This is a genomic window from Bacillus sp. BC05(2025), from assembly GCF_056725905.1.
Map to the genome: position 1 here is coordinate 113,014 of NZ_JBWYRA010000010.1, position 57,671 is coordinate 170,684.

At 36.5% G+C, this 57,671-nt stretch carries 59 protein-coding genes (2 of these 59 only partly in view); 21 read left to right on the top strand and 38 right to left on the bottom strand.

The window, feature by feature from the left end; genetic code table 11:
- The 5 genes from ACZ76X_RS24000 to ACZ76X_RS24020 form a co-directional block, all read right to left on the bottom strand.
- On the bottom strand, window positions 1-332 hold the 5' portion of the coding sequence (locus tag ACZ76X_RS24000; RefSeq protein WP_000041855.1) for a response regulator transcription factor. The gene continues 358 nt to the left of window position 1, outside the view; 332 of the gene's 690 nt are visible here — the first part of the coding sequence; it begins with the start codon at window positions 330-332; its stop codon lies beyond the left edge, outside the window.
- A gap of 36 nt (window positions 333-368) precedes the next feature.
- Window positions 369-989: a class D sortase gene (locus tag ACZ76X_RS24005; RefSeq protein WP_479851897.1), complete on the bottom strand. Its 621-nt coding sequence runs from the start codon at window positions 987-989 to the stop codon at window positions 369-371.
- An 89-nt stretch (window positions 990-1,078) separates the two neighbouring features.
- On the bottom strand, window positions 1,079-1,483 hold the full coding sequence (locus ACZ76X_RS24010) for an LPXTG cell wall anchor domain-containing protein (RefSeq protein WP_479851898.1): 405 nt from the start codon (window positions 1,481-1,483) through the stop codon (window positions 1,079-1,081).
- Window positions 1,484-1,660: 177 nt separating this feature from the next.
- Complete coding sequence (locus ACZ76X_RS24015; RefSeq protein WP_098669341.1) at window positions 1,661-1,993, bottom strand: hypothetical protein; 333 nt, start codon at window positions 1,991-1,993, stop codon at window positions 1,661-1,663.
- Window positions 1,994-2,176: 183 nt separating this feature from the next.
- Window positions 2,177-2,392, bottom strand: a complete 216-nt coding sequence (locus ACZ76X_RS24020) for a hypothetical protein (protein WP_116892343.1) — start codon at window positions 2,390-2,392, stop codon at window positions 2,177-2,179.
- A 161-nt stretch (window positions 2,393-2,553) separates the two neighbouring features.
- Here ACZ76X_RS24020 and hpt point away from each other — a divergent pair, with 161 nt between their 5' ends.
- Window positions 2,554-3,081, top strand: coding sequence for a hypoxanthine phosphoribosyltransferase (gene hpt / locus ACZ76X_RS24025; protein WP_002123365.1), 528 nt, complete (start codon window positions 2,554-2,556; stop codon window positions 3,079-3,081).
- An 83-nt stretch (window positions 3,082-3,164) separates the two neighbouring features.
- Complete coding sequence (locus ACZ76X_RS24030; RefSeq protein WP_479851899.1) at window positions 3,165-4,067, top strand: diacylglycerol/lipid kinase family protein; 903 nt, start codon at window positions 3,165-3,167, stop codon at window positions 4,065-4,067.
- A gap of 76 nt (window positions 4,068-4,143) precedes the next feature.
- Here ACZ76X_RS24030 and ACZ76X_RS24035 read toward each other — a convergent pair whose 3' ends face one another.
- A complete protein-coding gene (locus ACZ76X_RS24035; protein ID WP_479851900.1) occupies window positions 4,144-4,821 on the bottom strand; it encodes a DUF7003 family protein in 678 nt (225 codons plus the stop codon).
- A gap of 183 nt (window positions 4,822-5,004) precedes the next feature.
- On the opposite strand from ACZ76X_RS24035, the gene ACZ76X_RS24040 reads away from it, so the two are divergent.
- Complete coding sequence (locus ACZ76X_RS24040) at window positions 5,005-6,000, top strand: Rpn family recombination-promoting nuclease/putative transposase (protein WP_479851901.1); 996 nt, start codon at window positions 5,005-5,007, stop codon at window positions 5,998-6,000.
- A gap of 39 nt (window positions 6,001-6,039) precedes the next feature.
- On the opposite strand, the gene ACZ76X_RS24045 is transcribed toward ACZ76X_RS24040, so the two are convergent.
- The 3 genes from ACZ76X_RS24045 to ACZ76X_RS24055 form a co-directional block, all read right to left on the bottom strand.
- Window positions 6,040-6,258 carry a hypothetical protein gene (locus ACZ76X_RS24045; protein ID WP_479851902.1) on the bottom strand — a complete coding sequence of 73 codons (219 nt, stop codon included), beginning with the start codon at window positions 6,256-6,258 and terminating at the stop codon, window positions 6,040-6,042.
- A 43-nt stretch (window positions 6,259-6,301) separates the two neighbouring features.
- Window positions 6,302-6,481 (bottom strand): hypothetical protein, encoded by a 180-nt coding sequence (locus tag ACZ76X_RS24050; RefSeq protein ID WP_479851903.1) that lies wholly within the window; start codon window positions 6,479-6,481, stop codon window positions 6,302-6,304.
- A 75-nt stretch (window positions 6,482-6,556) separates the two neighbouring features.
- The gene (locus ACZ76X_RS24055) at window positions 6,557-6,904 is read right to left on the bottom strand and encodes a YxeA family protein (RefSeq protein WP_479851904.1); all 348 of its coding nucleotides are present in this window, start codon (window positions 6,902-6,904) and stop codon (window positions 6,557-6,559) included.
- 217 nt (window positions 6,905-7,121) lie between these two features.
- Between ACZ76X_RS24055 and ACZ76X_RS24060 the strand changes: the two genes are divergently transcribed.
- On the top strand, window positions 7,122-7,580 hold the full coding sequence (locus tag ACZ76X_RS24060) for a helix-turn-helix transcriptional regulator (protein WP_479851905.1): 459 nt from the start codon (window positions 7,122-7,124) through the stop codon (window positions 7,578-7,580).
- A gap of 73 nt (window positions 7,581-7,653) precedes the next feature.
- The gene (locus tag ACZ76X_RS24065) at window positions 7,654-8,037 is read left to right on the top strand and encodes a hypothetical protein (protein ID WP_479851906.1); all 384 of its coding nucleotides are present in this window, start codon (window positions 7,654-7,656) and stop codon (window positions 8,035-8,037) included.
- Window positions 8,038-8,108: 71 nt separating this feature from the next.
- On the opposite strand, the gene ACZ76X_RS24070 is transcribed toward ACZ76X_RS24065, so the two are convergent.
- The 4 genes from ACZ76X_RS24070 to ACZ76X_RS24085 form a co-directional block, all read right to left on the bottom strand.
- Window positions 8,109-8,708, bottom strand: coding sequence for a DedA family protein (locus ACZ76X_RS24070; RefSeq protein ID WP_479851907.1), 600 nt, complete (start codon window positions 8,706-8,708; stop codon window positions 8,109-8,111).
- Window positions 8,708-9,286, bottom strand: a complete 579-nt coding sequence (locus ACZ76X_RS24075; protein ID WP_479851908.1) for a class I SAM-dependent methyltransferase — start codon at window positions 9,284-9,286, stop codon at window positions 8,708-8,710. Before ACZ76X_RS24075 ends, ACZ76X_RS24070 begins: the two co-directional genes overlap by 1 nt.
- Window positions 9,287-9,429: 143 nt before the next feature.
- Window positions 9,430-11,379 carry an ABC transporter permease gene (locus tag ACZ76X_RS24080; protein ID WP_479851909.1) on the bottom strand — a complete coding sequence of 650 codons (1,950 nt, stop codon included), beginning with the start codon at window positions 11,377-11,379 and terminating at the stop codon, window positions 9,430-9,432.
- Window positions 11,366-12,136: an ABC transporter ATP-binding protein gene (locus ACZ76X_RS24085; protein WP_000859654.1), complete on the bottom strand. Its 771-nt coding sequence runs from the start codon at window positions 12,134-12,136 to the stop codon at window positions 11,366-11,368. The genes ACZ76X_RS24080 and ACZ76X_RS24085 overlap by 14 nt, the downstream gene beginning before the upstream one ends.
- A gap of 306 nt (window positions 12,137-12,442) precedes the next feature.
- Here ACZ76X_RS24085 and ACZ76X_RS24090 point away from each other — a divergent pair, with 306 nt between their 5' ends.
- Window positions 12,443-13,315, top strand: coding sequence for an AraC family transcriptional regulator (locus ACZ76X_RS24090; protein ID WP_479851910.1), 873 nt, complete (start codon window positions 12,443-12,445; stop codon window positions 13,313-13,315).
- Between the two features lie 40 nt (window positions 13,316-13,355).
- Here ACZ76X_RS24090 and ACZ76X_RS24095 read toward each other — a convergent pair whose 3' ends face one another.
- Together ACZ76X_RS24095 and ACZ76X_RS24100 are read right to left on the bottom strand one after the other, a co-directional pair.
- Window positions 13,356-13,994 (bottom strand): SdpI family protein, encoded by a 639-nt coding sequence (locus tag ACZ76X_RS24095; protein ID WP_479851911.1) that lies wholly within the window; start codon window positions 13,992-13,994, stop codon window positions 13,356-13,358.
- Entirely contained in the window at window positions 13,991-14,263 is a 273-nt protein-coding gene (locus tag ACZ76X_RS24100) for an autorepressor SdpR family transcription factor (RefSeq protein ID WP_202283453.1), read from the bottom strand. Before ACZ76X_RS24100 ends, ACZ76X_RS24095 begins: the two co-directional genes overlap by 4 nt.
- A gap of 207 nt (window positions 14,264-14,470) precedes the next feature.
- Here ACZ76X_RS24100 and ACZ76X_RS24105 point away from each other — a divergent pair, with 207 nt between their 5' ends.
- From ACZ76X_RS24105 to ACZ76X_RS24130, 6 genes are all read left to right on the top strand, one after another.
- On the top strand, window positions 14,471-15,166 hold the full coding sequence (locus ACZ76X_RS24105; RefSeq protein ID WP_479851912.1) for a response regulator: 696 nt from the start codon (window positions 14,471-14,473) through the stop codon (window positions 15,164-15,166).
- Between the two features lie 2 nt (window positions 15,167-15,168).
- Window positions 15,169-16,191: a sensor histidine kinase gene (locus ACZ76X_RS24110; protein ID WP_479851913.1), complete on the top strand. Its 1,023-nt coding sequence runs from the start codon at window positions 15,169-15,171 to the stop codon at window positions 16,189-16,191.
- Between the two features lie 94 nt (window positions 16,192-16,285).
- Window positions 16,286-18,256 (top strand): FtsX-like permease family protein, encoded by a 1,971-nt coding sequence (locus ACZ76X_RS24115; RefSeq protein ID WP_479851914.1) that lies wholly within the window; start codon window positions 16,286-16,288, stop codon window positions 18,254-18,256.
- Between the two features lie 77 nt (window positions 18,257-18,333).
- Complete coding sequence (locus ACZ76X_RS24120) at window positions 18,334-20,289, top strand: FtsX-like permease family protein (RefSeq protein WP_479851915.1); 1,956 nt, start codon at window positions 18,334-18,336, stop codon at window positions 20,287-20,289.
- A 20-nt stretch (window positions 20,290-20,309) separates the two neighbouring features.
- Window positions 20,310-21,062, top strand: coding sequence for an ABC transporter ATP-binding protein (locus tag ACZ76X_RS24125; protein WP_479851916.1), 753 nt, complete (start codon window positions 20,310-20,312; stop codon window positions 21,060-21,062).
- Window positions 21,059-23,032 (top strand): FtsX-like permease family protein, encoded by a 1,974-nt coding sequence (locus tag ACZ76X_RS24130; RefSeq protein WP_479851917.1) that lies wholly within the window; start codon window positions 21,059-21,061, stop codon window positions 23,030-23,032. Before ACZ76X_RS24125 ends, ACZ76X_RS24130 begins: the two co-directional genes overlap by 4 nt.
- Window positions 23,033-23,085: 53 nt before the next feature.
- Here ACZ76X_RS24130 and ACZ76X_RS24135 read toward each other — a convergent pair whose 3' ends face one another.
- A complete protein-coding gene (locus tag ACZ76X_RS24135) occupies window positions 23,086-23,280 on the bottom strand; it encodes a YjcZ family sporulation protein (protein ID WP_306188047.1) in 195 nt (64 codons plus the stop codon).
- A 277-nt stretch (window positions 23,281-23,557) separates the two neighbouring features.
- On the opposite strand from ACZ76X_RS24135, the gene ACZ76X_RS24140 reads away from it, so the two are divergent.
- Both ACZ76X_RS24140 and ACZ76X_RS24145 read left to right on the top strand, forming a co-directional pair.
- The gene (locus ACZ76X_RS24140) at window positions 23,558-24,148 is read left to right on the top strand and encodes a TetR/AcrR family transcriptional regulator (protein ID WP_479851918.1); all 591 of its coding nucleotides are present in this window, start codon (window positions 23,558-23,560) and stop codon (window positions 24,146-24,148) included.
- Window positions 24,149-24,195: 47 nt separating this feature from the next.
- Window positions 24,196-24,870: a YqeB family protein gene (locus ACZ76X_RS24145; protein WP_479851919.1), complete on the top strand. Its 675-nt coding sequence runs from the start codon at window positions 24,196-24,198 to the stop codon at window positions 24,868-24,870.
- A gap of 131 nt (window positions 24,871-25,001) precedes the next feature.
- On the opposite strand, the gene gntP is transcribed toward ACZ76X_RS24145, so the two are convergent.
- From gntP to ACZ76X_RS24220, 15 genes are all read right to left on the bottom strand, one after another.
- Window positions 25,002-26,327 (bottom strand): gluconate permease GntP, encoded by a 1,326-nt coding sequence (gntP, locus tag ACZ76X_RS24150; protein WP_479851920.1) that lies wholly within the window; start codon window positions 26,325-26,327, stop codon window positions 25,002-25,004.
- Window positions 26,328-26,436: 109 nt separating this feature from the next.
- Window positions 26,437-27,162 (bottom strand): GntR family transcriptional regulator, encoded by a 726-nt coding sequence (locus ACZ76X_RS24155; protein ID WP_098313647.1) that lies wholly within the window; start codon window positions 27,160-27,162, stop codon window positions 26,437-26,439.
- The gene (locus ACZ76X_RS24160) at window positions 27,162-28,178 is read right to left on the bottom strand and encodes a sugar kinase (RefSeq protein WP_479851921.1); all 1,017 of its coding nucleotides are present in this window, start codon (window positions 28,176-28,178) and stop codon (window positions 27,162-27,164) included. Before ACZ76X_RS24160 ends, ACZ76X_RS24155 begins: the two co-directional genes overlap by 1 nt.
- Window positions 28,171-28,926, bottom strand: a complete 756-nt coding sequence (dagF, locus tag ACZ76X_RS24165; protein ID WP_000181914.1) for a 2-dehydro-3-deoxy-phosphogluconate aldolase — start codon at window positions 28,924-28,926, stop codon at window positions 28,171-28,173. The genes ACZ76X_RS24160 and dagF overlap by 8 nt, the downstream gene beginning before the upstream one ends.
- A gap of 1 nt (window position 28,927) precedes the next feature.
- The gene (locus tag ACZ76X_RS24170; protein WP_479851922.1) at window positions 28,928-30,031 is read right to left on the bottom strand and encodes a DgaE family pyridoxal phosphate-dependent ammonia lyase; all 1,104 of its coding nucleotides are present in this window, start codon (window positions 30,029-30,031) and stop codon (window positions 28,928-28,930) included.
- Window positions 30,009-31,109, bottom strand: coding sequence for an amidohydrolase/deacetylase family metallohydrolase (locus ACZ76X_RS24175; protein ID WP_479851923.1), 1,101 nt, complete (start codon window positions 31,107-31,109; stop codon window positions 30,009-30,011). Before ACZ76X_RS24175 ends, ACZ76X_RS24170 begins: the two co-directional genes overlap by 23 nt.
- A gap of 276 nt (window positions 31,110-31,385) precedes the next feature.
- Window positions 31,386-32,246 (bottom strand): M15 family metallopeptidase, encoded by an 861-nt coding sequence (locus ACZ76X_RS24180; protein ID WP_098225192.1) that lies wholly within the window; start codon window positions 32,244-32,246, stop codon window positions 31,386-31,388.
- An 82-nt stretch (window positions 32,247-32,328) separates the two neighbouring features.
- Window positions 32,329-33,435: a sensor histidine kinase gene (locus ACZ76X_RS24185; RefSeq protein WP_479851924.1), complete on the bottom strand. Its 1,107-nt coding sequence runs from the start codon at window positions 33,433-33,435 to the stop codon at window positions 32,329-32,331.
- On the bottom strand, window positions 33,428-34,126 hold the full coding sequence (locus tag ACZ76X_RS24190) for a response regulator transcription factor (protein WP_479851925.1): 699 nt from the start codon (window positions 34,124-34,126) through the stop codon (window positions 33,428-33,430). The genes ACZ76X_RS24185 and ACZ76X_RS24190 overlap by 8 nt, the downstream gene beginning before the upstream one ends.
- Before the next feature lie 234 nt (window positions 34,127-34,360).
- On the bottom strand, window positions 34,361-35,467 hold the full coding sequence (menC, locus tag ACZ76X_RS24195; RefSeq protein ID WP_479851926.1) for an o-succinylbenzoate synthase: 1,107 nt from the start codon (window positions 35,465-35,467) through the stop codon (window positions 34,361-34,363).
- Window positions 35,468-36,913 carry an o-succinylbenzoate--CoA ligase gene (locus tag ACZ76X_RS24200; RefSeq protein ID WP_479851927.1) on the bottom strand — a complete coding sequence of 482 codons (1,446 nt, stop codon included), beginning with the start codon at window positions 36,911-36,913 and terminating at the stop codon, window positions 35,468-35,470.
- A gap of 323 nt (window positions 36,914-37,236) precedes the next feature.
- Window positions 37,237-38,055, bottom strand: a complete 819-nt coding sequence (gene menB, locus ACZ76X_RS24205) for a 1,4-dihydroxy-2-naphthoyl-CoA synthase (protein ID WP_479851928.1) — start codon at window positions 38,053-38,055, stop codon at window positions 37,237-37,239.
- A gap of 69 nt (window positions 38,056-38,124) precedes the next feature.
- On the bottom strand, window positions 38,125-38,937 hold the full coding sequence (gene menH / locus ACZ76X_RS24210) for a 2-succinyl-6-hydroxy-2,4-cyclohexadiene-1-carboxylate synthase (RefSeq protein WP_479851929.1): 813 nt from the start codon (window positions 38,935-38,937) through the stop codon (window positions 38,125-38,127).
- Window positions 38,934-40,688, bottom strand: a complete 1,755-nt coding sequence (gene menD / locus ACZ76X_RS24215) for a 2-succinyl-5-enolpyruvyl-6-hydroxy-3-cyclohexene-1-carboxylic-acid synthase (protein WP_479851930.1) — start codon at window positions 40,686-40,688, stop codon at window positions 38,934-38,936. Before menD ends, menH begins: the two co-directional genes overlap by 4 nt.
- Window positions 40,685-42,079: an isochorismate synthase gene (locus ACZ76X_RS24220; protein ID WP_479851931.1), complete on the bottom strand. Its 1,395-nt coding sequence runs from the start codon at window positions 42,077-42,079 to the stop codon at window positions 40,685-40,687. The genes menD and ACZ76X_RS24220 overlap by 4 nt, the downstream gene beginning before the upstream one ends.
- Window positions 42,080-42,273: 194 nt before the next feature.
- Between ACZ76X_RS24220 and ACZ76X_RS24225 the strand changes: the two genes are divergently transcribed.
- On the top strand, window positions 42,274-43,227 hold the full coding sequence (locus ACZ76X_RS24225; RefSeq protein ID WP_098198927.1) for a 1,4-dihydroxy-2-naphthoate polyprenyltransferase: 954 nt from the start codon (window positions 42,274-42,276) through the stop codon (window positions 43,225-43,227).
- Window positions 43,228-43,336: 109 nt separating this feature from the next.
- Window positions 43,337-44,068 (top strand): yteA family sporulation protein, encoded by a 732-nt coding sequence (locus ACZ76X_RS24230; protein ID WP_000957377.1) that lies wholly within the window; start codon window positions 43,337-43,339, stop codon window positions 44,066-44,068.
- Window positions 44,069-44,230: 162 nt separating this feature from the next.
- Here the strand turns inward: ACZ76X_RS24230 and cspD are convergent, their stop codons facing one another.
- Window positions 44,231-44,431 (bottom strand): cold-shock protein CspD, encoded by a 201-nt coding sequence (gene cspD / locus ACZ76X_RS24235; protein WP_001193054.1) that lies wholly within the window; start codon window positions 44,429-44,431, stop codon window positions 44,231-44,233.
- Between the two features lie 391 nt (window positions 44,432-44,822).
- Here cspD and ACZ76X_RS24240 point away from each other — a divergent pair, with 391 nt between their 5' ends.
- The gene (locus ACZ76X_RS24240) at window positions 44,823-45,605 is read left to right on the top strand and encodes a TIGR00266 family protein (RefSeq protein ID WP_048529674.1); all 783 of its coding nucleotides are present in this window, start codon (window positions 44,823-44,825) and stop codon (window positions 45,603-45,605) included.
- Window positions 45,606-45,629: 24 nt separating this feature from the next.
- On the opposite strand, the gene ACZ76X_RS24245 is transcribed toward ACZ76X_RS24240, so the two are convergent.
- Window positions 45,630-46,397 (bottom strand): MerR family transcriptional regulator, encoded by a 768-nt coding sequence (locus ACZ76X_RS24245; protein WP_479851932.1) that lies wholly within the window; start codon window positions 46,395-46,397, stop codon window positions 45,630-45,632.
- A gap of 139 nt (window positions 46,398-46,536) precedes the next feature.
- Between ACZ76X_RS24245 and ACZ76X_RS24250 the strand changes: the two genes are divergently transcribed.
- Together ACZ76X_RS24250 and ACZ76X_RS24255 are read left to right on the top strand one after the other, a co-directional pair.
- Window positions 46,537-47,259 carry a lipase family protein gene (locus ACZ76X_RS24250; protein WP_479851933.1) on the top strand — a complete coding sequence of 241 codons (723 nt, stop codon included), beginning with the start codon at window positions 46,537-46,539 and terminating at the stop codon, window positions 47,257-47,259.
- Between the two features lie 76 nt (window positions 47,260-47,335).
- Window positions 47,336-47,470 carry a hypothetical protein gene (locus ACZ76X_RS24255; protein ID WP_479851934.1) on the top strand — a complete coding sequence of 45 codons (135 nt, stop codon included), beginning with the start codon at window positions 47,336-47,338 and terminating at the stop codon, window positions 47,468-47,470.
- 133 nt (window positions 47,471-47,603) lie between these two features.
- On the opposite strand, the gene glgP is transcribed toward ACZ76X_RS24255, so the two are convergent.
- The 5 genes from glgP to glgB all read right to left on the bottom strand — a co-directional run bounded on the left by glgP (window position 47,604) and on the right by glgB (window position 55,642).
- The gene (gene glgP / locus ACZ76X_RS24260; protein WP_479851935.1) at window positions 47,604-50,012 is read right to left on the bottom strand and encodes a glycogen phosphorylase; all 2,409 of its coding nucleotides are present in this window, start codon (window positions 50,010-50,012) and stop codon (window positions 47,604-47,606) included.
- An 18-nt stretch (window positions 50,013-50,030) separates the two neighbouring features.
- On the bottom strand, window positions 50,031-51,461 hold the full coding sequence (gene glgA, locus ACZ76X_RS24265; protein WP_479851936.1) for a glycogen synthase GlgA: 1,431 nt from the start codon (window positions 51,459-51,461) through the stop codon (window positions 50,031-50,033).
- A gap of 112 nt (window positions 51,462-51,573) precedes the next feature.
- Window positions 51,574-52,608: a glucose-1-phosphate adenylyltransferase subunit GlgD gene (gene glgD, locus ACZ76X_RS24270; RefSeq protein WP_479851937.1), complete on the bottom strand. Its 1,035-nt coding sequence runs from the start codon at window positions 52,606-52,608 to the stop codon at window positions 51,574-51,576.
- Between the two features lie 18 nt (window positions 52,609-52,626).
- Entirely contained in the window at window positions 52,627-53,757 is a 1,131-nt protein-coding gene (gene glgC / locus ACZ76X_RS24275) for a glucose-1-phosphate adenylyltransferase (protein WP_479851938.1), read from the bottom strand.
- On the bottom strand, window positions 53,705-55,642 hold the full coding sequence (gene glgB / locus ACZ76X_RS24280) for a 1,4-alpha-glucan branching protein GlgB (RefSeq protein WP_479851939.1): 1,938 nt from the start codon (window positions 55,640-55,642) through the stop codon (window positions 53,705-53,707). Before glgB ends, glgC begins: the two co-directional genes overlap by 53 nt.
- 468 nt (window positions 55,643-56,110) lie before the next feature.
- On the opposite strand from glgB, the gene ACZ76X_RS24285 reads away from it, so the two are divergent.
- Complete coding sequence (locus ACZ76X_RS24285; RefSeq protein WP_479851940.1) at window positions 56,111-56,716, top strand: TasA family protein; 606 nt, start codon at window positions 56,111-56,113, stop codon at window positions 56,714-56,716.
- 32 nt (window positions 56,717-56,748) lie between these two features.
- Window positions 56,749-57,671, top strand: partial view of a S8 family serine peptidase gene (locus ACZ76X_RS24290; protein ID WP_479851941.1) — the start only. The gene runs 3,301 nt beyond the window's last position; the window shows 923 of its 4,224 coding nt (coding positions 1-923); it begins with the start codon at window positions 56,749-56,751; its stop codon lies beyond the right edge, outside the window.

The following is a 57,671-nucleotide window of genomic DNA, read 5'->3' on the forward strand; positions in this document are numbered from 1 at the left end:
GCTAATAAAATGGGTGGGCTATACGGCTTGGTCACATAGTCATCCGCTCCAAGTTCAAATCCAAGTAACGTATCATCTTCATCTACACGTGCCGTTAGCATAATAATAGGAACCTCGGATGTTTTACGGATTCTTCGGCAAACGGACCACCCATCAAGTTCTGGCAACATAATATCTAAAATAACTAAATCAACCTCTTCTTCCTCAAATACAACTAAAGCTTCCTTCCCGTCTCTTGCTTCAAACACTACATATTGCTCACTTAAAAAATAATCTTTTAATATTTCACGTAATATATCTTCATCTTCTACAATTAAAATATTTTTTGACATAACTTATATCCCCTCCTGCTTTCAAAAACTATCACTTCATTTTGAATAACCACCAGTTAACTTCGCCTCGATAATATATCTATCTGGTGCATCTCCTATATAATCAAATGGATAGCAAGTCGTCAGTGTTAATATCGGTTCTTCTTTTTTTATAATAACAGTACGATCATCCGCATGGGTAATCCATATCTTTTGAATTTCGTATGTGTAAGTTTTATTATCATACTCTAAAACAAGAGTGTCTTTTTCTTTTAACTCTCCTAAATCTGTAAATACAGTATCCCGGTGCCCACTCAATACCGTATGTCCCCCTCCAGATGGTGTTGTCGTTACATCACTAACGAACATTCCCACTCCTTTTTTCAACGTTGCCTCATCCGCTCCCCAGTATATAGAAAACTTCTTCTTTATTTTCGGTATATTTAATAGGGCAACCTTTTCTCCTTCTTTATGTTCTGTTTGAGAAGAAGGTACTTGGGAGGTTACAGTTGTTTCGTTAGAAAGTTGATTATGCTGTATATTGTTAAGACTCTTTAATTCTTCTTTCGTTAATTGTTGAGCAGAGCTTTTTCCTTTATACCATTCCACTGCGTAATAGGATCCCATAAATAGCCCGATGGCCATCAATATCATTCCGATATAATTAAGTAATTTCACATTTCATCCCTCCATGCCAAAAATGGTAGGAATAACCTACCATTTTTAATATATGAAATTATCCCATTCTTTATAGGTCAATATTTTAATTACGCCTTCACTTTATTGCGACGTTTCAAACCAAATAATGTCCCCATCCCTACAAGACATGCACTTAGTGCCATCATTGCTACATTATTGGATGCTGTGTTTGGTAATTTCTCACCTTGTCCAGCTGGCTTTGTTACTTCTTTTTTAGCTACTTCATTTTTTTGCTCAGCTTTTATCGCTGCCTCTTTTTTTGCCATATCATTTTTCAACTGTTCTTGCGCTATTCTCTTTTTCTCTTCTTCACTCTTTTGCTGTATCTTAATTGCTTCTTCTTTTTTAGTCTTATCTTGTTGCACTTGCGCCTCTTCTTCCTTCGTTACTGTTCCAGTATCCGCACTTGCTACTGAAGAATATCCTACTGCTAAAAGTGCCATTGCACAGATTGGTAATAGTCTTTTTTTCATTTTAGTTCTCTCCTTTTATACGTTTTACATCACTTCGCATCGGATGTATCACTAGAATAAACAAGAGATATAAATATAAAATGCAGATGAAATATATTTCATTTAAAGATTTCATGGTAGACAAATAAAAAAACATCGCAATATATACGATGTTTTTTCGGGTGTGTGTCTCAATATTTACATGTTACTTTCGCGTGATGTAGAAGTAGAATGGGCCGGAGCGATAACTAATTGTCTCGGCTCAGTTTTCTTTAAGTGATTTTTGACGTTACACTTACGACGTTGAACAACCCAAGCTTTAATAGGGTTTGTCAAAATAATCTTTTGCTCTTCGTTAGGGGCCTCTTCTTCAAACTTACAACTCTCGCTCCATTTATTCCATTTCATTGTAAATTTAGAAGAAGAATGATCGTCTTCTCGATCAAACAAGTGCAAAAAATCCATCTCGCCAGCTAGCATTACGGTGTTGCTAGTTGCTAAAAAAGAAAAGGTCGTCCAACGTTTCTCCATACCCTCCTACTCCTTTTTCACATATAGAGTGCCTAAAACTTAATTTACCTAAAATATGCTTGCCTTTTACCTTACACCTATAGTTTATCCAAAGCACTACTATGCAACTATCGATTTCCCTTACAACTACCTTACATTTTTGTAAGAAACAAAAAACCTTCACTCTCTATATGTGAAGGTTTCTCATTTCTCATCTATATGATCTTTCATATGATCGACTCCAGCTTCTTTCAACTGTGACATCATACCATGGGAAATTGCGCCTAATACTAAAGTCATTCCAATTAGTGAAATCCGAATGGCTGGTACATCAATTATGTAAGCCAAACTACCAAGAACAATTGTTAAAAGTAATGCTTTTATAAATGTTGCACTTGTATACTCTTTCTTTTTCATCATAATCACCCTTCATGGAAGCGTTTTCTTAATACAATCAGTATATCATATCATCTGACTATTTTGTGGGTATTTTTGTAAAAAACTTATATCTCCTTTGACTTTTTGCTTTCTTTCCTATACAGTCGAAATGTTCGCAAGTTTTACACTGTAGGAGGACTCCAATGAATATTGAAATAAAAGACACTTTAATTTCTGAAGAACAATTACAAGAAAAAGTAAAAGAATTAGCACTTCAAATCGAACGTGATTTTGAAGGAGAAGAAATCGTAGTAATCGCTGTATTAAAAGGATCTTTCGTATTCGCTGCTGATTTAATTCGTCACATTAAAAACGAAGTAACAATCGACTTTATTTCTGCATCTAGCTACGGAAATCAAACAGAAACAACTGGCAAAGTAAAACTATTAAAAGATATCGATGTAAACATTACTGGAAAAAATGTAATTGTCGTAGAAGACATTATCGATTCTGGTTTAACACTTCACTTCCTAAAAGATCACTTCTTTATGCATAAACCGAAAGCATTGAAATTCTGTACATTACTTGATAAACCTGAGCGTCGTAAAGTGGATTTAAAAGCTGAATATGTTGGCTTCCAAATTCCAGACGAATTTATCGTTGGCTACGGTATCGACTGTGCAGAAAAATATCGTAACTTACCATTTATCGCTTCAGTTGTAACGGAGTAATATAAATAGAATAAACTTCTATCAATCATTGATGGAAGTTTATTTTCTATCACGATTCGTAAAAGACAAAGGGAGAGAATAAAATGACAAAAACAAAATTTGAAAAAGTACTCCTCATCGTAAATCCGAAAGCAGGACAAGGTGATTTACATACGAACTTAACGAAAATCGTACCACCTCTTGCGGCAGCTTTTCCTGACTTACATATCCTTCATACGAAAGAGCAAGGCGATGCAACAAAATATTGCCAAGAGTTTGCTAGTAAAGTAGATTTAATTATCGTCTTTGGTGGCGACGGTACTGTATTCGAATGCACAAATGGCTTAGCACCTCTTGAAACTAGACCTACACTTGCAATCATTCCAGGCGGCACTTGCAACGACTTCTCTCGCACACTCGGTGTTCCGCAAAACATCGCAGAAGCAGCAAAACTTATTACACAAGAACATGTAAAACCAGTTGACGTCGCAAAAGCAAACGAACAATACTTCTTAAACTTCTGGGGTATTGGACTTGTTTCTGAGGTATCAAACAATATTGATGCAGAAGAGAAAGCAAAACTTGGTAAAATCGGTTACTACTTAAGCACTATTCGAACTGTAAAAAATGCTGAAACATTCCCAGTAAAAATTACGTACGATGGACAAGTATATGAAGACGACGCTGTCCTTGTTATGGTTGGAAACGGTGAATACCTTGGCGGGATTCCGTCCTTTATCCCGAACGTAAAATGCGATGACGGAACACTTGATATTTTCGTCGTAAAATCGACAGGCATTCAAGCGTTTAAAGATTATATCGGAAAGAAACTATTTGAAGACTCAAATGAAAATGATATCTTCCACGTAAAAGCGAAATCCATTCATATTGAAACAGAAGAAGAAAAAGAAGTAGATACAGATGGAGAAAGCTCGCTTCATACACCTTGTCAAATTGAATTATTACAAGGACACTTTACGATGATTTATAATCCTGCGGTTGTGTAATGCAACAAGACGAGCTAAAGTTTCAACACTTTAGCTCGTCTTTTTTATTAAAAAAGCATTTTGATTTACTAGTTAATTATAAGTTTTCGTAATCAAACTCCACCCAATTTTTCCAGTGCGTATTAGAATTCTTATTTACAATAATAGTTGGATCTTTCTGTTCTATTGCAGCGGCTACTGATTGGAAGAATTCATTTTCACTTACTTTCTCGTCTTCAACATGTTGCCACTCTTCCGTTTCATATGCTACTTCCCAATCACCTTCTAAGCCGAACTCTTCTAAGATTTCTTCTTTTTCCCACCATACTAATTTTCTAGCTTCGTCATTAGTCGCAAGCATACGCATGAAATCTCTTGGATAAGACTCTGTCGTTTTTATTTCTATTCCATTATTCGCATAATCCTCTTCTGTAAATTTATATTCAAAATGCTGCCCGTGAATTTTCAAACTACCGCTATGAATATCAGGTATAAATCCCCCTTCATTATCAAATAATTCATAATCTCCATCATTTAATTGCAAAATATCATCATCACCAATTGAATGATTCACTCTATCACCATATACGTGAATATCATTACATACCCCTAATGAACCTACACCAACAATTTGAAACACCATTAACCAATCCTTATTATCTTTAAAGAAAAGAGAGAATTTCACTTGTGAAATATCAATATATTCATTATCAAAGTTAGGAAATTCATAGTTACTTTGCTTTTTATCTAATAGTTTTAAAATATCTTTTTGCATATGTATCATCTTCACCTCTATATAAGTTTTTTCAATTTCACTAGAGTATAACATAGACATAATTGCCTTTCACTTTCTAATAATACTCCTAATAAAATAGCAGCATGGTCTATTTGCATGCCCTATTTATTTTTAGGTACAATGAAGGAAAGAAGCACCTTAATATAAGGGAGAGGACAAACTTTGTTCAACCAACAGTTAGTTAATTTACGCATTGATTTTGCATTTAAACAATTGTTTGGTACGAATGGTAGTGAAGATATTCTAATTGCATTTTTAAACGCTACGTTACAAGAGTCTTTAGAATCACCCATCGCTTCTCTACAACTAGAAGATCCACATTTACATCGGGAATATGAAGAGGATAAGTTATCTATTTTAGACATTTCAGCGACATTAAACACAGGAACAAAAATAAATGTAGAAATACAGCTCAATAATAATCACGATATGATGAAACGTAGTTTATATTATTGGGGAAAATTATACACATCTCAATTACAAAAAGGTATGCCTTACAGTTCGCTTCATAAAACCATCACCATTAATTTATTGAACTTTATAATGTTCTCAGACCACAAAGAATTTCATACAACGGGCACATTATGGAATTCACAACAACAGAAACTCTTGAGTGATGACATAGAAATTCACATTGTAGAAATTCCAAAGTTAACAAAACAATGGCATGAAGAAAAAGTAAATCCGTGGAAAGATCCATTTGTTCGTTGGCTTTTATTGCTTTCAGCAAATGAGGATGAACACTTAACTAAAACATTGGAGGATATTGCTATGAACCGAGATCCTATTTTACAAAAAGCAATAAACAAGTGGGAACGTATGAGTCAAGATTCTTCTTTCCGACAAGCCTATGACGCGAGGGAGAAAGTTTTAATGGATGAAGCAGCAAAATTCGCCCATGCTGAGACAGAGGGTATGAAAAGAGGTATGGAAAAGGGCTTGGAAAAGGGCTTGGAAAAAGGTATGGAAAAAGGTATGGAAAAAGGCTTAGCAAAAGGCTTAGAACAAGGTATAGAAAAAGGGCGAAAAGAAGGAGTTCAACAAGGGAAAATTCAAATGATTAAAAATATGCATGATCTTGGTATACCACTTGAAACAATTGCTAAGGCAAGTAAATTGAGTGTACATGAGGTTGAGCATATTTTAGGACATAAATAATAATGAAAAAGAGCTTGAATTGTTTCAAGCTCTTTTTTATCAACTTCCCTCGATATCATCCAATTGGGTCTTATAACATTCATCACACTCTAGCATAGTAGGAAGAATCCTTCTTTCATCAGGTAATAACACCCTCAAAACTTCTCTATCAATTTCTACGACATACTTCATAATAATGAGATAGCCTTCACTAACATTCGTATACTCAATCCCTTGTTCAAACTTTTTTCCACTCTTTATTTCTTCTATTTTCAACATAAAAAATCCAAAACCATACAAAATGATTTCGGATTTCCTGTATTTAAAATGTTACATTACATTTCGAACAAAAAGGAGCAAAATTCCCTCTTCTAATTTTCGCATTACATTTTGGACAATATACATATCGCTCTTCTATTTTGTCTCGTTCTACCATATGTAAGGATACTATTCTCATACTACACATAATCCCGATTAATATAAGGCTAACGATGAGTAGCATAACTCTCACTCCTCCCTTTTACATTTTACCATAAAATAACAAAACCGATTCCCACATTGAGGATCGGTTTTATACTTACAATCCTAACTTCATCTTTGCTCCATCAGGAATTTTATCTATCGTTACTTTGACTTTATCATATAAGAACTTACCTCTCGTAAACACATGCCAATATGAACCTTTTGATAATTCATCTACTCCGTCAATTGTAACTTCTTTTTCCTTACCATTTTCATCATAGGCTTTCACTTTATATTCACGAGCTTTATTTCCACCTAACTCTTTACCATCGTTATCAATTATTGCATAATGGTGCTCTATATCAAGAAATGGATTCATTTGATCTACTAACTTACTCCCATTTAATAAATATGCCGCTCCTGCGACGATAACAAGTAATGATCCAAAAATAAATCTTTTCATCTATATGCCACCTTTCATTCTGTTTTCTTTAAGATGTTTCTAAGTATAGGGCCCATTTCTTAATAAAAACTCGTACTGTTTCTTAACATTTTCTTAAACTAAAAGTGAAATATTAATTAGAAAAATCCAAATAGTAAAAAGGAAATTTTCACACTAACGTTGACAAAATTACACTTATAGTGTAATTTTACACCATAAATAAAAAAGGAGCTGCATAATGGATAAACAATCATTTATTGAACTCGTTAATTCAAAATTAAAACTCATCCGTGTTGAAAATAATCTATCCCAAGATAAAATGTCAGAAATTATCGGTTTATCGAAGAAAACATTAGTAGAAATTGAAAAAGGAAGACGCACACTAACATGGTCAGGTGCAGTTTGTGTCGTAACACTCTTTGAACAGAGCGATACAGTTCAGATGACATTCGGGGATGATGTAAATGAAATTATAAAAACAATCGCTTTTACACATTACAATACGAACTTCCCGAAGACTTTAGGAGGAAAAGTGTGGTGGCGACAAATAAAAGAATTAAACGGTTATCAAATACAACAAAATATTTTATCGCAACATTATAGAATTTTAGATAAAGAAGACCGTAGAATATGCCACTCATTCGAACTAGATGAAATTGAACAGCGATTTATGGAAATGGCAAAAACATCTCAGTAAAATAAAATTTTAATCAGTGTTTTTTGCTGCCCACAAATAGCCAGGATAAAATAAATTACGGAGTATAATTCAAATGAAGAAACAGATACATATCACTATTTTGAATACACTAATCATTAGCACGTTAGTATTTAATTTATTTATTTTCACATCAAGAATGAGCTTTTTACCTTGGTATATTGAAGGTGGTTGGGGCTATTTGGGATTATTATTTACATCCTTTATTTTCTTACTGTGCTTCTTTCAATCTGCAAAGCTTCATAAAGACGGAAAGTTAACTACGCTGCAAAAGTTCATTCCACTTGCTTCTGCCATACTTTCAATCTTCGGTCTTATCATCCCATCAAGTGATTTTATAACTGTATTAGCTAATCTAATAAATACAACCATATTAACAATTTATATAACTGTATTTCAGACAACACCTAATGAAAGTAATAAGGAACTATTACATTAAAAGGGAGAGTTATTTTACAAAATAACTCTCCCTTTTATACTACTCTCAATAAACATAAACCTATCTTCTATTTACTTACTCATCACCGTACTTCTTCTTTGCTTGTACAAATATACACCGCTCGCAACAGCAAAAACAATCCCACCAAAATACACGCCATACTCTATCGCAATCGCTACAATTCTGTTAATGTGTTGTCCAAATAAAGAACCGAGCACAAAGTAAACGAGTGTCCAAACAAATCCTGTCGTATAGGAATAGAAAGCATACGTCTTAAATGACATGTTATTCATTCCAACTACATACGGTACAATATGTCTTACAACTGGTATGAAGTAACTTGTGACTAACGCATAATGACCGTACTTCTCTACCATTTGTTGAGATTTCAAAAGATACTTCGCCTTTTTCTTTTTCATTAGCTTATCAAGTACTTTCGTACCAAATATTTTTCCTACTATATAACCTAAAGATAGGCCAGATACAACGCCTAAATAGGTTAATAAAAATGCAGGAATGACACTTAATACCCCTAGTGAAGAGACAAAACCACCGCTCATTACGATCATTTCGTCTGGAATTGGCATACCGATAATACCTAACCATAAACAGAAAAATAATGCCCAATAACCGTATTGTTCAATATAAGATAATAATTCATGCAATTCCATTATGCATACGCTCTCCTTAGCTCTTTTTTACAACTAAAGACGTACGCTGGCGGAAAATTGAGCCACACTTTTTCGAACGTAATTTCAGGAAAGAAATGTTGTATAAATCCTTTTTTCACAAGTGAATATTGAAATGTAATAAATTCACCATTCTCATGTATCGCTTCCATTACATTGTTTAAAATTCGATTTGAAACCTCTTCTGGTAAAGATGTAAAAGGCAATCCTGATAAGACATAGTCAATGCATTCTATATTGAACTCTTCCATATACTTCTTTATATTTTCAGCTGAGCCGTGTACAACAATGACGTTCTGCTCATTTTTAAACTTTCTCTGCAACTCTTTACAAAACACTTCATTAATTTCAATAAGAAGGAATATTGTTTCCTTCCTCTTTCTCTTCATAATTTCTTTCGTGAAAACACCTGTACCAGGACCTAGCTCTACGATGCATTTCGCTCTATGAAAATCAATTACATCTACCATTTTTCTTGCTAATATTTTTGAACTTGGCGCAATCGCACCAGTATGTTTCGGATGTTTTATAAATTCATGTAGGAATGTTATGAGTTGCATGTAAACCTCTCCCCATTCGTTCAATAGTTTTTAACTTGTTTCTAAGTATAACTATCGTTTCTTAACAAAAATTGAGGAGATTTCTTAAGATTTTATGAAGAATGAAAAAACAGCTATCGCATATAGCGATAGCTGCTCATTTATTATTTCGCACTCACAATCTTATAATAAGAACGAACTGTTAAGAAGTAATATCCGATATAAATGATGCCATATACTCCAATACTAATTAGGAGCGGAATCATAATTTCGAATGGTAATATATTTGACAAACCTTTTAGTGCAAATAAACTGTGTAAAATACCAATAATTAACGGAATAGCAAAGATAAAGCTCACCTGTTTTGCGATAGCTCTCTTCATCTCTTGCTTCGTTACACCAATTTTATGAAGAACAACGTAACGATCACGGTCAGCACTTGCTTCTGTAAGCTGCTTAAAGTAAATGATTGAGCCTGTCGCTAATAGGAAAACTAATCCTAAGAATAGCCCAATGAACATCATTAAACCTGTCGTTTCAATTCCCATTTGGAATCCTGTATAGAAATCGTTAAATGGTTTTAAAACTTCCGATTCGCCTGCTGGCATAATGCTTGCTAATTTCGCTGTTAACTCTTTACTATTTCGCTCACCTTTTACATCAATATTTTTTACAGTACGTGTTTCATGTACTTGTTTCGCCTGCTCATATGTTTGATCCGGAACAATTACAAATAGTTCATTTAAGTTTGTAAGACTTCTACTATTTACACCTTTAATGTTTAGCTCTTTCGATTCATTCCCAACAGGAAATACAGCTTTATTTCCTGTATAAAGAGGACCAAAATCAAGTTTTTCAATATAGAGGCTATCGTATACAAAGGCTTCATTCGCACCTAAGTTTACAGGCTCTACATCTAATCGTTTCGCAATTGTATTAAAGCTTGATTGAGAAATAAGCTGGTACTGCTTCGTAACATTATAATGTGTGTTCAGCACTTGATCTGCTCTTTCACCTTTAAATGTTCCCTTCACAGGAATCATTTCAACTTCTGATTCATATGTCACTGGATGATTGCTCTTCTCTCCAGCAAGTATTTCTTTTACCTTTTTATCTATTGCTTCATCTTTTTTCTCGTAAGAATAACTATACGGCGCAGCAACTTTTGATTGCGTAAATGTGTTGTAATACATCGTAACTGACGTACCAACCGCTGTTAATGTCACTGCACTTAAAATAGCAATTGTCGCTAATGATTTCGCGTTTCCTTTAATACGATATAGTAGTTGCGATGTTGTTACCATATTCATACCGTTATAAAACGCTGACTTATTATTTCTTGCGCGCTTCAATACAAATACTGTGAAGAACATAAACAATAAATAAGTCCCTGCTACTGTCGCTAGTAAAATGTATAATGCAACGACCATAAAGTCTGCATACATAACTGCTTTCATGTACATTAACGCTAAGAAATAACCTGAACCGATTAAGAAAACGGAAATGAATGCCATAATAACCGATCCTTTTGGCATTGTCTCTCCTTCACGTTCTGCTCGGAAAAGTTCAATTAGCTTAAAGCGATAAATTAAACGATACCCTTGAAGTGATGTATACAAAATAATGACAAAGAAAATAATTGCTGTATCAATAACTGCGGCCATCGGTACTTCAAAATGAACGTTTAAGTTGATTCCCATCATACTTATTAGTAATTCAAGGAATAGTTTTGAAAGAACGCTACCGATCGCAATCCCGATAATTAAAGACATTAACCCCATTAACATATTTTCATAAAAGAGCATTTTACCAATCTGTCTTTTTCGAATACCTAATAAGGAATATAGCCCAACTTCTTTTTTACGCTTCCTTGTAAAGAAACCGTTCGAATATATAATGAATACCGCTACGAAAATAATTAACATAACACTTGAAACTTGGAACGCTCCGCTAATTTTTTTAGAAGCTTCCGCAGCTTTTTCCATTTGTGAATTATACTGCAACGCCTTAAATGTAAAATAAATGACGATGCTAAAGATCATAGATGCAAAATATACAAAGTAGTCTTTAAAATTCCGCTGTATGTTGCGGAGGGCAATGCTAGATAAGGTCATCAGCCATACCTCCGGAAATGGAAGACATTACGTCAACGACTTGTTGGAAGAACTGTTTACGCGTTAATTCACCGCGGTGCAATTCTTTATATAACTCACCATCTTTAATGAAAATAACTCGTTTACAGTAACTCGCCGCAAACGCATCATGTGTTACCATTAAAATTGTAGAGTTATCATATTCATTTAACGACTTCATACTTTCAAGTAAATCTGTCGCTGATTTAGAATCAAGCGCTCCTGTCGGCTCATCCCCGAAAATCATACTAGGATTCGTAACAATCGCACGCGATGCTGCGCAGCGCTGCTTCTGTCCGCCTGACACTTGATATGGGAACTGACTTAAAATATGATCAATACCGAATTTCTTTGATATTTCAAGAACGCGGCGATCAATCTCACTCGCTTTCACCTTTGATAACGCAAGAGGTAACGCAATGTTCTCTTTCACCGTTAACGTATCTAATAAATTATAATCTTGGAAAATGAACCCTAAATGATCGCGGCGGAATAACGCTAACTTATCATCGTTCATCTTCACGATATCTTTTCCATCAATTAAAATTTCACCGTTCGTCGCATTATCAATTGTAGAAAGAACGTTTAGTAAAGTCGTCTTACCCGAACCAGAAGGTCCCATAATTCCAACGAACTCACCTTCTTTTACTTGTAAGTTAATACCTTTTAAAGCTGCAAATTTATTACCACCCGTGTCATACACTTTTTCAATATTTTTTGCTTCTAACACTGTTTTCATCTCGACATCCCTCATTTCTTCTATTCTCTATTTTCAACTATATACACTCTCTACTTTTGCCACTATCGATGTTTCTTACACAAACATGACAGTTATGTAAGACGCATAAGTAAAGATATAAAAATTTAACCTACTGAACGAAAGTACTTTGTTACTATAGCATTGGGATATCATACCATCCATTCATTCTCCTTACAGGAACATTACAATTTTGTAAGGTTAAAAATGTACCCTACAAAGTTGTGCATGAAATGTCGGATGGACTTCGTTTGTTCCTGCTATTCTATTTAACAAGGAGGTCATCGTATGGATTCACTTAAAAACATGAATGCGGCCATGCAATATATTGAACACAACTTAACAGATGAAATTGATTTTAAAGAAGTCGCAAAAATAGCTTACTGCTCTGAATATCATTTCAAAAGAATGTTTTCTTTCCTAGCTGGCGTATCACTATCAGAATATATTCGCTGTAGACGTCTTACTCTTGCTGCCTTTGAACTAAAAGATAGCAATGCAAAAGTCATTGATGTCGCTATAAAATATGGATATAACTCACCGGATTCTTTTGCACGTGCCTTTCAAAACTTGCACGGCATAACACCTTCAGAAGCCCGAAATAGTAATCATTCTTTGAAAGCTTATTCACCAATGACCTTCCAGTTATCGATTCAAGGAGGAAATGAAATGAATTATCGAATTGAAGAAAAAGAACCATTTCGAATTATTGGTATTACAAAACGTGTACCGATTGTATTTAACGGTGTAAATAAAGAAATCGCCTCTATGTGGAAAAGTTTAAATCCAGAGTCCATTCAAACGTTAAAGTCCCTTTCAAACATGGAACCGAATGGAATCATTAGTGCTTCTACTAACTTTTCTGAAGGAAGAATGGAGGAAAAAGGAGAACTCGATCACTACATTGGGGTAGCAACAACGAAAGATTGTCCAGCCCAATTCGCGCAACTTGAAGTCGCCGCTTCAACATGGGCTATCTTTGAAGCTGTCGGTCCATTTCCTCAAACATTACAAAATGTATGGGGACGCATTTATTCCGAATGGTTTCCTTCCTCAAACTATGAACTAGCGGAAGGACCGGAAATATTGTGGAATGAACAGAAAGATATATCTTCTCCAAACTTTAAAAGTGAAATTTGGATACCAATTTTAAGGAAATAAAAATAAAGCTGCTTTTCCTTCTAAGGAAAAGCAGCTTTATTTACATTTTTAATTCTTTTTTATAAGCGACATATGAATATCCCATCGTTAATCCTACTGCACCAATAATAATGCCAATGATTAGGAAAGCTTTCCACGCTACCGGTGCAAAAATACTTAACATCATAATAATTCCTAATGCAACAAACACCTTCCCACTAAAACGGTGTGTCTTTCTCCACACTTCCTCGTTACTTAACGTCCACGGTGTTTTTATACCGACAAAATAGTTTGGTTTGCACTGCGGTAAATAGTTTCCGATAACTATAAATAAAAGGCCAACAAGAATATGCGGTGTACTATTCATTGGAATGTCATAACCCAATCCAGCCCCAATTCCAATGATACTTACTAAAAATAATAGGAATAATACGCTATAATTCATTACATTATATCCTTTAGAAAATTTCTCATAATTCCCATGCTTCGGATCTATCTTAGGCAATAAAGTCAATAAAGCATATATAAAAATCATAATTGCAACATCAAAAATCATCATTCCCATTTTTGACATATGTCCATCTACCTCACCAGCAAGATTCCAATGACTCGGAACCTCCTCCGGTAAATGCGTCCACGCGGCACACCATGCAATAATCGTTAAAGCAATTAATAATAACGGAAATATATGCTTCCTCATTTCCCCTCTTCCCCCTTATTCGTAAATGTAAACACCCAAGTCAACAAGTCTTGAAATACAGTTGTGTTTAAAGAATACATAACGAATTGCCCTTGCTTTTCGTCTTGAATAAGTTCAGCATTTTTAAGTGCGTTTAAGTGATGTGAAATACTTGGCTTTGTCATATTGAAATGTTCAGCAATCTCACCAGCAGTTAAATCACCTTCTTTTAATAAGTCTAAAATTTTTCGCCTTGTTGGGTCTGCTAATGCTTTGAATGCTTGATTCAATGTCTTTCTTCCTTTCATTAATTAGACATTTAGATATTTATCTAAATATTAAAATGATTCCTGTTAATTGTCAATTATCTATACGCCCTTTTTACTTTTCACACTTTTGACCTATACTGTTTACTAGCTTATCTTTCAACATAATGAAAAGACTTGAAACACATGATACACTATAGCTACAATTGTTTTTTTAGGAGGAATATACATATGTATAAAATTTTAATCGTTGAAGACGATCCAAATATTTCATCATTACTACAATCTCACATTCAAAAATACGGCTATGAAGCTGTTGTTGCAGAGAACTTCGATGATATTATGGAATCGTTTAACGTAGTGAAACCACACCTTGTTTTACTTGATGTAAACTTACCGAAATTCGATGGATTCTATTGGTGTCGCCAAATTCGTCATGAATCTACTTGTCCTATTATTTTCATTTCAGCTCGTGCTGGTGAAATGGAACAAATTATGGCGATTGAAAGCGGTGCGGATGATTATATTACAAAACCGTTCCATTACGACGTTGTAATGGCAAAAATTAAAGGTCAATTACGCCGTATTTACGGTGATTATGCGCCAAATATTTCTGAACGTATCGTTGAAGTAGAAGGACTAAAACTATTTCCAGAACGCCCAGAAATTCATTTCGGTGCTGAGCAAGTTCTTTTAACGAAGAAAGAGGCAATTTTAGCAGAAATGTTATTATCTAAATTCCCTCGCACAGCGAGCCGTGAAGATTTACTAGCTGCCCTATGGGATGACGAAAGCTTCGTTGAGGAAAATACATTAAACGTAAACATTACGCGTCTTCGTAAAAAGTTCAATGAGCTTGGTATTGAAAATGCTATTGAAACCGTACGTGGACTTGGGTATCGTTTTAACGCAACTTGGAGTGAATAAGCATGAAGCTATTTTTACGTGATCATTTTGCATTTTTTCTACTATACGTATTAAACTTCGGTATCATCTTTGTTCTGTATGATGCAGTAGATGGATTTCAAAATAATAAATTTTACTTCGTCGTTTTAAGTTTGTATTTATTCATTTGTTTCCTCGCTTATCGTTACGTCCGTAACCGTAGAATGTACCATAGATTAAGTGAGCAACCAGAGAAAATGGAAGATGCGTTTATTGAAAGAGCAACTGCTCCGATGCCTCACGGTGTAAATGAACTCGTGCGCACGCAATACCGTCTATTCCAAAAAGAACTACAATCGTATGAAGTAAAACAACAAGAACATCAATTATTCATTAACCACTGGGTGCATCAAATGAAGACACCTGTGTCCGTTATGCAGCTTATGGTGCTCGAAATGGAAGATGAGCATTTGATTCCGAAATTCAAAAAAGAATTAGAACGTTTAAATCAAGGACTCGATATGGCTTTATATATGGCAAGGCTAAATAACTTCCATGAAGATTTCCATGTTGAGACGATTTCATTAAAAGATACGGTAACAAAAAATATTAACAGCTTAAAAGAATTATTCATTCGAAACGGGGTCTTCCCTGTTTTAGAAGTTCATTCTGATTTAAAGGTTGCTTCTGATGCGAAATGGCTAAAATTTATCATCTATCAGTTAATGACAAATGCTGTTCGTTACTCTGGTGAGCGCGGAAAGAAAGTTTTCTTATCTGCTTACCGAAACGGAAAAGATATTATTTTAGAAGTTCGCGATGAAGGTGTTGGTATTCCACAAGAAGATATTCGAAGAGTATTCGAACCGTTTTACACTGGAAAAAACGGTCGCGCATTCGGAGAATCTACTGGTATGGGACTTTATATCGTGAGTAAAATTTGCGATTATTTAGGTCATTCTGTCAAACTAGATTCTGAAGTTGGTAAAGGAACAACGATTAAAATCATCTTCCACAACGCTGCAAATAATCAAGCAGAACATACAGAGAAGGTGACGGAAGCATGATCGTAACATATGCTAGCAAAATGTATGAGAACGCACTCTCATACATTTTTTGCAATAAAACTACATATTGGCCTTCTAGCGGGAGGTACATATTATGACATTTTGGCAGTTTGCCTTTAAAAATGTAACGCGCAATTCAAGAGCTTATTTTGCATACTTTGTAAGTAGTTCTTTTTCCATTGCTGTTTTCTTTTCGTTCGCAGTTTACTTATTTCATCCAAAACTACAAAATTTTGACATGATCTCTGAAATTTCAGGATTAATGATATTTTCAGAAGTAGTAATTGTATTTTTTTCTTTCTTCTTTTTACTATATTCCATTGGCACTTTTTTAAAAGTTAGAAAAAAACAATTCGGCGTTTTAACCGTTTTAGGAATATCGAGAAAACAATTACATCGTCTTGTTTTTATGGAGAATATGTTAATCGGTATTTTATCTATCTTTTTCGGTATGCAGTTTGGACTTGTCTTCTCGCAGTTTTTCTTATTAGTAACAGCGAAAATTACACATCTACCAGGGATATATTTATATATTCCTACGAACGCTTTCATTTTAACAATGATTGTGTTTCTTGGTCTCTTTATCGCTGTATCTTCATTTACACCTATGCTAATTCGCACGAAAAAGACGGTAAACCTTTTAAAAACTAATGGTAGGAAACAAAAGGAAAGAAAACCATCCATATTTATCTCTCTATTTGGTGCTATCTGTTTATTAAGTGGTTATATTTTAGCTGGAAATCCTAAATATTTCTTCTCAATAAACTCGCAAGTAGGCGTTATATATATGGTTTCAAGTATTTTCGTAATTCCAACGCTCGTTACAATCGGAACATATTTTTTCTTTTCTCAAATTAGTTTCTTACTTATTTATATTTTAAAGAAAAGAAGAAAATTTTATATGAAACGGATTAATATGCTGTGGATTTCAGATTTAGCAAGCCGCATCCGAACGAATATTAATATGCTGTTTATTGTAGCGATGCTATCTACAGTTGCTTTCACAATGATTACGTTCCTATATGGAGTCGGAAAGTTTACAAAGCTAGAGGTTACGCGAAGTTCACCTTTTCCATTCTCTTATTTTTCTTATGACGCAAATCCTTTTGTGGACGATCATTTAAATTGGCTTGAACAACAATTAAAAAAAGAGAATTTCTCTTATAAGAAAATAAAGGCTGATTTATATGAAACACCACTGAAAGAAGATGAAGGTATAACAGCATATAATGACATATATGCAATAAAACAAAGTGACTATAATAAACTCGCAGCTTCCCTGCGAATGAAACAACTATTCATGAACGAAAATGAAGCATATGTCTTAACAGGTAATGCTTATGTAACCTTATTCAGTGAATTTGAGCCAAGCTACAATAGAAAGTCTATTACACTTTCTAGCACAAATACGCAATTACAAGTAAAGGGCTATGAACAAGCAGGGGCCATTCCATCTAACTTTTCATACCAAACTTTAATTTTACCTGACACTGTTGTAAACAACTTACCACCTACAACAAAGCATGTAACAGCGTACAATTATAAAGTACAAAACTGGGAAAAGACGTATAAAATTGCTGATGATTTTATACGAAAAATACAAAAAAATCTACAAGAATTCCAGCACGAAGGATCCCTTATATACTCCTATGAATCAGCAGGTTCATTATACAGAATCACATCTGGTAGTGCCACGTACTTCCTAATTGGGACATTTCTAGGAGTCATTTTCTTTATTGGAGCGGGGAGCGTTCTTTATTTTAGAATGTATACAGATTTGACGAACGAACAAGAGAAATATATAACGATTTCTAAGATCGGTGTAACAGACAAAGAGATGAAACGATCTGCAACTATTCAACTTAGTATTTTATTTTTTGTTCCTTACATTATGGCATCCATTCATACAATGTTTGCAACGAAAATGCTCCAAGATGTAATTGATTTATCTTTGTTCAAAGAAGTTTCAGCCGTTCTTATTATTTTTGGATTCGTTGAAATTGTGTTTTTCTTATTCATTCGTTCACTTTATATGCAAAAATTATCACAGTACACGAGTGAATAAAATACTTAAAACAAACTTGATGAAAAGAGTATCTCTCATACTCTTTTCATCTTCACTCTTTTAGGAGGTTTAGGTGAATGACATTTTGGCAGTTTGCATTTAAAAACGTCACACGGAACGCCAGAGCTTATTTCGCCTATTTTGTAAGCAGTGCATTTTCCATTGCAATTTTTTTCTCGTTTGCAGTTTATTTATTTCATCCTAAATTGCATATGACAGGCGTGAATGCTGCTCTGAACATATTAATGACAATTTCAGAAATTGTCATTGTATTCTTTTCATTTTTCTTTTTACTATATTCAATCGGTACTTTCTTAAAAGTGCGAAAAAAGCAATTTGGGATTTTAACAGTACTTGGCATATCTCAAAAACAATTAAAGAGACTCGTATTTCTAGAAAACATGCTAATTGGTGTTCTTTCCATCTTTTTCGGTATTCAACTTGGACTTGTCTTCTCGCAGTTCTTTTTATTAGTTACCGCCAAAATTACACATGTTCCTGGTTTATATTTATATTGGCCAACAGCTGCCATTATTTTAACGATAATCATTTTTCTAGGACTCTTCATTCTCGTCTCATCGTTTACGCCGATGCTCATTCGGACGAGAAAGGCTGTACGTCTTTTAAAAGAAGGAACAAAACAAAAAGAAAGAAAAGCATCCGTGCTTATCTCTCTTTTTGGTGCAACATGTTTAATATCTGGATACGTACTAGCAGCAAATCCGCTATATTTCATGTCGCTCGGCGACGTAATTGGGCTTTTGTACGCCGCCACCAGTATATTCCTCATTCCGTCACTTGTTGCAGCTGGAACATACTTTTTCTTTTCACAAATTAGTTTTTTACTCATTCGTATATTAAAAACGCGAAGAACATTTTATATGAAGCGAATTAATATGCTTTGGATTTCTGATTTAGCAGCACGCATTCGGACAAACATTAACATGCTCTTTATTGTAGCGATGCTATCAACACTTGCTTTTACTATGATTACATTCTTATATGGTTTTGGGAAATTTATGAAGTTCGATACAGTAAGAGAAAATCCTTTTCCTTTTACATATTTATCACATACTGAAAATACGTTAGCGGATGAACATTTAAATTGGTTAAAACAAAAGTTTAACGAAGAGCAATTTACTTATAAACAATTTAAAACGGATATATATGAAGTATCTTCAGCGGAAGAAAATTCGCAGCTCTATTATGCAATTAAACAAAGTGACTATAATGTACTTGCTAAGGCTTTAAATTGGGAAACGCTCACGGTAAATAAGAATGAATCTTATATTCTTATGAAAGACTTAGATGATCAGGTTATTGGAACGCTTCATAATAAAGACAAGAAAAATATTCTTACACTTACTCAAAACAATTTACAACTACAAGTGAAAGAATATAAAAGTTATAACCCATTCCCAAACCGCTTAATATACCAATTGCTCATACTATCTGATGAAAATGTAGAAGCGTTATCATCCGTTTCAAAACAGATGAGTGTATATAGCTTTAAAGTTAAGGACTGGGAAAAAGCCAATAATATCGGCTCGTTATTCATAGACAAAATTAATACCGACGGGAACAACATTCAAGCAGAGCACACGCCTTTCCATGCAAGTGAAGCGAGCGATTCTCTATACACAACAAAACAAAATGTCGCTTCGTTCTTCTTAATTGGTACTTTCTTAGGTGTTATTTTCTTTATTGGTGCTGGCAGTGTTCTTTACTTCAGGATGTATACAGATTTAACAAATGAGCAAGAAAAGTATGTAACGATTACAAAAATCGGTTTAACAGAAGTTGAGATGAAACGATCTGCTACAATTCAACTTGCGATTCTTTTCTTTGTCCCATACATTATGGCATCGATTCATACGATGTTTGCGACAAAGATGCTACAAGAAGTTTTACATCTCTCGTTCTTCGCTGAGGTTACAGTCGTACTTATGATTTTTGGAACGGTTGAAATTTTATTTTTCCTTTTAATTCGTTCCTTCTATATGCAAAAATTATCACAACACATTAAGTTTTAACGAATAGAAAGGTGATTACTATGGAAGAAGTTTTACACATAAAAAACGTTTCAAAAGTGTATGAAGGAAAAGTCCCTCATACTGCTTTAAAAAATATAAATTTACATGTAGATAAAGGTGAATTTGTCGCTATCATGGGACCATCTGGTAGTGGTAAATCTACATTTTTAAACGTTATCTCTACAATTGATTCCCCTACTTCTGGTGATGTTGTGATTAACGGAAAAAAACCGCACACATTTCGTAGAGAGAAGTTAGCTATTTTCCGCCGCCAAGAGTTAGGGTTTGTTTTCCAAAACTTTAACTTACTAGATACACTCACAATCGGTGAAAATATCGTACTACCTTTAACATTAGATAATGTTCCATTAAAAGAAATGGACGAAAAGCTTAATAACATTTCTAAAAAGCTTGGCATTGATCATATTTTAGGCAAACGTATTTTTGAAGTTTCTGGGGGACAAGCACAACGTACCGCAGTAGCACGTGCTGTTATTCATCATCCGTCACTTCTACTTGCCGATGAACCAACGGGAAATTTAGATTCAAAAGCGGCAATTGACGTGATGGAACTATTTACGAAATTGAATAAAGAAGAAGATGCAACAATTTTAATGGTGACGCACGATCCATTCGCAGCAAGTTACTGTAACCGCGTCATTTTCATTAAAGATGGCGAGCTTTACAACGAGCTACATCGCGGGCTATATCGCGAGAAGTTTTATCAAGAAATATTAGATGTTTTAGCATTATTAGGAGGAAGACGTGGATGACATTTGGGCAATTTGCATTTAAAAATGTCTCGCGTAATTCTAAAGCATATTTCGCTTATTTTGTAAGTAGTGCTTTTTCTATCATGGTTTTCTTTTCATTTACTGTGTACGCGTATCATCCGCGCTTACAAAATGTGCAAAGCTTTCAAGATCGAGATCCTCTAATGAACTTAGCTAGTACAGCACAGCTAGTTATCGTTATGTTCTCGTTCTTCTTTCTCTTATATTCAATTGGAACATTTTTAAATGTACGGAAGCAGCAATTCGGGATACTCACGATTCTCGGTATCTCACAGAGACAATTAAAAAGACTGCTATTTACCGAAAACATGATAATTGGGATATTATCTATCTTTATTGGCATTCAAGGTGGTCTAGTATTTTCTAACTTTTTCTTATTAGTCACTTCAAAATTAACAAGTGCGAAAGGTCTCTATTTATATTGGCCAACAGAGGCGATTATCGTTACAACCGTAACGTTTATCATTTTATTTTTAATCGTTTCTACATTTACACCGATGTTTATTCGAACTCGAAAAACAGTCCATCTTATTAAAGGGAACAAGAAAGTGGCAGCCGAAAAAAGGCCGTCTATACTCATCTCTTTATTTGCTTTAATTTGTTTAGGACTATGTTATTACATCGCAGGTTATCCGCAAGGCTACGTAACAGAAAAAAATGTGCAAAATGGATCTGTCTTTCTCATTATGTTGTCTATTTTACCGCTCGTAATAGTCGGGACATATTTATTCTTTTCACAAACATTTCTTCTTTTTATCTATATTTTAAAGAAGCGTAGAAAGTTTTATTTAAAACAAATAAATATGTTATGGATTTCAGATTTAGTCGCTCGTACCCGTAGTAATATTAATGTACTCTTTATCGTTTCTATGTTATCTGCACTTGCATTTACGATTATTATCGGGTTATTTGCTGCTAATAATAATACAAAGGCATCCATACTAGAGCGATATCCTATTCCCTTCACATATACATCTGAAGGCAAGAATTCACTTGAACAAAAGCATATTACTACAATTGAAACCGAGCTTACAAATAACAATTTCGATTACAAAAAATATAAATTTACAGTATTAAAGGATACAGCATTAAAAGAAGATATTGTACTAATGAAAATGAGTGATTATAACGCAATTGCTAAACAACTAAATAGACCAGCAGTGACTCTTGATTCTACACAAGTTTACATTATTTCTCGCTATGCGCCAGAGCTATTAAATCTTGTATCAAATCCATTTGCTAAACAAAATACGATTACACTTGGCTCTAATAAAAAAGAATTTCATATTAAAGGTTTTATTAATAAAGGAATTGAACCCTCCTTTGCATTACCTCATCTCATTGTTATGCAAGATAATGCAATTGAAAATATGATTCCTCATATTGAAGCAATTACGATTTATAACTACTTCGTGGAAAATTGGGAAAATGCAATGGTTCCAACCAAAAATATGTTACGTATTATTGGTGATGATGCACGTGAGTTCTACGAAAAGCATACAGAAGAGAAAGCTCAAGTCCCTTTCTTCATTCATACGGCGACCGATGAACTCGTTCATAGTAAAGAAAATGCAGTTGCTCAATTCTTTATTTGGGCATTTCTTGGCTTTATCTTCTTTATTGGTGCGGCTAGTGTTTTATACTTCCGTATGTATAACGACTTAACAACTGAGAGGCAAAAGTATATTACGATTACAAAGCTTGGCTTAACTGAATCAGAAATGTTTCGATCTGCAACGATTCAGTTAGGAATTTTATTTTTCGTTCCTTACATCGTTGCGGGTGTTCACACGTTATTTGCCGTTAAGTTTTTACAAAGTATGTTCGCTTTTTCTTTACTAAAAGAGTTATTGATTATACTCACCTTTTTCGGGATTATCGAGATCATTTTCTTCTTCTTAATCCGTTCTCTGTACATTAATAAATTATCACAGCATATCAAGATATGAATAAAATAGCCTTGTGCAGTCTGCACAAGGCTATTTTCAATAGTTTTTAATAATTAGCAGCAAAATCCACCATAGCCGCCGCCATAACCGCCGTAACCACCATAACCACAACCGCCGCCTCCGCCGAAGCAGCTAGCACCGATGATGATTAATAAAATAAACAATACGATTAGAAGCGCAAAACCGCCTCCGCAACCATGGTGTCTGCGGTTACAATCATCATGTCTGTGTTCACACTTTTCGCTCATTACTCTATTCCTCCTTTAGTATCATTCATAACAAGTTCACCTTGCTCTAAATGAGGGGATTCCATTTATAGTATGTTTTCAGGGCGAATAGGAAGCTTGGCTTTCTTAAAAACGGGCTTGTTTTCGGAAATGGGCTTTATCAAAAGGCGAATTAGCCTTTTCAAGATGTAAACATAAAGCATTTGACATCATTTAAATTTCTCACTAAAATTTAATTGAACGACCAATCAATTTTTTGGTTATACATTCAAAATATATAAATCAGGAGTTGAATAGCGTGACTGATTCTTTTATTGCAGAGGCTAGGCGTGAACAAATTATTCTTGCATGTATTGATACATTAGAGGAAGTTGGATATAACAACTTAAGCTTAACGAAGGTAGCAAAAAAAGCTAAGATTAGTACTGGACTTATTTCTTATCATTTTAACGATAAGCTTTATCTTATGAATCGGACATTACAATTTTTAGTTGATAAACAACATGAATTTATTAGTAATCGAGTGCTATTAGCCCAATCTGAAATAAACAAACTAGAGGCTTTTATTGAAGCACATTTGGCTTATCAAGAGACTCATTACAAAAATAATATTGCCTTAATTGAGATTGTCTTTAATGCAAGAAATGAAGAGAATGTTCCTTATTACAGAATCGAAGACGACGAAGAAGATGCTCTTAGAACGATGTTATTGGATATTTTGAAGGCCGGTCAACAAAATGGCGTGTTTTCTAACTCTTTCCAAATTGACACGTTAGCTTCATTTATTTTAGGAGCAATCGAAGAAAGAATGTTGAAGGCGAATTCATCTATATCTATAGAAAATTACTCAGATGAGCTCATAAAAATGGTGAAGAAACTCACTATTTAAATGCCCTGATTTTGAAAAAATATATATGAAGAAAGGATGAACTACACATGAAAAAGGCATCTGTCATTGGATTAGGTTTTTTAGAAAAATTACTGGTTATAGTAAGTCCAATCCTTTTAGGCGTTATTGGATATTTTTCACCTAAATTAATAGAGCTTATAAAAAAGATTCCTCTCTTTTCTGATTCAAAAATTATAGAACTTTTAAATTCTATTAACCCCTTCTGGCTTCCCATTATCCTCATGCTAATTGGTGTTATTGCCGGGATTTTATTTTCATTAATCATTTATAATGACGCTTTAAAAATGAATATTACTCCGGAAAGCATTCATATGAGTAAAGATGATCAAAAGAAACAGATCACTAAATCAAATGTAAAAGCTATTTTTGTAGATAAGGGGCAAGTGGTTATCATTGATCAAGAAGGCCGAGAATGGTTGCGTGAAACATCTGATGTGAATCCAAGTAAAATCAAAGATATTTTCTTGCTGCACGGTTTCCCATGGGTGGAACAAGATCCTTATAAACAGGACTATAGTCTCTGGAAATTAGAGGATGAACGATTTAGTAAAAATGTAAATACTATTTTGTATGAAAGACGAAATGCCATCCGAGATGGAAACTCGAAAAAAAAGAAGCATTTACGCAAAGATTTGAATGAACTAGGAGTCTTTGTTAAAGATGAGGGAGAAGATCAATATGTCCGTTCTATTAAGCAATAGGGCGACAGAAAGCACAAAAAAACAAATTACCATGTATCATTCTAAGTAACTGTGCCAACAAAATAGGAAAACCCACAGAGAAATTACGTTTCCCCTGTGGGTTTTATTCGTTTAAATGAGCTTTTCTTCCCCTAAATAAACATATTTAATAAAAGCGCAAAACCAAATGCAATAAATGATAACAATGTCTCAAGTACCGTCCACGTTTTAAACGTTTCCTTCACCGTCAATCCTAAATACTCTTTTACAAGCCAGAAACCTGCATCATTTACGTGAGAAAACATTAATGATCCTGCACCTGTTGCAATAACGAGCAATTCTAAATTTACACCTGACATGTGCTGAATAACTGGTGAAACAATTCCTGCTGCTGTCGTTAATGCTACTGTTGCTGAACCTGTTGCGATTCGAATTAATCCAGCTACCATGAAAGCTAACACAATTGGTGATAACGATATATGCTCTGCCATTTGCGCAATCGCTGTTCCAACGCCACTTTCAATTAATATTTGTTTAAACCCACCGCCTGCACCAATAATTAAAATAATGGAACCGACCGGTAATAAACTTTCATCTGTTAATTTTTTAATCATCTTTTTATTAATTCCTTGTCTTATTCCAAGTAAATAAAATGCTGCGAAACATGAAATAAGTAAAGCAATTACTGGGCTACCTATAAATACAAAAAATTCAGTTATCTTTCTCGGTAATGAAATATATGGTGCAACTACTGATAAAATCATCAATACAACTGGTAATAAAATAATAAAAAATGAGACTTTACGACTTGGTAAATCTGTTGATACAGTCGTAACTCGAACAAGCTCTGGTTCATTTTCAGGTATAACCCTTTTATGTACCCACTTTGCAAATATCGGTCCTGCAATAATGGCTGCTGGTAACGCGATAAGTAATGAATATAAAAGTACCTTTCCTAAGTTCGCATTATAAATACCGATTGCTGTCATCGCTCCTGGATGTGGTGGCACGAGCCCATGCACAATAGATAATCCAGCTATAACAGGTAACGCAATTAATAATATATTTTGCTTCGTCGTTTTTCGAATCGAAATAACAAGTGGTAATAAAATGACGATCCCCACTTCAAAAAACACTGGAATCCCTATAACAAAACCTGCAAATAACATAGCCCAAGGTAGTTTCTTTACACCGAAAAATCGAATAAAGAAGTCTGCCACTTGCATGCCTGCCCCCGAATCGGACATCATTTTTCCTAAAATTGTTCCGAGAGCTAAAATACCAACTAAATGCCCTAGTACACTACCAACACCATTTTCATAGGCAGTCACTATTTTCGTTAAATTCAGTCCAGACATAATAGCTAAAAATAAACTCGCAACTGTTAAACTAATAAATGCATGCCATTTCCACCATGATACCCCTAAAATAACAATCGCGATTGCAAGCAACGTGACGATTAATAAATATATATCCATCTCTCATTCCCCTTACTTTTATCCCGTATTTGCAGGTAATAAGCACCTAATTGGTGCGGGATGAATCTAATAAAACACTTTATAAAAAAAGAGGGCGAATACCCTCTTTTTATACGTCATAATTCACTACATAATGCTGCATTTCTGTATTGTAGTAGCCTTCGCTATATTCAATTACTTCGCCAACTTCATCGTAAGAATAGCGCATGCGTTTTAATAGCGCTGCCCCCTCTTTTTCACCTAACGCTTCGGCAACAAAACTAGGCGCAAGTCCAACAGCGAATTCATCTCTGAAGTTTTCTAAATGTATACCTCGGTCTTCCACTAAATCGTAAAGCGATTGCAAGTCAAAGTCCGATAAATCTGTACTTGCCATGTGTGCTGAGAAATAGTGCGTATAATGAATGTACGGTGCATCATTTAACGTATATAAACGTTCAATGCGAAAACTCTCCTTACCGAATAATCGAAAAGGCACCGTTCCTTCTTCATTATGAACGATTTCTGCTTTGAGCAATTTCTTCTGTACTTTATATCCTTCTTCCACTAACACTTCTGTAAATTTCTTACCCTTTGACAACTTTGTCGCAGAAGTATTGCGGATAACTTTCGTTCCTTTACCGCTTTTCTTTTCTAAATATCCTTCTTGAGCAAGTTCTTTAATCGCATTACGCACTGTAATTTTGCTCACTTTGAACTCTTCTTCTAACTGCGGTTCGGAAGGAATATTCGTATGAATCGCATATACACCATGCAATATTCGATCACGAATAATATTTTTTATTTGTAAATATAAGGGTCCTTTTTTCCTCGTTACGTTCACCGTTACACCCACTACCTTTCTACATCACCTACTGATGCCGTCATTGCCCGAAGTATATCCTTCTCTGATGACATTGGCGTATCACCGACGATTGTATGTGCAAGCATTCCAGCTGCTGACGCAAATGAAACAGCTTTCTCTGGTGCAAACTCTTCTATCTCGCCATGAATAATCCCGCTCGTATAAGCATCTCCAGCACCTATTCTATCATATACAGAAAACGTAAGTGTTTTTGCAAAAGTGAACGCACCATCTTTACATATAAACCCGCGAAGCGAGTGTGTATTATCGCTATTAATAGAGCGATGTGTACCAGCAATTGTAGTGATATGATATGTTTCAGCAACCTTTGGAATAAGATCAATAAGTTGTGCTTCTCGCTCCGTCTCCTCTGTTTTCATTCCAAGAACGAGCATTGCATCTTTTTCATTCATCATAACGATATCAGCAAGAGCCAGCATTTCTTCATAATGTGGTTTCGCCTGCTCATACCCATCTTCTCCCCAAAGAGATGGACGATAGTTGCAATCAAAGACGACAGTTCCTCCGTTTTCTTTCACTGCTTTCGCTAAAGAGTTCATATGATGGCGCACCATATCATTCATCGCAAGTGTAATGCCGCAAAAATGAACGATATCAATTTCCTTTGCAATTTCTTCAAACTGGTACATCTCTTCACATGCCGTATTGAAGCTACTTTCTAATCGATTCGAATATGTAACGCGGCTTGCACGTGCTCCAAATCCATTTTCTAAAAAGTACATGCCGACATATTTACCACCTCTTGAAATAAACGGTGACTGAATGCCTAACTTTTGAATATGTGATATCGCAGCATCCCCAACAGAATTTTCCGGTAAAGTTGAAATAAGAAAGCCTTCATGACCGAGATGAGAAAGTGCTGCTGCAACGTTCACACCTGTACCAGAAAATGAGTAATGTAATGTGTTAGCTTGCGACAACAACTCATATCCTGGTACTTGCAGGCGCATCATGACTTCGCCGAATGCTGCAATTTTCTTACGCATTTTGATCAACTAACTTCTTCACGACTGCTAATAATTCGCGAACATCTTCTACTTTCGTATTGCCAGTTTCTTTATCAATAATAGAAGAGTACACGTGCGGGATCACTTGCTCTACGTTTGCTTCAAGCGCAATACGTACAATTGTTTCGAAGTTTTCTTTATCAATTCCGCCTGTTGGCTCTAATGCAAATCCCTCTTCCGCACAAGCCTTCGCAACTGCGCGATATTCTTCTTCATGAGCTAAACCTTTCATTGGGAAGTATTTCAACGAATTTCCGCCCATATCACGTACAAGTGCGATTGCTGTTTTAATTGGAACGATTGCTTTTTCTTCCCCAGCTGCACTAATTGGACCAGTAGAAATATTTACGTAACCTACTTTTCCTGTTGGTGATACTAAACTATTAATCCAGCTATCTTTTCCGCCAAGATTTGCACGTGTCGCTCCAACTGAAGGGAACACTTGGTTAATATGGCTACCAGGATAATGCTTCGCAATTTCAGCTACAACTGCTGCTTGGCGATTATCTCCAGCTCCTAGTCCGATTGATACCGCGTCATCAATTTCTTTTCCGTATGCTTTCATCGCTGTAACGGCTTCTTCTACTGTTGGGTAATCTTTTGATAACACTCCGACTACTACATAACCTTCTGCTGCTTCAAAGATGTCTTTCGCATTTTCAATATTGTTCGCTAATACATTTAAGGCTACGCGGCCTTTATAAAAACGTTTTTGAATGTTTGTCATTTTAGTTTCCCCCTACAATTTCTCTCAATTTTTCTTCAATTACATGTATGTCATCACCTTGAAGTGGACGTGGATCAATATCAAAGAATCCTTGTCTTACTCCGTAATCACGTGTATAAATGGCAATTTCCCCTTCGCGTAATGCTGTTACGACGTCTTTTGCTGATTTATTTAACTCATTCTCGTTAATGTGAATACGTGCTCTAAAAATCGCTCTTCCTGCTTCATCTTGAACGATTGTTACATTTACACCGTTTAATTCTTTTAGTGGCATAAGTACTTGTAATAACTCTTTTTCTTGTTCACTTTTATCTTCTTTTGCTCCGTACTCATCAAGCGCTTGAAGTAAACCGAAAGTTGTTTCTTTCCCGACTTTCATACTTCTTCCGATGCAATGTAATTGCACTTTCAGCCACTCAATATATTTTCGTTTACCGCCAACAATACCAGAAGTAGGTCCTTCAATTGCCTTTGAACCGCTATAAATGGCAAGGTCTGCATACTTCACATATTTTTGAATATCTTCTTCAGCTGCCGCATCAACGATAAGTGGTACGTTATTTCGCTGCGCAACTTCCCATGCTTCTTCAACAGAAATCATATTTTTTTGCACGGCATGATGGGATTTCACATATAGGATTGCTGCTGTATTTTCACCAATCGCCTCTTCAATATGCTCTGCTTTCCCTTCATTTGCGTAGCCAACTTCTACAAGTTTTCCTCCGCCTAAGTAAATCATCGTTTCAACAGGAGCACCGTATTGAACGTTATGACCTTTTAACATAATCACTTCATTTTTCGCGATGACCTCTTGATGAAGTCTTTCACTTTTACGGCGATTTCCTTCTGTCACGATACCAGCGATAGAAAGTGCAATTCCGCTCGATGCTGAATTCACAATGACCGCTGCCTCTGAATCTAGAATTCTCGCAATATGGTCTCCCGCTTTATCTACTAAATCTGCAATTTCCACATAATTTTGTCCCCCATGTTTCATCGCATCCATAACTGTATCTGTAGGAGCGGATACACCTAAAATACTCATTCTACCGCTCGCATTAATTACTCTTTTTAATCCGTACTTAGCATTCAATGAATGACCCATTGATTACAACCCCTTTCGTATCAATTCTTCTTTCAGCAATGCGCTGATCCCCTTCTGAATCAATTAACGTAACCTTCTCATCTTTCACCGTAAATAAAGTTAAGTTTGCAATATCGCCTTCCTGAATACGACCAAGCTCTGGTTTTTTCAGCCACTCTGCCGCATGTTTCGTCACCGCATCAATTACTTCTTCTAGCGGATAACCTAAGTAAAGGAATTTCGAAAGAACGTGAGCCATACTATACACGGGACCGTTTATACGATTCTTCCGGTAAATATCTGTACTAATTGTATTAAAAGCAATACCGTGATGCTTCGCCGCCTCTGCTACTTTAAAAGAAAAACTAGCATTGCCGTGACCAACATCTAAATGAACACCCCGGTTCACGGCATCTAGTAATACAGGTAGCGGTTTGCCTTCTTCATCGAATAAATTATTTTCTTTCCCGTTTAAGTAATGTGTAATCACATCGTCTTTTTCTAAAAGAGGTACAACTTCCTCAATGCGAGGAGGTGCTGAACCGATATGTACCATAATCGGCAATGATGTTTCACGAGATAACGAGCGTGCAACATGAAGCGGTTCAATTCCGCTGTCACAAACGACACTTTTACTCATTCTCGCCTTTAACCCAACGACTACATCTTTATACTTTTCTACTGCTTCTATTACTTTCTCTTTATCTATCCATTCCATGTTGGATAATTCATCAATTCGTTTCAAACCGATGCGAGAAATATTTAAAAAGGCAAATAAATTCGTTTTTGCCTGCTCTCTACTTTTTACTAAATCTGCAATACGATCAGCTCCGCAGCTGCCCGCATCAACAATTGTCGTTACCCCTTGCTTAACGCCAATTTCATCCACCTCATCGCCATACGGATCAAACTCTGGAAAAGCATGAACGTGTAAATCAATCCAGCCACTCGATACGTAAGTACCTGAGTAATCAAGAACCTTTCCACCCTCGCCAGCACCAGCTTTCGTCACCTGTGCGATTTTATTATTTTCAATTACAATGTCAATCTCTTCCCCGTTCACACGTTTCACATTACGTAGTACGAATCGTTCTGTCATTGTACTTCCACCCTTTTCTATAAGAAGCCATAAGAATACGCTTACATTAAAGTTTCATTTTATATCTCTTTCACACGTTTAGCGTAACACAAAAAAAGGGAGAAGTAAATATAACGTTATAATGTTTAAAAGTAAATAAAAAGATACACCTCCAAAATGCTGATAGTACAAGAAATTAAATCAATGATTCGACAAGGCATATCGATTTACCGACAAAAATGCCCATCCCTTTCTTATATACGAAAAGGCTGCTCCAAATCGGAACAACCTCTTTATCTATTCCTGAACCGTCACAATAACCCCATCCATATTATTCCCCGAAATTTCATACTGTTTATTCGCTGGAACATTCACTTTCCTGTTCCCGGACACTTTATAATAAGAAACCGTATATTTCTTACCTTCCACATCCGTTGTGATTTCTTTTTTCTCTTTTAAGAAGTCCAAATATTCCTCTAGTGTAATTTTCTCCTTTTGCATAATGGCACTATGCGGTAATCCTACATAACGTATATGCCACGGCTCATATTGAATGCCTGTAATATGACTTTTATTTTTCGGATAACGTAAAACAAACCCGTGCTTCCATACGTTCTCTTCAATCCATCTTCCTTCAGGCGCTTTCTCCATTTTCTTTTGTGTAGATCCAACATCGAGTGATAATCCTAAATTATGTTCACTGTATCCTGCTGGGAGTGCATAGTCAGATCCCATTTCTTTATATAACTTACTTTGTTCTTTAAAATCTCGATATCCGCTACTCATTAAGAAATGCTGTACGCCATCTTTTCCAGCTGCATCGACAACGTTCAAAAAATTTTTCACAACGCCCTTTGATAAACGAAGATTTCTATCAAATATGACGTAACCTCTTACTAATTCACTATTGTGATTTACATTTATAATATCAGACCTAATACTATCTTTTTTAACCGGGTAATCTTTATTAACTAATAATAAATCACCTTTATAAATTTCTTCTTTTGTAATCTCTATCTTTTCCGTATTCGCAGCCCTTACCGTATTATCTTTGTCGGCAATTTTAACATCGATCTCCTTTTGGAATAATGGTGATATATAAACGCCTACACAGATTGTGCATGCTATAAAAAAAGAAATAAATACCCACTTTTTCATTTCTAGTTCCTCCTCAACGTAACTTACGTATAGAATAGAAAAAACTATTAAAATAAAAAGTGGGGTAAAGTTTAAATTTTTATTAAATTGTTAAGTTCTCTTCTTTTGGCAATCGCACTTCAAACATTGTTCTAACTACATTACTTTCAGCAGAAATCGTCCCGTCATGCTGCTCAACAATATTTTTCGCAATAAACAGTCCAAGGCCTGTCCCGCCACGGTTCTCAGTTCTCGATTTATCACCTGTATAAAACATATCAAAAAGATACGGTAAATCTTCTTCTGGAATGCTATCTCCGTAATTCATAATTTGTACAACAACTTCTTCATTATCGATATACCCATTCAGATCAACAAATTGCCCATCATATCCGTATCGAACGGCATTTGTTAACAAGTTTTCAAATACTCTAGCTAACAATTTTCCATCACCGTTAATCGGCAAATGAGGATCAATATTCAACCTAGCTTGTAAATGATGTTTCTCTAATAAAGGATACAATTCCTCATCTAACTGGATAAGTAGTTCACTTATATCAATCGGTTTTTTATCCAGCTTTAGCATGCCGTAATTCATACGTGTAATTTCAAATAACTCATCGATTAAACTTTCGAGCCTTTGCGATTTCGTATATGCAATCGTGGAAAAATGTTTAATTTGTTCTTTTGTTAAATTCTCATCTTTAAGAATTAAATCTAAATACCCTAACACGGATGTTAATGGTGTCCTTAGATCATGAGCTAAGTTCACAACGAGCTGGTCTTTACTACTTTCAGCAAAGTCTCCTCTTTCCACCGCTTCTTTTAACTTTTCACTCGCAACATTTATTTCACGTGCGATATCTCCAAACTCATCGTTTGATGAAACTTGAACTTTATTCGTAAAGTTACCGTTCGCAAGATGATGAATCCCGTTAGAAATCTCACTAAAATACTTTAAATACGGTTTTGTCAAAAAGAAGAAGAAGATAATAGATAACGGAATAAAGAAAATTAAAAAGAAATTAATGTCTCCAAATTCCCTTACGATTGACCTAAATTGTGCTAAAGGCTCTTCATAGCGAACCATTGTTTTATAATACAGCTGCAATCCTTTATAAATTATATAAGTTACAGTTGCAGCGAGCACCATACTTAACGCAAATAAGACAATCATTTTAAATCGAAAGCTTTTCATCATGTTATCCATTGAAAGTATAACCTACTCCCCACACTGTTTTTATTAACTTGTCCTTTCTTTTATCTTCCCCAAGTTTTTTCCGCAATGTACGAATATGTACCATAACTGTATTTCCGCCTTCGTAATAATCATCTGCCCATACTTGCTGAAAAATATTTTCCACATTGTACACTTTCTTCGGATGACTCGCTAATAAATATAAAATATCAAACTCTTTCGGTGTTAATTCAACTTGTTCTCCGTACACATTTACCGTTCTTCGCTCCGGATCAATAACGACTCCGCCTACCTCTAAAGCAGATTTATTGTCCACTACTTTCGGCTGATTTAACGTAAGAAATCGACGTAATTGTGCATTTACACGCGCAACTAATTCAATCGGTGTAAAAGGCTTGGTCATATAATCATCTGCGCCTAATACAAGACCTGTCACCTTATCAAAATCAGATGTTTTCGCACTTAAGAAAATGATTGGCATATGGTGCTTCGCGCGAATTTGGCGCGTCACTTCATACCCATCCATTTTCGGCATCATAATATCTAAAACCACTAAGTCGATTGGCTGCGTTTCAATAATATGAATTGCCTCTTCTCCATCAGCTGCCTTCACAACGTGGTACCCTTCTTTTTCTAAATGTATCTCAATTAAATCAGCAATTTCTGCCTCATCATCCGCTATTAAAATGGAAATCCGCTTCATTTTACTCCCCCTTTATACGCTCGATTGTAAACTAGTCTATCCAATTTGTACAATACGAAAAGGTTACTCGTGGGAGTAACCTTAGTAAATGAAATTATATCGACGATTTTTCAAATATATCGAACACAACTTGAAATATATCAACGATTTTTTTAATATATCGACGTTTCGACAAGGAATATCGACTTACCGACAATTAACGACGAAATTCGCCCGCTATTTGAAATACTCAACCTACCGCTCCAAAACAATTCGCTGTTTCGTAATCTCCGCCAGCCTTCCGCGGTCTACTTCATACTCAGCGTCAACGCTTTGCGGTACCATCACTTTTCCGCTCTCAAGCATCACTTCCGGCGAAATAATATCCCTCTCCCAGTGCCTACTAGAGGCAGATATATCACCTGGAATTGTAAAGTTAGGCAGTGAAGCAAGCGCAACATTTTGCGCTCGTGAAATCCCCATCTCTACCATACCGCCGCACCAAACGGGTATGTTGTGCTCCATACAATAATTATGAATTTGAATCGATTCTGTTAATCCGCCCACTCGCCCTGGTTTAATATTAACGATGCGGCAGCTGCCAAGCGTAATCGCAACGCGCGCGTCTTCTAAACTATGGATGCTTTCGTCTAAACAAATTGGCGTTTCTATTTTCTTTTGCAACTGTGCATGATCGAGAAAATCGTAATCCGCTAGTGGTTGTTCAATCATCATCAATTGAAATTCATCCAATCGTTTCAGCTTCTCCGTATCCGCTAGTGTATAAGCTGAATTTGCATCAGCCATTAACGGGATATGTGGAAACTCTTTACGAATCTCTTTCAATAATTCATAATCATGCTCTGGCTTTATTTTCACTTTAAAACGTTCGTATCCTTCTTCTGCATACTTCTCAATTTGTTTTAACATAACCGGTATTGTATTGATACCAATCACAACACCAACTTCAATTTCAGTCCTAGTTCCGCCAAGCAACGTCGCTAACGACTTCTTTTGTCGCTTCGCATATAAGTCCCAAACAGCACCTTCAATTCCAGCCTTTGCCATTCTGTTTCTCTTTATATGTTGGAACAAACCAGGTACTTCATTCGGATGAGAAATCTCCGCCTTTAATAAATCAGGTAATAAAAAATCTTGCAGTACATGTAGCGCTGTCTTCACTGTTTCTTCCGTATACCACGGTTCAGAAAACGCAACGACTTCGCCAAATCCAATATGCCCGTCCGTATCTTCTAATTCAATGACGATACTTTCACGCTTTTCATATGTTCCGTAGCTTGCAGCAAACGGGATTACGAGTGGCATTTCCGTTATATGAAGTGTCGCTTTTTTTATTTCCACTTACATCTCCTCCACTAATTGTCTTAACTCTCGTCTTAACAATTTTTTCGAAGCATTTCGTGGTAATTCCTCTAAGAAACACGCTTTTTTCGGCACTTTATATTTCGCTAATTTCTCCTCGCAAAAATGAAGAATTTCTTCTTCTGTTACTTCTCCGCTTTTTACAACAAAAGCAGCGGGTACTTGTCCCCATTTATCATCAGTCATCCCGACGACACCTGCTTCCGCTACCATCGGATGAGAAAGCAACACTTCTTCAATTTGAGCCGGATATATATTTTCCCCGCCAGAAATAATTAAATCACTGCGGCGATCTAATACGTATAAAAATCCTTCTTCGTCTAAATAACCGAGGTCACCAGTATGAAGCCATCCGTTTTGAATTGTTTCGCGCGTCGCATCTTCCCGGTTAAAGTAGCCGCCTGTTACATTTGGTCCTTTTACTACGATCTCGCCTTCCGCAAACGGCGACACTACTACGCCATCTTTTTCAATACGCAGTTGGCACTGAAATAGTGGTTTCCCGGCTGATCCTACTTTCGTTAACATGTAATCCGCGGATAACGTACAAATTTGCGAAGACGTTTCTGTCATACCGTACGTTTGATACACAGGAATTCCTTTATCTACACATGTTTCGAGTAACGGCTTCGGCGCTGGTCCTCCGCCCAGTAACATGCATCGTAAAGAAGATGGATATGTCTCTTCTCCTAGTCTCTCTAATAAATCAGTTAACATTTTAGAAACGACAGAAATAATCGTAACACCTCTCGTTTGAAGTGCTTTATGAATAAAATCAGCATCATATTTCGGAACGAGTAAAATGCGCATGCCGTACATAATATTTTTCATTAAAAGAGATAACCCGCCAACGTGGAACATCGGCATACAAGCTAACCAGCAATCATCATCACGAAGTCCTAAATTAAGCGAAGAGCCAACCGCGCTTGCCCAGTGATTTCCGTACGTTAAAATAACGCCTTTCGGTTTCCCTGTCGTCCCTGACGTATAAATAATTGTCATCGCTTCTTCTAAAGAGAATTCTTCTTGTATAGAGGCTTCCTCTTTTGGTCCATTCATCACTTCGGCGAATGAATATACAGGAACATTTTTAGCCTCAAAATCTTGATCCGTTACTAAACAAATAACTTCAGCATCATCCATTTGCCAAAGTAGCTCTTCTCTTGAAAGACGCGTATTTAAAAGTACAGCTACTGCCCCTACGTAAGATAGGGCGTGAATAACTGTAATCATCTCCATACCATTTTTCATCAGAACAGCCACCTTTTGCCCACGTTTCACTCCTACATGCGTGAGGTGTTCACAAACAGATACTACTTTTTCATGCAGCTGCATAAAAGTAACTTTTTCTTCTTCTATTTCAATTGCAATGCGATCTGGTGTTAAAAATGCACGTTGCTTTAACCAATTTGGCATCGTCTCCATCATACATTCTCCTTTCATGAAAGAAAGAGACTTGATGTGACATCAAGTCTCTTAGTTGTTTTGTTTCCGGTTGATCTCAGCTAGCTACAGCGGCTAGAACAGTCGGTCGTTTCACGCCTTCCTACGAGGCAAAAAGCGCCTCTACGTCAGGAGCTCCAACGCCCTCTTGTTCTAAGCTAGCCGCTTCCGCTTTTGGTTTCATCTAGCTGCGCCTCCTAGCCCCTTCCGTCTAAGAACCTTCCGCACGAGAAAGTAAAAAACACTTTCTGGGCGAAAGAACCTTAGCCAGCGGGGCTAAGCAGTCGGCTCCGCTTTTGGTTTGATCACGGGAAACGAGGGAATTGACCGAAGTCCGGACTGCGTTTTTCTTTGAACGCGTCGCGACCTTCTTTTGCTTCGTCAGTTGTGTAGTACAATAACGTTGCATCTCCAGCTAGTTGTTGAATACCAGCTAGACCGTCTGTGTCTGCGTTGAATGCAGCTTTTAGGAAACGAAGTGCCATTGGGCTGTTTGCTAAGATTTCTTGTGCCCATTGTACTGTTTCTGTTTCAAGTTCTTCTAATGGTACTACTGTATTTACTAAGCCCATATCAAGCGCTTCTTGTGCACTATATTGACGGCATAGGTACCAAATTTCGCGAGCTTTCTTGTGACCTACCATACGAGCTAAGTAACCAGCTCCGTATCCACCGTCAAAGCTTCCTACTTTAGGACCTGTTTGTCCGAATACAGCGTTGTCTGCAGCGATTGTTAAGTCACATACGATATGAAGTACGTGTCCACCACCGATTGCATAACCTGCTACCATTGCGATAACTGGCTTAGGAATTGCGCGAATTAAACGTTGTAAGTCTAATACGTTTAGACGTGGGATTTGGTCGTCACCTACATATCCACCATGACCGCGAACTTTTTGGTCGCCGCCAGAACAGAATGCACGTCCACCTTCACCTGTTAAAATGATAACGCCAACATTTGCATCATCACGAGCATGTGCAAAAGCGTCGATTAACTCCATTACCGTTTTAGGACGGAATGCGTTATGTACTTCAGGGCGGTTAATCGAAATCTTTGCGATACCATTGTATGTTGAATAAATAATATCTTCGTAATTGCCTTCTTTTACCCATTCAATAGCCATTACAACTACCTCCTTATATATTTCTGATCTCCTCTATAAGTGTAACTTCATTCTTAACTGAAAAAAGCATCACTGCATAGTTTTTAGAAATCCCTTTACTATTGTATCAAACTTTTCCGGTTGTTCCACATGAATTGCATGGCCAGCACCATCAATTTTGACAAATTTCGCGTCAGAGACGCATTTTTCGATATTTTTTAATATGCGCAAGAACTTTTCATCATGCTCACCGTTCATTAAAAGAACAGGCATTTTTAATTTTTTCAGCTCATTCCACCATGAAGGCTGAGCCCCTGTTCCCATGCCGCGCAAGCTATTTGCGAGCCCTTTTGGATTGTTAGCAAGTCGCTCTTTTCGCACTGCTTCTTGTACGTTTTGTGCTAAACGTTTTTGCGTTTCAAACAGCGGAATACTTTCCCACATCGATACAAAACTTTCGATGCCTTCTCGCTCAATTTTCTGAGCAAGTCGCTCATCTTTTTCACAGCGTTCTTTTCGCTCATCTTCACTTTCAAGCCCAGCTGTACAATTTTCTAATAAAAGAGAATGTACATATTCTGGATATAGACACGCCATCGTAATCGCCAGTCTACCGCCCATTGAATAGCCAAGTATATGTGCTTTTTCAATATGAAGATAATCTAGTAGTTCTTTCATTTGCAATGCTACATTTCGAATATCATAATGCGTCACATCTTCAGGACTTTCCGTTTTTCCGTGCCCAACAATGTCTACTAAAATGACTTGAAACTGCTCGCTCCAAGAAGGAATGAAGGAACGCCACGTTTCCATACTTCCCGTAAAACCATGAAGAAGTAGAAGTGGTTCTCCGCTTCCGACTACTTCATATTCATACGATACACCTTGCAGCATTACGTTCATTTTGATTCACCTTGCAACGATGTAGTAATTACGTCCTGCGTTTTTGCCCATAATTTACGGTGCAATGTTAAGTTTTCATCACGGTTCGTACAAATTTCTACAACGTGTAAACCTTCCGCCCTTGTTCCTTTTTGTACCTCTTCTCGAAATTGCTCCCAACCATTTACACGGCTAAATGAACCACCGTACATTTTAACAACATGCTCATAGTCAAGCCCAATTGGAGTACCAAATAATGATTCGAAGTGTTCCTTTTTCTCATACTGTGGTAAGAATGAGAAAATACCGCCACCGTCATTATTTACAACGACAATTGTTATATTTAATCCATGTAATTTTGCAGCTAATAATCCATTTAAATCGTGATAGAACGATAAGTCACCGATTACTAATACGAGCGGATCGCAAATCATGCTCGCTCCTAAAGCTGTCGAAATGATGCCATCAATCCCATTCACACCGCGGTTTGCCATCACTTGAATATTTTTATCTGATGTGAAGAAGAATGAATCTGTATCACGAATTGGCATACTATTACTCGCAAATAACGTTGCTCCTTCTGGTAATACGCGGACAATATCTGTAATGACTTTTCCTTCAAATGCAGTTTCATATGTTTCCATTTCACGAAGCGTTTCCTTCGTTTTTTCGTTTATATGTTGCCACATTTGGGACCAATCATTCTTTTTCATAACTGGCATTTTTTCTATTAATGCACTGCAAAATGCAATATCATTTGCTTGGATAACTTCTGTCGCAACGAGAGCTGGATCTCTCCATTGTCCAGATTCGTCAACAACGATATGAACAGCTTTCGTTTGTTTTTTGATGAACTGCGTTAATGCTTTCGAAACAGGCATACCACCAAAACGAATCATAACTTCTGGCTTCCAAGTTTCTTTTAACAGCTCATTTCGTAAAAATGTATCGTAACAGTCAATCACCATCGTTTTATCGTGGTGACCGCTACGAATATTAGAAAGTGGATCCGCTAATATTGGATATCCCGTCTTTTCAGCTAATTGCGTTGCAAACGTTGCGATCTCTGAATGACTATCATCTCCACAAATAATAAGCCCCTTTTCCATATGTGAAAGGCGCCCTACAAGAGAATCTACATATTCACTCGGCATCGTCACGTTACCTTGCTGAACTACTCCTGTATATTCCCCGCGTCCTTTATCCCATAAACTTTCTAATGAGAAGTCTGGGATAAGCGGTTCGCGAACTGGAAAATTAAGATGAACAGGTCCTTGCGGTGCTAAAAGCGCGCTTGCTATCGTGCGCTGCGTCGTCATGCGAGCGTAATGATACATCGCCTCATTCGCTTCTGGAAGTGCCATCTCTGTAAATTGCTTCACAAACGTACCGTATAAATTAATTTGATTCATCGCTTGTGGTGCACCGACATCTCTCAATTCATGCGGTCTATCTGCTGTTAAGACAATAAGCGGCACTCGCGAATGAAAAGCTTCACATACAGCTGGATAATAGTTCGCTGCAGCCGTTCCTGACGTACATAATAATGCAACAGGACGTTTTTTCGCTTTTGCGATACCGAGCGCAAAAAATCCTGCAGATCTTTCATCTACATGTAAATATGTGTTCATTCCTTCATGTTGTTCCATTAGTAGAGCAATCGGCGTTGACCGTGAGCCTGGACTAATGACAACATCACATACATTTAGACGCGTCAGTTCATCCACGAACGCGCCTAAATAATATGATAATGCTTCTATATGATTGTTCATTTCATTAATTCCTCCAAAGCACCAAGCATCGGTCTAAACTTCAAACTTGTTTCTTCATATTCAAGTTGTGGTACTGAATCAATTACAATCCCGCAACCGGCGAATAAGGATGCTTTCTCTCCATTTAATAATCCGCAGCGAAGTGCAACCGCAAATTCACCATTTCCTTCATCATCTATCCAGCCAATCGGTGCACCATATAATCCTCTATCTAACAATTCAACATCACGAATCAGTTTCATCGCTTCCAAACGAGGTGTCCCGCCAAGAGCTGGTGTTGGATGTAATTCTTCTACCATTGTTAAAAGACTCGCATCGCCTTTTGCCTCTACAGGCGTATATAAATGAATTAAGTTTTTCGTTGTTAATAGACCTGGACTTTCCGGAATATTAACGTATTCGCAGTGCTCATTTAATACCGACCTGATCATGTTCACAACATAACCGTGTTCAGCTAAATTCTTTTCATCATGAAGAAGCGCATTACTATTTCGCTTACTTTCTTCTATAGATTGACCATGACCAGTTGAACCCGCAAGACACATCGAAGTAAACTTCTCATCTTCTTTGCGAATTAACCTCTCTGGCGTCGCTCCTAAGAAGCATGCTCCTTTATAATCAAAAGAAAATACGTAACAATCCGGTTGCCCAATGCGGAGTGCTTCTAAAACGAGAGCAGAATCAATATGATGATCCATCTCTACTTTTAACTCCCTCGCTAATACAACCTTCTGCACGTTCCCCTGCTTCATTTCATCTTGCACTTTCTCAATGGCCTTCATCCAGCCTTTCGGATCCACTTCTACTTTAGAAGTAACTGTTAATTTCGATCCTTCTAGTGCACATTTACTCTCCCCCAAAATTTTCTCTTCTAAAGAAACAATTTCGTTATAAAGAGTTTCTGCACAATCTGTTGCTGAAACGAATGTATTCATCGTTAACCATGCTTTTTCATTTTTTACAGTTAATAAAAATGCTGGTAGTGAAAATGTCGTATCCTCAAATTCTTTCCATAAGTCCGTTTTCTCTTTTTCTTGGTCAAATGAAAATCCACCAAATAAAAGCGGACCTGTTCCAAACTCGTATCTCTCTCTTTGTACAAATGCTTTCTCTTTTACTTTATCCCACTCGTCACGGGCAGTTTGAAAGCGTTTGTGAGAAGCAGTTGCTATAGTGAAAACGGAACCAATTCCAGCAAATATTACATGCTGAGATGGGTCTGCAAAATAACATCTATTTTCGAATGCAATCCTTTTTCCTGCTGCATAAAACAGAAGAGGATCCATCCAGTCTATTTGTTTTACAAAACTAACCAATATTTTTTCATCAGTTGCATGCTTAATGGCTGCACTCAGAACTTCTTGCAAGCCTTTTTGTTTCGTTTGAATCACAATTGTCTCCCCCCTATGGGCGAAAAATAGTCATAATTACGCTTGATTTTAAGATACACCTCAAACGAAAGGCCTGTCAACGTTTAGCATTTCTGAGAAATTCACCTTCTCTTCCTAGAAAATAAACGTTGACACTAAATGATGCTTTTTCTACACTTAGTTGTGTACAATATGTGACCAAAGGAGGATTCAACATGGAAATGAACGTCAAAACGAATTCCTCTCCTACGGCGCCAAAGCCAAGCAAACAAACAGGCTGGCGCATTTGGTGGAGTTTACTACGTCCCCATACATTAACAGCAGCTTTCGTTCCTGTTTTCATCGGAACAGCCTATGCAATGCAGGTCGGAGGTATAAATCAAATACATCTCCCTCTTTTCCTTATAATGCTTCTTGCTTGTCTCCTCATTCAGGCAGCAACAAACATGTTTAATGAATACTTTGATTATAAAAGAGGACTTGATCACGAAGGTTCAGTTGGTATCGGCGGCGCTATCGTTCGCGATGGCATTCAGCCAAAAACAGTGCTTAACTTAGCATTTGGATTTTTCGGCATCGCAATACTATTAGGTGTTTATATTTGTATGAATTCTAGCTGGTGGCTTGCTGCAATCGGTCTTGTTTGTATGGCCGTTGCTTACCTTTATACGGGTGGACCACTTCCCATTGCATATACACCATTTGGAGAGCTAACAGCCGGATTATTTATGGGTGTTATCATTATTGGGATTTCATTCTTTATTCAAACTGGCACTGTAACATCAGAAGTCATCTTACTATCTATTCCAAGCTCCATTTTAATTGGTGCCATTTTACTTGCTAACAATATCCGTGACTTAGATGGCGATAAAGAAAACGGTCGTAAAACGTTAGCAATCCTCGTTGGACGTGAAAGAGCCGTTGGTGTACTTGCTTCTATGTTCATCGTTTCCTACATTTGGACAATTGCTTTAATTATCGTGGGCATCGTATCACCATGGATGCTTATTGTATTTTTAAGTGCACCGAAAGCATTTAAAGCGACGAAAGGCTTTATCGGCAAAAGCATTCCAATGGAAATGGTACCTGCAATGATTGCAACAGCAAAAACAAATACAATCTTTGGTCTCTTAATGGGAATCGGATTATTACTTGGATATTTCCTTTAAAAGGAGCTGCTAACGCGGCTCCTTTTTCATATACCAATTTCAGCTCATAATTCCTACTCGCAACGCTCATACTATGTAAAGAAACTGAATTGTAGGAAGGTGGACTACTATGTTAACTCCACAACAAATAAATCAATTTAAATCCGTTTTAGAAAAACAAAAACAAGAGCTAGAACAAACGATACAAACACATGAAAATGAAGATCGTGCATCTGAACGCGAGTCTGTTGGAGAATTATCTAGCTATGATAACCATCCGGCTGATATGGCAACAGAGCTATATGAACGCGAAAAAGACTTCGGACTTATTGAACTTTGGCATAAACAGCTAGAGGATACGAAACATGCCCTGCAAAAAATAGAAGCGGGTACGTACGGCATTTGCGAAGTGTCTGGTGAAGAAATTCCGTTTGAAAGATTAGAAGCAATGCCGACTGCTACAACATGCATCCAGCACACGACAAATAAGTTAAATATGAATACACGACCAGTTGAGGAAGAAGTGTTATCCCCTTCTTTCCATAAACATGATGAAGATCGTTCTGTTGAGTACGATGCAGAAGATGCGTGGCAAGATGTTGCCAATTACGGAACGTCTGAAACACCGTCTGATTTAGAAAGACGAGATTCGAAAAATTATAATGGCATGTACGTAAATAGTGAGGAAAATGTAGGATACGTAGAGGATTTTGAAAACTTTATCGGTACGGATATGTATGGAAAAAATCCGCAAGTTTTCGCTACAGAAGAGCATGAAGAATATGAACAAATGCTTGATGACTTTGAAGAGCGTACATTTAAGGGCGAATTGTCTTCAAATGAGTCGAGTTCCAAAGAATAAAGTGAAACTTTAATCAACCCTCACCAATCGGGATTTTACTGGCAGCCCGCCCGCACCTCACTTCTTTGCTTCCGTTGAATTTTGAGGTGGGGTCTTACTGCCCGTTAATGCGGGATAAAAAAAAGCATTCCGAAAATCGGAATGCTTTTTATCGCTAGCTAATTAGTTTTTTGTAACGTTAGCAGCTTGTGGTCCACGGTTACCTTCAACGATTTCGAAAGAAACTTCTTGACCTTCTTCTAAAGTTTTGAATCCGTCACCTTGGATAGCTGAGAAGTGAACGAATACATCGTCTCCACCTTCAACTTCGATGAAACCGAAACCTTTTTCGCTGTTGAACCATTTAACTTTACCTGTTTGCATGTCATGTACCTCCTAAATAAAAATGAAACTATGAATCCACATGAAAAGGTGGATATAAAGGACATGAATGTATAACAAGCTTACAGCCTTTAATTCAACGTGCTTTATTTCCGTACCACATTATGTAGCTCAATAGTGATTTCACTATATCACGCTATATCCAAAACGTCAAATGAGAACACTTTCATTCCACCATTTTTTTATAATTTTAATATAGTGTTGAATTTCCATATTCATATTTTATCCCACCATTTACGGGCAGCTTGATTGGCAGGAACTGCTAATTCATTTTGGGTTGCCCTACTTTATTTGAAAATTAACAAAACTAAAGTATTCTAATCCTATTAAATTCTGTACAATATAAGTATCTATTACATACGAGGTGAAAAAAATGAGAGCACACGAAATCGAGTATAAGTTATACGGAGATGATATGCAGTTTGTTGAAATTGAGTTAGATCCAGAAGAAAGCGTAATCGCAGAAGCTGGCGCAATGATGATGATGGAAGATTACATAGAAATGGAAACAATCTTCGGTGATGGTTCTGGTCCATCTGGAGGTTTATTCGGAAAACTAATGGGCGCTGGTAAGCGTCTCGTTACAGGTGAAAGCATGTTTATGACTGTATTTACAAATACAGGTCACGGCAAGCGCCACGTATCATTTGCTGCCCCTTATCCAGGTAAAATTATTCCTGTAGATTTAACAGAATATCAAGGAAAAGTAGTTTGTCAAAAAGACGCGTTTCTTTGTGCAGCAAAAGGCGTTTCTATCGGAATCGAGTTTACGAAAAAAATCGGAACTGGTTTCTTCGGCGGTGAAGGTTTCATCATGCAAAAACTCGAAGGTGATGGACTTGCTTTCATGCATGCAGGCGGAACTGTATATAAGCGTGAACTAAAACCTGGCGAAAAACTTCGCATCGATACAGGTTGTCTCGTTGCCATGACAAAAGATGTTAACTACGATGTTGAGTTCGTTGGAAAAGTAAAAACAGCTCTATTTGGCGGCGAAGGTTTATTCTTCGCAACGTTAGAAGGCCCAGGCACAGTTTGGATTCAGTCCTTAACACTGAGCCGCTTAGCAGCACGCCTGACAAGCCCAGCAGCGCAAAGCAGCGGTGAAGGTAGTGTATTAGGTGGACTTGGTCGTTTATTAGATGGAAAAGAGTAAAAAGGGCCCCTTATAGGGCTCTTTTTATTTAGGTGGACTATATAAACCATTTTGAATCATATAATATTCCATCGCTTCGTTAAGCCACGCCTCTTCTTCCGTATAAGGAGAAGTCATCATATTATTATATTGTTCTTCTGCATTCTCTAATTTCCCTAAAGCATACACTGTCTCTTCGCCCACATACTTAAGAGTCGCTTTCATATGTTGGTCAACTAGTTTTTGCACTTCTACATCATCAATTTTTCTTCCAAATAACCTTTTCACTTCTTTTGCTAAACGAACAAACTCTTTATCAAGTGCCAGACTCTCTTCTTCTGGTTTATTATATAATCCATCAACTGTTTCTTTTGATACATATTCTTCAAGCCATAAACGTTGTTCAGTTTCTTTTTGAATGCTGTTAATTAAACTCATTAATATGTCACTACCTAACTCTTCATCTTCCTCAAGACATACCATTGTTCGTTCAAGCGTCTTTATCGAAACTTCAATTTGTTTTCTTTTTTCTTCAAAGGCTTTTCTTTGTTGTTCCAGCGTTTCTTTTAAACTTACATTCAAACTTGGCATTTTCAGCATGACGCGTATTTCTTCTAAACTATATCCTAATACTTTAAGACTCACTATTTTCTGTAGCTCTAATATATCTTTTCCTTTGTACACACGATGACCAGAGCTAACATTCTTTTCAGGTTTAAGTAGTCCAATTTCATCGTAATATTGTAGCGTCCGTATTGATGTGCCTGTTCTCTTTGAAAACTCACCAATTGAATAACCTTCCCTTTTGCTCATCTTACACCCCTCCTAGCAATATGTTTACAAAAATCATACTCCCTCACGTAACTGTAGGTTCAAGCCTTTTTTCAAAAGAATGAATCAAGTCCCTCACTGCATATATTAAATTATACTTTTTCTTAAGGAGGCTCCCTTAATGCGTACTCCTTTATCCTTTGATAAAGATACTGCCATACTGTTAGCTACTTGTTGTGAGTTAACGTATGAACAATATAAACAAAATGGGATTTTTGAAATACCAGATGGTTTTCAATATGTACAAGGATTTCAAGGAAAAACCATTCAAACGACAGAATGGTTCGGATTCATACTAGAATCTGAGGATACCATTATTGTAGCTTTCCGCGGGACACAAACAGATACAGACTGGATTATCGATTCACTCGTTAATCAAAAACCGTATCCATATGCTTTGAACAGTGGAAATGTCCATAACGGCTTTCTTTCTATTTATGAATCTTGCCGAGATTCTATTATGGATATGCTCGTATCATTACCAGCCCATAAAAAACTTCTTGCAACCGGTCATAGCTTAGGCGGTGCACTCGCTACACTACATATACTCGATGCGCGTATAAACACCGCATTTGCGCAGTACGGTCTTTACACATTTGCTTCTCCAAAAGTAGGAGATATCGCCTTTCGGAATTATTATAAACTACAAGTAGCTAGTAGCTTTCGCTTCGTTAATCTATTTGATGTCGTCCCTCTTCTCCCTCCTCGTAATGTCCATTTTAATGAACAAGACTGGGAATATGCACACGTTCATCACAACATGACATTTACAAAAAATACAAAATCTATTACAAATAATCATGCCATGATAACATACAAAACATGTCTGACTTCTCATTTTTAACCAGTAAACAATTGGAAATTAACTATCCCTATACTATAATAATATATGAATTTACTTTTGGATGAGGGGACCTTACATGCTAAAATTTATCTTTGCACTTTTTCTCATTGTAATTTTTACGTTTACAGGTTTCTTTACATTTTCATACTTTGCGACAGGAGAATATGGTGGAACAGGTATAATCTATACCTCTATCCCATTTCTTTCTTAAGCAAAAAAGGAAAACCGAGCTTAATGAGATTAAGCTCGGTTTATTTATTAGTGTCAATTTTTTTCGGTAAATCGATATCTCTTAAAAATCGCTGATATATTTTCATATTGTCTTTTCCAACGTAGCGACCTCTTTAATACTGCGTAACCGTATTACCAATACCCCAAATCTCATTACTATACTGTAAAATCGTTCGATCGCTCGCAAAATGACCAGATTGTGCAATATTTAAAATCGACATTTCTAACCACTTCGTTCGGTTCTCATAAGCTCTACCAACAGCTTCTTGTCTCTCCGCATATGGACCGAAATCTCGCAGAACGAAATATTCATCATTTTGAATAACGAGAGAATCATAAATCGCTTCAAATTCAGCTCCCGACTGTGCAAAGAAATCATTCGTTAACTGATCTACTACCTTTTTAATGTGCCCATTGTGATGATAATAATCACTTGCACGATATCCACCATTTTGATAGTAATGAAGAACCTCTTCGGCCGTTAAACCGAAAATGAAACAGTTATCATCACCGACCCTATCTTTTATTTCAATATTCGCCCCATCTAACGTGCCGAGTGTAATCGCACCATTCATCATAAATTTCATATTCCCTGTTCCTGATGCTTCTTTACTCGCTGTTGAAATTTGTTCACTTACATCGGCCGCTGGGAATATATCTTCCGCTACAGACACTCGATAGTTTTCTAGAAAGATAACTTTCATATATTGACTTACGTACGGATCATTATTCACTTTTCTTGCGAGTTCATTAATTAATTTAATAATTTTTTTTGCATAGTAATAGCCAGGTGATGCTTTTGCGCCAAAGATAAAAGTACGCGGATAAAATGTAAAACTAGCATCCTCTTTCAAACGGTTATACAAATATAAAATATGAAGAACGTTTAACAATTGTCGTTTGTAAGCATGCAGTCTTTTTACTTGCACATCAAAAATAGAATTAGAATCGATTGTAATCCCCATTTTATTATGAATGCGCGCCGCTAAAATTTCTTTACGCTCTTGTTTTACCTCTGCAAATTTCTCTTGGAAACTCGCATCGTATTGAACTAATTGTAGCTCTTGAAGCTTAATCGGTTCTTTCTTCCACTCTGTTCCAATCGCCTCTGAAATAAGGTTTGTCAGCTGCGGATTCGCCTTCATTAACCAGCGTCTATGAGCGATTCCGTTCGTTTTATTATTAAACTTATCTGGATAAAACTCATAAAACAATCGCATTTCACGTTGTTTTAAAATTTCTGTATGAATTTTTGCTACACCGTTTACGCTATGGCTACCGACAATTGCTAAATGAGCCATTTTCACAAGATTATGCGCAATAATCGCCATCTCTTCAATACGATGCCATTCATACGGATAACGTTCCCAAAGTTCATGACAGAAACGTTCATTAATTTCTTCAATAATCATATAAATTCTCGGTAATAACGGTTTAAAAATGTGAATTGGCCACTTCTCAAGCGCTTCTGATAGCGTCGTATGATTCGTATAAGAAATCGTTTGCGTCGTTATGTGCCAAGCTTCTTCCCATGCTAGTTTTTCTTCATCTAATAAAATACGCATCAGTTCTGGAATCGCCAAAACTGGATGTGTATCATTAATATGAATCGCAATTTTCTCATGTAATTGACGAAGATCACCATATCTTTCTCTATGCATACGAACGATATTTTGCAAACTTGCTGATACGAGGAAATACTGTTGTTTCAAACGAAGTATTTTCCCCTCATCATGCGTATCATCTGGATATAAAAACTCCGATACCGCCTCTGTTTCACGTTTATATTTCAAAATATCTTTGCAATTTTGTGGGAAAGGAACTGGTTCAGCATTCCAAAGTCTAAGTGTATTTACAGTACTCGTCTCATAACCTACTACTGGAACGTCATATGGTACTGCCATAATCACTTCTGCATTCGTATGCCTAAACTCTAAACGTCCATCAATGTATAGAGGTTCCACATTGCCGAAATAACTTACTTCTACAGCTTGATCATGTCTTCTTACTTCCCATACGTTTTCATGAAGAAGCCACTGTTCTGGAAATTCAACTTGGTAACCATCAACAATCTTTTGATCAAATAAGCCGTGTTTGTAACGAATGCCACACCCATGACCTGGTAAGTTTAAAGATGCAAGTGAATCAAGGAAACAGGCTGCTAATCGCCCAAGTCCACCATTTCCAAGACCTGCATCTGCTTCCACCTCTTCTAATTCTTGCAACGAAATCCCAAGCTCAGAAAGTCCTTGTTCACATACATCCCTGATGCCTAAATTTAATATGTTACTTCCAAGCAAACGCCCAAGTAAAAACTCAATGGATAAGTAATACATTTGCTTTCGCTCTCCAGACCGATAGCTTTCATTCGTTGCAATCCATTGACTATTCATATACTCACGCACCATGTACCCAAGCGTATTGTATTGATCACGTGTTGTAGATTCTTTGAAACTTTTACCATACATCGTCTCTAACTTTTCTAGAAAAGCTGATTTGAAACTTTCAACATGAGTAAACATTTCTTCACCACCTACATGTTATTCCATGAGACTTTTATACAATTTCTTATAAGCAAGAGCTGACTTCTCCCAGCTATAATCTTCCGTCATCGCTTGCTTTACAAGCTGCTCCCATACCGGTTTATCGTGATAAAATTCAATTGCACGAAGAACTGTGTGCAACATGTCATGTGCATTAAAGTTCGTGAAACTGAAACCATTTCCTTCTCCAGTTTCTTCATCATAAGATTGTACCGTATCATTTAATCCGCCTGTTTCTCTTACAATTGGAATCGTACCGTAAGCTAATGCGATAAGTTGTCCAAGTCCACACGGTTCAAACAGTGATGGCATTAAGAATAAATCACTTCCCGCATATACTTGGTGAGCTAATTCTTCATTAAATCCGATGTACACTTTTACCTTCTCAGGATACTCGTATGCCATCCACTCAAAGAATTGCTCATATTCCGAATCACCTGATCCTAAAATAATACATTGTACATCTTCCTCCATTATTTCACGGAATACAGTACGTACTAAATCAAGCCCCTTTTGCTTCGTTAATCTCGTTACCATTGAAATAATCGGCGTATCTTCTTTTTCTGGCAAACCAAAATAACGCTGCAAGGCGCGTTTATTTTCACTCTTTTCATATAATGAATCTGCATCATACTGAGCAGTAATATACGAATCCGTTTCTGGATTATATACGCTCGTATCAATTCCATTTACAATGCCGCTAAGCTTATCATTATATTTGCGTAACAACCCATCTAACTTCTCACCGAAAAACTCATATTGAATTTCTTCTTTATATGTCGGGCTAACTGCTGTAATTTGATCAGAAGCGATAATACCACCCTTCATAAAGTTCACATTCCCATAAAACTCTAACTGCTCACTGTGGAAATATTCATCACCAAGTTCTAACAAGTCGTACATCACTTCAGGAGGAAATACACCTTGGAACTGCAAGTTATGAATTGTATATACCGTTTTAATATGCTCATATAATGGGTTATCTTGATACTTTTCACGTAGTAAGAAATTAACCATAGCTGTATGCCAATCGTGACTATGAAGAATATCCACTTCGAAATCAAGATGAGGAATACACTCTAAAACTGCTTTCGAAAAATAAGAAAAACGCTCTCCATCATCATAATGACCATACAGAGAATCCCTCTTAAAATAATACTCATTATCTATTAAGTAATACGTAATCCCGTCTTGCTCACCTTTTAAAATTCCGCAATATTGATTTCTCCACCCAAGTGGGACGTTAATTACTTTATGTAGCGTACATCCATCCCTTAATTTTTGCGGAATAAGACTATAATTCGGGAGTATAATGCGAACGTCCACACCTAATTTTTTTAGCTCTTTTGGGAGCGCACCTGCTACATCAGCTAAGCCTCCCGATTTAACAAATGGTACACATTCTGATACTGCAAATAAAATATTCACTTGTTGTCCCACTGCACGAAAAGCTTATACTACTTCCCTTGCAGCTTCCTCCCTTCGAGTTTTCATTTGAATTAAAACTTTAATCAGTGGAGGAAGACCCCCACTGATTCTTTTAAGAATAACTATTAATCGTACTGTTTTGAACGCTTCCTTTTTCTACAACGTATGGCTCATCAGCGTTTCCTTTTAGTGCAACACCGTCACCAATTTTCACGTCTTTATCAATAATAACACCGTCTATTATACAGTTATCTCCAATTTGGCTCTTTTGCATAATAATGCTATTACGAACAATTGAACCTTTCCCAATTTTAACAGAACGGGAGATAACACTATTTTCTACTTCGCCTTCAATAATACTGCCGTTTGCAATCATTGTATTTTTCACGGCTGCACCCTTTAAGTAACGAGTTGGTGGTTCATCTTTTACTTTCGTAAAGATCGGTGCTTCTTTCTTAAATACTTGCTTCCAAATAGCAGGCTGCAAAATTTCTAAGCTATGTTTATAGTAACTTTCAATCGAATCAATAATAGCTACATATCCTGTATGCTCATACGTAGCAATATGCAGTGATTTTCCGCGCTTTTCTCTCACCACATCGAATAAGCTATATTGCTCCAAATCTTTATATGACTCAAATAAATCTAACAATAATTTTTTCTTTAACACGTATGTTTGAAGCGAAACCCCTTCATGGCAAACTTCTGTAATATCAGCTGCCGTATGTATATGTCGCTCTAACACCGCCTGGAAATTCAATGCTGTTACGAGATGGCTATTCGTAATAACGACGTATTCTTCTCTAGCTCTTAGAAAATAATCAATATGTCTTCTAAAATGCGCAAAAGATCCAAATTCGTCTTGATCACATTGGCAATTTGGCGGGAATAAAAACAGTCCGTCTCTTTTTCTATCTAAATCCCACTGTTTTCCTGAACCAACATGGTCCATTAACGAGCGGTTTTTATGACTTGTAAAAACCGCTACACTATGAATATTAGAATTCACCATATTTGAAAGCATGAAATCAATGAGTCGATAACGGCCCCCAAACGGTAACGCCGCTAGTGAACGATGCCCTGTTACTTTCTTTAAGGAAGGAAAACTTCCCGTTGCATTAATAATTCCTAACATTTTTTCTCCCATTCATTTCATCCCCCTTTTCTATTTCCCTTCAGCAATGAGTACTACATCGTCAACATTTTTTTCCGGACGAATAATTGTTCCATCTTCAATAACCATTTCCGATCCAACAATTGCTCTTTCAATCACAACATTTTTTCCAATCTTCGCTCCTGGCATAACGACAGAATCAATAACCATACTACCTTCTTCTATCGTCACCCCTTGGAATAATACAGAATGCTTCACGTCCCCTTCAATGACGCATCCTTCGTTAATAAGTGATTCTTCTACCTTTGCCTGCTCTGCAATATATTGAGGTGGCTCATTTGGATTTACAGAATAAATACGCCAATTACGATCGTTTAAATTTAGTGATGTTTCATCGCGCAATAAATCCATATTCGCTTCCCATAAGCTCTTCACTGTTCCAACATCTTTCCAATATCCTTCAAACGGATATGCCATTAACTTCTTCCCTTCATCTAATAAAAGCGGAAGTACATCTTTTCCGAAATCATTACTAGATTCAGGATTTCTTGCATCCATCTCTAAATACTCTTTCAAAATTGCCCAGTTAAAAATGTAAATTCCCATTGATGCAAGATTACTTCTTGGAAATTGCGGTTTTTCTTCAAATTCAACAATCTCCATCTCTTCGTTCGTATTCATAATACCGAAACGACTCGCCTCATCCCAAGGTACTTCAATAACAGAAATGGAAACATCCGCTTCCTTCTCAATATGATAGTCTAGCATTTTACTGTAATCCATCTTATAAATATGGTCGCCTGATAAAATAAGAACGTACTCTGGTTCGTACTGACTTAAATAGTTTAAGTTTTGATAAATGGCACTTGCCGTACCTGTGTACCACTTCACACCTGAAGACTCCGCATAGGGAGGTAACACTGTGACTCCACCGCTTACTCGGTCTAAATCCCACGCATTGCCAATTCCGATATAATTATGAAGTTCAAGTGGTTGATATTGCGTTAAAATCCCAACCGTTTCAATACCAGAATTCGCACAGTTACTTAGCGTAAAATCGATAATGCGATATTTACCACCAAATGGAACAGCTGGCTTGGCTAAATTTTTTGTTAATGCACTTAATCGACTACCTTTTCCCCCTGCTAGTAACATTGCTACGCACTTTTGTTTTTGAGCCATCTTGTTTTTTGCTCCCCTTTCTCGTCTTCACTGGTCGTAATATGGATACGCCAAATGGTGGAATTGTAATTTCTACATGTGCTGCTTGATTATGAAACGGTTCTTGAATCGCCTTCAGACGTTTCTTATTTACTTGCCCTGACCCGCCATATTGCTCAGCATCACTATTTAAAATCTCGTTATAATACTCGAAATCTGGTACACCTACTTTATAGTTTTCATATGTAGCTTTCGTAAAATTACATACGACAACTAACGCATCTTCTTGTTTATCCCCTTGGCGAATAAATGAGAAAATACTTTGCTCATGGTTATTAGCATCTATCCACTGAAATCCTTCAGGCGAATGATCAAGCTGCCAAAGTGGTTTAGAGCGCTTATACAATGCTATGAGCTCTTTAAAGTAATCATGCATATAACGATGCATTTCAAAATCATGTAAATTCCAATCTAAATCTTCAAGGTCTTTCCACTCATCGAACTGCCCAAATTCTCCTCCCATGAAAAGTAATTTCTTTCCTGGGTGAGTAAAGAAATATCCATATAATAAACGAAGTTGAGCAAACTTATCCCAGTACTCTCCTGGCATTTTATTTAATAACGACTTTTTCCCATGAACGACTTCATCATGAGAAAGCGGTAATATGAAATTTTCAGAGTAAGCATATACTAAAGAAAACGTCATTTTTTCATGAATATACTTCCTATACTCAGGCGCACATTCCATATACTTCAGCACATCATTCATCCAGCCCATATTCCATTTATAATTGAATCCAAGCCCACCTTCATACGTTGGGGCTGTTACAAGTGGCCAAGCTGTTGAATCTTCTGCTGTCATAAGAAAATCTTCATCTTCTGCAAACACCGCTTCATTTAACTCTCGTAAAAATGAAACAGCATGCTCATTACTTTGCTCCTGTCCTTCTTTATTCCAGTACAGCATATTTGCAACTGCATCCACCCTGAAACCATCAATATGGAAATATCTCATCCAAAATAACGCATTTGAAATTAAGAAATTACGTACTTCTCTCTTTCCTAAATCAAAATTGACAGTTCCCCATACTGGATTTTCTTGCACATCTTTATCTTTATATTCATAAGTCGGTGTCCCATCAAACAAATATAAACCGTGAGCATCTTTACAAAAATGCCCCGGCACCCAATCTAAAATGACACCGATTCCATATTTATGACATTCATCGACAAAATACATCAAATCATGTGGCGTGCCGAATCTACTCGTTGCTGCATAATATCCCGTCCCTTGGTATCCCCAAGAACGATCATATGGATGCTCAACAAGCGGCATAATTTCAATATGTGTAAATTGATGTTCCACCACATAAGGAATGAGTTCTTCTGCCATTTCCCTGTAAGAATACAGTGTTCCGTCTTCTTTCTTTTTCCAAGAACCGAAATGTAATTCATAAACTGTCATCGCTTCTTTATAAATCGATTTTTTCTTTTTCTTACGACTCCAGTTTTTATCATTCCATTCGTATCCCTTTATATCAAAAACTACAGATGCCGTATTCGGTCTTACTTCTGCATATACAGCATACGGATCCGCCTTAAAGATGACGTCACCAGCCATCGTTTCAATCGCATATTTATATATTTCTCTTTCTTCAATATGCGGTATAAATAGGGACCAAATCCCCTCTTCTGTCACTTGCAGCATCTTATGTTGCTCATAATCCCATTCATTAAAATCTCCCACAACACTCATTGCTTTCGCATGAGGAGCCCATACTGTAAAACGTACACCTCGCATCTCATCTTCCGTCACAACATGTGCACCAAAGATGTTATAACTTTCATAGTACTTTTCTGTATGAAACTCATCTCGTTTCACTTCTTCACAATTTATTACACTCAATATGCTCACCTCACTAAGATGACAGAATTTTTTATACTTTACCAATTCTGCGAAAAACTGAAATATCCTTGTTAATTTATAAAAAATATACGTTTTTTTCTTAAAAATGTTGGTTTTTTTTCACATTTTCATATAAAATATCGAATTTTGACGAATATTCATTGAAAACGCTTCATTTTCTACTAGCCTTTCATCCTACCATTTATTTCTCAACCTTTATTTCATTGGTTTTATCCTATTTTAAACGTTATGTATTACTTAAAATCGTAACAAAATAATCTGTCATAAAAAAATGTTTCTCAACATTTTTTGTCACAATTTTATTGAAATGGAAAATTCATACGCATATACTTGTTCTCAATAAAGAACAACGAACCTTCGCAAATATAATTCATACTGAAACACTATGTTTACTCTATCCATGCTCTAGGCGAAAGTTTGATAAAAATTAAATTAGGGGGCTTTCTTATGTCATTAAAACAAAAGGTTGGGATGGGAGTTGTCACAGCAACGCTTGGCCTATCCCTTACATTCGGCGGTGTATTCGCCTATTTCAGTGATTCTGAAACATCTAGTAACTCATTTCAAGCTGGTACACTAGATCTTTCTATTAACCCAAGTGTAATTGTTAATGTGAAAGATTTAAAGCCAGGTGATTTGATTGAAAGAAACTTCAAGCTTGAAAACAAAGGAACATTAGATATTGCGAAAGTAGCACTTGAAACATCCTATGAAGTTACAGATGCAAAGAAAAATAATGATGGTGACGATTTAGGCGATCACATCATCGTCAAATTTTTAGTAAATGACGGAAAGCCAACTAATCCAAACGATGATCATGAAATTTTGTGGGAAACAAAACTATCAGAATTAAAAACTATGAAACCTGAAGATGTAGCTACATCTCTAGAACGTCATAACTTAATAGACGGTATTAAATCCGGTGAAACAGATTACTTACACGTCCTCTTCTCCTTTGAAGACAACGACCAAGATCAAAATAAATTTCAAGGTGATTCCCTGCAGCTAAATTGGAAATTCCATGCTGAGCAAACACCAGGCACGGAGAAGTAATTTTTAAAATATAAATTATCGGAGGCTTATACATGAAAAAGAAAAATCGTTTTGTTACCGGAATTGTTACGGCTGGCGTTCTATTTTCAACTGCCCTTCCGTTCAATGTGCTTGCTGAAAGTCCTATTAACCAAATTGAATCTTCAAATGCTCATTCTATATTATCTAAGCTTTCTAAAGAACAACGCCTGGCATTACAAACGGTAGATGCCAACCCTGGTTTTACAATTTCACCAGATATTAATACGAGTAGTTCTGAGCCTATAAATATCATTGTAGAATTTCAAACTGCTCCAGTAAAGATTAATGAATTAAAACAAAAAGAAAAAGGATTACAATCTGCTCCTGAAAATATAAAGGCACGTATTGATCAAGAACATGAAGAATTCGAAAAAGGACTAAAACGTCTTTATCAATTCAGCCCATCAGTAAAATCAGGAAACTTCCAGTCCATGCAAATTAAACGTTCTTATAAGCATGCGATAAATGGTGTTGCGATGACATTACCTGCAAATACAGTTGAAGAATTGTTACGAATTGGCGTTGTAAAACGTATTTGGAAAGATTACGAAGTGAAATTAAATTTACCAAAACAAACAGAGCAGAAAGCACCTCAAAAACTAACAGATAGCATTCCGCAAATTGGAGTCGATAAGTTACATAGTGAGGGCATTACCGGAAAAGGTATTAAAGTTGGTGTATTAGATACGGGTATTGATTACAACCATCCTGACTTAAAAGACGTGTATAAAGGCTATCGCGCAAAACCAGGTGAAGATTCTAGTAAGGTAGATCCAAACTCCGTAAAAGGTTGGGACTTTATTAATAACGATGCAGATCCGATGGAAACAACTTATACAGAGTGGCAACAATCTGGTGCTCCTGAATTTGATGATCGTGGTTCTTCCTTCTACACTGCGCATGGTACTCACGTAGCAGGTATCGTTTCTGCGCA

Excerpts from the sequence above, each read along its gene's own strand:
- ACZ76X_RS24010 (WP_479851898.1), bottom strand. The coding sequence starts at position 1,483 with ATGAAAAAAAGACTATTACCAATCTGTGCAATGGCACTTTTAGCAGTA.
- ACZ76X_RS24015 (WP_098669341.1), bottom strand. The coding sequence starts at position 1,993 with ATGGAGAAACGTTGGACGACCTTTTCTTTTTTAGCAACTAGCAACACC.
- ACZ76X_RS24020 (WP_116892343.1), bottom strand. The coding sequence starts at position 2,392 with ATGATGAAAAAGAAAGAGTATACAAGTGCAACATTTATAAAAGCATTA.
- hpt (WP_002123365.1), top strand. The coding sequence starts at position 2,554 with ATGAATATTGAAATAAAAGACACTTTAATTTCTGAAGAACAATTACAA.
- ACZ76X_RS24030 (WP_479851899.1), top strand. The coding sequence starts at position 3,165 with ATGACAAAAACAAAATTTGAAAAAGTACTCCTCATCGTAAATCCGAAA.
- ACZ76X_RS24035 (WP_479851900.1), bottom strand. The coding sequence starts at position 4,821 with ATGCAAAAAGATATTTTAAAACTATTAGATAAAAAGCAAAGTAACTAT.
- ACZ76X_RS24045 (WP_479851902.1), bottom strand. The coding sequence starts at position 6,258 with ATGTTGAAAATAGAAGAAATAAAGAGTGGAAAAAAGTTTGAACAAGGG.
- ACZ76X_RS24050 (WP_479851903.1), bottom strand. The coding sequence starts at position 6,481 with ATGCTACTCATCGTTAGCCTTATATTAATCGGGATTATGTGTAGTATG.
- ACZ76X_RS24055 (WP_479851904.1), bottom strand. The coding sequence starts at position 6,904 with ATGAAAAGATTTATTTTTGGATCATTACTTGTTATCGTCGCAGGAGCG.
- ACZ76X_RS24060 (WP_479851905.1), top strand. The coding sequence starts at position 7,122 with ATGGATAAACAATCATTTATTGAACTCGTTAATTCAAAATTAAAACTC.
- ACZ76X_RS24065 (WP_479851906.1), top strand. The coding sequence starts at position 7,654 with ATGAAGAAACAGATACATATCACTATTTTGAATACACTAATCATTAGC.
- ACZ76X_RS24070 (WP_479851907.1), bottom strand. The coding sequence starts at position 8,708 with ATGGAATTGCATGAATTATTATCTTATATTGAACAATACGGTTATTGG.
- ACZ76X_RS24075 (WP_479851908.1), bottom strand. The coding sequence starts at position 9,286 with ATGCAACTCATAACATTCCTACATGAATTTATAAAACATCCGAAACAT.
- ACZ76X_RS24080 (WP_479851909.1), bottom strand. The coding sequence starts at position 11,379 with ATGACCTTATCTAGCATTGCCCTCCGCAACATACAGCGGAATTTTAAA.
- ACZ76X_RS24085 (WP_000859654.1), bottom strand. The coding sequence starts at position 12,136 with ATGAAAACAGTGTTAGAAGCAAAAAATATTGAAAAAGTGTATGACACG.
- ACZ76X_RS24090 (WP_479851910.1), top strand. The coding sequence starts at position 12,443 with ATGGATTCACTTAAAAACATGAATGCGGCCATGCAATATATTGAACAC.
- ACZ76X_RS24095 (WP_479851911.1), bottom strand. The coding sequence starts at position 13,994 with ATGAGGAAGCATATATTTCCGTTATTATTAATTGCTTTAACGATTATT.
- ACZ76X_RS24105 (WP_479851912.1), top strand. The coding sequence starts at position 14,471 with ATGTATAAAATTTTAATCGTTGAAGACGATCCAAATATTTCATCATTA.
- ACZ76X_RS24110 (WP_479851913.1), top strand. The coding sequence starts at position 15,169 with ATGAAGCTATTTTTACGTGATCATTTTGCATTTTTTCTACTATACGTA.
- ACZ76X_RS24115 (WP_479851914.1), top strand. The coding sequence starts at position 16,286 with ATGACATTTTGGCAGTTTGCCTTTAAAAATGTAACGCGCAATTCAAGA.
- ACZ76X_RS24120 (WP_479851915.1), top strand. The coding sequence starts at position 18,334 with ATGACATTTTGGCAGTTTGCATTTAAAAACGTCACACGGAACGCCAGA.
- ACZ76X_RS24125 (WP_479851916.1), top strand. The coding sequence starts at position 20,310 with ATGGAAGAAGTTTTACACATAAAAAACGTTTCAAAAGTGTATGAAGGA.
- ACZ76X_RS24130 (WP_479851917.1), top strand. The coding sequence starts at position 21,059 with ATGACATTTGGGCAATTTGCATTTAAAAATGTCTCGCGTAATTCTAAA.
- ACZ76X_RS24135 (WP_306188047.1), bottom strand. The coding sequence starts at position 23,280 with ATGAGCGAAAAGTGTGAACACAGACATGATGATTGTAACCGCAGACAC.
- ACZ76X_RS24145 (WP_479851919.1), top strand. The coding sequence starts at position 24,196 with ATGAAAAAGGCATCTGTCATTGGATTAGGTTTTTTAGAAAAATTACTG.
- gntP (WP_479851920.1), bottom strand. The coding sequence starts at position 26,327 with ATGGATATATATTTATTAATCGTCACGTTGCTTGCAATCGCGATTGTT.
- ACZ76X_RS24160 (WP_479851921.1), bottom strand. The coding sequence starts at position 28,178 with ATGCGTAAGAAAATTGCAGCATTCGGCGAAGTCATGATGCGCCTGCAA.
- dagF (WP_000181914.1), bottom strand. The coding sequence starts at position 28,926 with ATGACAAACATTCAAAAACGTTTTTATAAAGGCCGCGTAGCCTTAAAT.
- ACZ76X_RS24170 (WP_479851922.1), bottom strand. The coding sequence starts at position 30,031 with ATGGGTCATTCATTGAATGCTAAGTACGGATTAAAAAGAGTAATTAAT.
- ACZ76X_RS24175 (WP_479851923.1), bottom strand. The coding sequence starts at position 31,109 with ATGACAGAACGATTCGTACTACGTAATGTGAAACGTGTGAACGGGGAA.
- ACZ76X_RS24180 (WP_098225192.1), bottom strand. The coding sequence starts at position 32,246 with ATGAAAAAGTGGGTATTTATTTCTTTTTTTATAGCATGCACAATCTGT.
- ACZ76X_RS24185 (WP_479851924.1), bottom strand. The coding sequence starts at position 33,435 with ATGGATAACATGATGAAAAGCTTTCGATTTAAAATGATTGTCTTATTT.
- ACZ76X_RS24190 (WP_479851925.1), bottom strand. The coding sequence starts at position 34,126 with ATGAAGCGGATTTCCATTTTAATAGCGGATGATGAGGCAGAAATTGCT.
- ACZ76X_RS24200 (WP_479851927.1), bottom strand. The coding sequence starts at position 36,913 with ATGGAGACGATGCCAAATTGGTTAAAGCAACGTGCATTTTTAACACCA.
- menB (WP_479851928.1), bottom strand. The coding sequence starts at position 38,055 with ATGGCTATTGAATGGGTAAAAGAAGGCAATTACGAAGATATTATTTAT.
- menH (WP_479851929.1), bottom strand. The coding sequence starts at position 38,937 with ATGAACGTAATGCTGCAAGGTGTATCGTATGAATATGAAGTAGTCGGA.
- menD (WP_479851930.1), bottom strand. The coding sequence starts at position 40,688 with ATGAACAATCATATAGAAGCATTATCATATTATTTAGGCGCGTTCGTG.
- ACZ76X_RS24225 (WP_098198927.1), top strand. The coding sequence starts at position 42,274 with ATGGAAATGAACGTCAAAACGAATTCCTCTCCTACGGCGCCAAAGCCA.
- ACZ76X_RS24230 (WP_000957377.1), top strand. The coding sequence starts at position 43,337 with ATGTTAACTCCACAACAAATAAATCAATTTAAATCCGTTTTAGAAAAA.
- cspD (WP_001193054.1), bottom strand. The coding sequence starts at position 44,431 with ATGCAAACAGGTAAAGTTAAATGGTTCAACAGCGAAAAAGGTTTCGGT.
- ACZ76X_RS24240 (WP_048529674.1), top strand. The coding sequence starts at position 44,823 with ATGAGAGCACACGAAATCGAGTATAAGTTATACGGAGATGATATGCAG.
- ACZ76X_RS24245 (WP_479851932.1), bottom strand. The coding sequence starts at position 46,397 with ATGAGCAAAAGGGAAGGTTATTCAATTGGTGAGTTTTCAAAGAGAACA.
- ACZ76X_RS24250 (WP_479851933.1), top strand. The coding sequence starts at position 46,537 with ATGCGTACTCCTTTATCCTTTGATAAAGATACTGCCATACTGTTAGCT.
- ACZ76X_RS24255 (WP_479851934.1), top strand. The coding sequence starts at position 47,336 with ATGCTAAAATTTATCTTTGCACTTTTTCTCATTGTAATTTTTACGTTT.
- glgP (WP_479851935.1), bottom strand. The coding sequence starts at position 50,012 with ATGTTTACTCATGTTGAAAGTTTCAAATCAGCTTTTCTAGAAAAGTTA.
- glgD (WP_479851937.1), bottom strand. The coding sequence starts at position 52,608 with ATGGGAGAAAAAATGTTAGGAATTATTAATGCAACGGGAAGTTTTCCT.
- glgC (WP_479851938.1), bottom strand. The coding sequence starts at position 53,757 with ATGGCTCAAAAACAAAAGTGCGTAGCAATGTTACTAGCAGGGGGAAAA.
- ACZ76X_RS24285 (WP_479851940.1), top strand. The coding sequence starts at position 56,111 with ATGTCATTAAAACAAAAGGTTGGGATGGGAGTTGTCACAGCAACGCTT.